Annotated in this window: 44 protein-coding genes; 30 read left to right on the top strand and 14 right to left on the bottom strand. The window is 61.7% G+C overall.

The window, feature by feature from the left end:
• The 3 genes from MOV76_RS22535 to MOV76_RS22525 form a co-directional block, all read left to right on the top strand.
• Positions 1-258, top strand: a 258-nt coding sequence (locus MOV76_RS22535) for a cobalamin biosynthesis protein (RefSeq protein WP_247265323.1), incomplete at its 5' end; no start/stop codon positions are given.
• An 87-nt stretch (positions 259-345) separates the two neighbouring features.
• On the top strand, positions 346-546 hold the full coding sequence (locus MOV76_RS22530; protein ID WP_018074603.1) for a hypothetical protein: 201 nt from the start codon (positions 346-348) through the stop codon (positions 544-546).
• A 144-nt stretch (positions 547-690) separates the two neighbouring features.
• Positions 691-1,122 carry a L,D-transpeptidase gene (locus MOV76_RS22525; RefSeq protein WP_196767180.1) on the top strand — a complete coding sequence of 144 codons (432 nt, stop codon included), beginning with the start codon at positions 691-693 and terminating at the stop codon, positions 1,120-1,122.
• Between the two features lie 97 nt (positions 1,123-1,219).
• Here MOV76_RS22525 and MOV76_RS22520 read toward each other — a convergent pair whose 3' ends face one another.
• Positions 1,220-1,942 (bottom strand): Crp/Fnr family transcriptional regulator, encoded by a 723-nt coding sequence (locus MOV76_RS22520; protein ID WP_018447299.1) that lies wholly within the window; start codon positions 1,940-1,942, stop codon positions 1,220-1,222.
• 155 nt (positions 1,943-2,097) lie between these two features.
• On the opposite strand from MOV76_RS22520, the gene MOV76_RS22515 reads away from it, so the two are divergent.
• From MOV76_RS22515 to MOV76_RS22480, 8 genes are all read left to right on the top strand, one after another.
• Positions 2,098-2,331: a hypothetical protein gene (locus MOV76_RS22515; protein WP_130716548.1), complete on the top strand. Its 234-nt coding sequence runs from the start codon at positions 2,098-2,100 to the stop codon at positions 2,329-2,331.
• Between the two features lie 52 nt (positions 2,332-2,383).
• Positions 2,384-2,662: an acyl carrier protein gene (locus MOV76_RS22510; RefSeq protein WP_003540486.1), complete on the top strand. Its 279-nt coding sequence runs from the start codon at positions 2,384-2,386 to the stop codon at positions 2,660-2,662.
• Between the two features lie 117 nt (positions 2,663-2,779).
• Positions 2,780-3,262 carry a 3-hydroxyacyl-ACP dehydratase FabZ family protein gene (locus tag MOV76_RS22505; protein ID WP_018447301.1) on the top strand — a complete coding sequence of 161 codons (483 nt, stop codon included), beginning with the start codon at positions 2,780-2,782 and terminating at the stop codon, positions 3,260-3,262.
• The gene (locus tag MOV76_RS22500; protein ID WP_018447302.1) at positions 3,259-4,464 is read left to right on the top strand and encodes a beta-ketoacyl-ACP synthase; all 1,206 of its coding nucleotides are present in this window, start codon (positions 3,259-3,261) and stop codon (positions 4,462-4,464) included. The genes MOV76_RS22505 and MOV76_RS22500 overlap by 4 nt, the downstream gene beginning before the upstream one ends.
• 12 nt (positions 4,465-4,476) lie before the next feature.
• Entirely contained in the window at positions 4,477-5,763 is a 1,287-nt protein-coding gene (locus MOV76_RS22495) for a beta-ketoacyl-ACP synthase (protein WP_018447303.1), read from the top strand.
• A 56-nt stretch (positions 5,764-5,819) separates the two neighbouring features.
• Entirely contained in the window at positions 5,820-6,848 is a 1,029-nt protein-coding gene (locus MOV76_RS22490) for a zinc-binding dehydrogenase (RefSeq protein WP_018447304.1), read from the top strand.
• Positions 6,849-6,852: 4 nt separating this feature from the next.
• Positions 6,853-7,788 carry a lipid A biosynthesis lauroyl acyltransferase gene (locus MOV76_RS22485; RefSeq protein ID WP_018447305.1) on the top strand — a complete coding sequence of 312 codons (936 nt, stop codon included), beginning with the start codon at positions 6,853-6,855 and terminating at the stop codon, positions 7,786-7,788.
• A 255-nt stretch (positions 7,789-8,043) separates the two neighbouring features.
• Positions 8,044-8,760, top strand: coding sequence for a PAS domain-containing protein (locus tag MOV76_RS22480; RefSeq protein ID WP_018447306.1), 717 nt, complete (start codon positions 8,044-8,046; stop codon positions 8,758-8,760).
• A 55-nt stretch (positions 8,761-8,815) separates the two neighbouring features.
• Here the strand turns inward: MOV76_RS22480 and MOV76_RS22475 are convergent, their stop codons facing one another.
• The 3 genes from MOV76_RS22475 to MOV76_RS22465 form a co-directional block, all read right to left on the bottom strand.
• Positions 8,816-9,178, bottom strand: coding sequence for a VOC family protein (locus MOV76_RS22475; protein WP_018242378.1), 363 nt, complete (start codon positions 9,176-9,178; stop codon positions 8,816-8,818).
• A complete protein-coding gene (locus MOV76_RS22470; protein WP_028733086.1) occupies positions 9,179-9,577 on the bottom strand; it encodes a polyketide cyclase in 399 nt (132 codons plus the stop codon).
• Positions 9,578-9,647: 70 nt separating this feature from the next.
• A complete protein-coding gene (locus MOV76_RS22465; protein WP_247265322.1) occupies positions 9,648-10,439 on the bottom strand; it encodes a helix-turn-helix domain-containing protein in 792 nt (263 codons plus the stop codon).
• A gap of 208 nt (positions 10,440-10,647) precedes the next feature.
• Here MOV76_RS22465 and gndA point away from each other — a divergent pair, with 208 nt between their 5' ends.
• The gene (gene gndA, locus MOV76_RS22460) at positions 10,648-12,099 is read left to right on the top strand and encodes an NADP-dependent phosphogluconate dehydrogenase (RefSeq protein WP_172643630.1); all 1,452 of its coding nucleotides are present in this window, start codon (positions 10,648-10,650) and stop codon (positions 12,097-12,099) included.
• 76 nt (positions 12,100-12,175) lie between these two features.
• Here gndA and MOV76_RS22455 read toward each other — a convergent pair whose 3' ends face one another.
• Positions 12,176-12,895, bottom strand: coding sequence for an alpha/beta fold hydrolase (locus MOV76_RS22455; protein WP_247265321.1), 720 nt, complete (start codon positions 12,893-12,895; stop codon positions 12,176-12,178).
• Positions 12,896-13,076: 181 nt separating this feature from the next.
• Here MOV76_RS22455 and MOV76_RS22450 point away from each other — a divergent pair, with 181 nt between their 5' ends.
• From MOV76_RS22450 to MOV76_RS22435, 4 genes are all read left to right on the top strand, one after another.
• Positions 13,077-13,346 (top strand): hypothetical protein, encoded by a 270-nt coding sequence (locus MOV76_RS22450; RefSeq protein ID WP_247265320.1) that lies wholly within the window; start codon positions 13,077-13,079, stop codon positions 13,344-13,346.
• Positions 13,347-13,381: 35 nt separating this feature from the next.
• Positions 13,382-13,876 (top strand): GNAT family N-acetyltransferase, encoded by a 495-nt coding sequence (locus MOV76_RS22445; RefSeq protein WP_247265319.1) that lies wholly within the window; start codon positions 13,382-13,384, stop codon positions 13,874-13,876.
• 56 nt (positions 13,877-13,932) lie between these two features.
• On the top strand, positions 13,933-14,442 hold the full coding sequence (locus MOV76_RS22440) for a GNAT family N-acetyltransferase (RefSeq protein WP_247265318.1): 510 nt from the start codon (positions 13,933-13,935) through the stop codon (positions 14,440-14,442).
• 102 nt (positions 14,443-14,544) lie between these two features.
• Complete coding sequence (locus MOV76_RS22435) at positions 14,545-15,162, top strand: class I SAM-dependent methyltransferase (RefSeq protein WP_247265317.1); 618 nt, start codon at positions 14,545-14,547, stop codon at positions 15,160-15,162.
• 45 nt (positions 15,163-15,207) lie between these two features.
• On the opposite strand, the gene MOV76_RS22430 is transcribed toward MOV76_RS22435, so the two are convergent.
• The 3 genes from MOV76_RS22430 to MOV76_RS22420 are packed head-to-tail and all read right to left on the bottom strand — an operon-like array spanning position 15,208 to position 17,493.
• Positions 15,208-15,753, bottom strand: a complete 546-nt coding sequence (locus tag MOV76_RS22430) for an AAA family ATPase (RefSeq protein ID WP_247265316.1) — start codon at positions 15,751-15,753, stop codon at positions 15,208-15,210.
• Positions 15,754-15,768: 15 nt separating this feature from the next.
• On the bottom strand, positions 15,769-16,845 hold the full coding sequence (locus MOV76_RS22425) for a D-alanine--D-alanine ligase family protein (protein WP_247265315.1): 1,077 nt from the start codon (positions 16,843-16,845) through the stop codon (positions 15,769-15,771).
• Between the two features lie 33 nt (positions 16,846-16,878).
• On the bottom strand, positions 16,879-17,493 hold the full coding sequence (locus MOV76_RS22420; protein ID WP_018242369.1) for a C39 family peptidase: 615 nt from the start codon (positions 17,491-17,493) through the stop codon (positions 16,879-16,881).
• Positions 17,494-17,666: 173 nt separating this feature from the next.
• Here MOV76_RS22420 and MOV76_RS22415 point away from each other — a divergent pair, with 173 nt between their 5' ends.
• Together MOV76_RS22415 and leuS are read left to right on the top strand one after the other, a co-directional pair.
• Positions 17,667-18,575, top strand: coding sequence for a LysR family transcriptional regulator (locus MOV76_RS22415; RefSeq protein ID WP_247265314.1), 909 nt, complete (start codon positions 17,667-17,669; stop codon positions 18,573-18,575).
• A gap of 388 nt (positions 18,576-18,963) precedes the next feature.
• Complete coding sequence (gene leuS, locus MOV76_RS22410) at positions 18,964-21,480, top strand: leucine--tRNA ligase (RefSeq protein ID WP_247265313.1); 2,517 nt, start codon at positions 18,964-18,966, stop codon at positions 21,478-21,480.
• A 57-nt stretch (positions 21,481-21,537) separates the two neighbouring features.
• On the opposite strand, the gene MOV76_RS22405 is transcribed toward leuS, so the two are convergent.
• A complete protein-coding gene (locus tag MOV76_RS22405) occupies positions 21,538-22,581 on the bottom strand; it encodes a LacI family transcriptional regulator (RefSeq protein ID WP_018242366.1) in 1,044 nt (347 codons plus the stop codon).
• Positions 22,582-23,035: 454 nt separating this feature from the next.
• Between MOV76_RS22405 and MOV76_RS22400 the strand changes: the two genes are divergently transcribed.
• The 12 genes from MOV76_RS22400 to MOV76_RS22345 all read left to right on the top strand — a co-directional run bounded on the left by MOV76_RS22400 (position 23,036) and on the right by MOV76_RS22345 (position 37,833).
• A complete protein-coding gene (locus tag MOV76_RS22400; protein ID WP_018242365.1) occupies positions 23,036-24,271 on the top strand; it encodes an ABC transporter substrate-binding protein in 1,236 nt (411 codons plus the stop codon).
• A gap of 184 nt (positions 24,272-24,455) precedes the next feature.
• A complete protein-coding gene (locus tag MOV76_RS22395) occupies positions 24,456-25,361 on the top strand; it encodes a carbohydrate ABC transporter permease (protein ID WP_018242364.1) in 906 nt (301 codons plus the stop codon).
• Positions 25,354-26,298 carry a carbohydrate ABC transporter permease gene (locus MOV76_RS22390; protein ID WP_018242363.1) on the top strand — a complete coding sequence of 315 codons (945 nt, stop codon included), beginning with the start codon at positions 25,354-25,356 and terminating at the stop codon, positions 26,296-26,298. The genes MOV76_RS22395 and MOV76_RS22390 overlap by 8 nt, the downstream gene beginning before the upstream one ends.
• 4 nt (positions 26,299-26,302) lie before the next feature.
• Positions 26,303-27,394 (top strand): ABC transporter ATP-binding protein, encoded by a 1,092-nt coding sequence (locus tag MOV76_RS22385; protein ID WP_003540428.1) that lies wholly within the window; start codon positions 26,303-26,305, stop codon positions 27,392-27,394.
• A gap of 123 nt (positions 27,395-27,517) precedes the next feature.
• On the top strand, positions 27,518-29,980 hold the full coding sequence (locus MOV76_RS22380; RefSeq protein WP_247265312.1) for a glycoside hydrolase family 2 protein: 2,463 nt from the start codon (positions 27,518-27,520) through the stop codon (positions 29,978-29,980).
• 37 nt (positions 29,981-30,017) lie between these two features.
• Positions 30,018-30,779, top strand: a complete 762-nt coding sequence (locus MOV76_RS22375) for a sugar phosphate isomerase/epimerase (protein ID WP_018242361.1) — start codon at positions 30,018-30,020, stop codon at positions 30,777-30,779.
• A 9-nt stretch (positions 30,780-30,788) separates the two neighbouring features.
• On the top strand, positions 30,789-31,922 hold the full coding sequence (locus MOV76_RS22370) for a Gfo/Idh/MocA family protein (RefSeq protein WP_247265311.1): 1,134 nt from the start codon (positions 30,789-30,791) through the stop codon (positions 31,920-31,922).
• Between the two features lie 152 nt (positions 31,923-32,074).
• Positions 32,075-33,106 carry an L-glyceraldehyde 3-phosphate reductase gene (gene mgrA, locus MOV76_RS22365; RefSeq protein ID WP_115157419.1) on the top strand — a complete coding sequence of 344 codons (1,032 nt, stop codon included), beginning with the start codon at positions 32,075-32,077 and terminating at the stop codon, positions 33,104-33,106.
• Positions 33,107-33,202: 96 nt separating this feature from the next.
• Complete coding sequence (locus MOV76_RS22360; RefSeq protein WP_247265310.1) at positions 33,203-34,816, top strand: glycoside hydrolase family 43 protein; 1,614 nt, start codon at positions 33,203-33,205, stop codon at positions 34,814-34,816.
• Positions 34,817-35,301: 485 nt separating this feature from the next.
• Positions 35,302-36,228, top strand: coding sequence for an ABC transporter ATP-binding protein (locus tag MOV76_RS22355; protein ID WP_027684383.1), 927 nt, complete (start codon positions 35,302-35,304; stop codon positions 36,226-36,228).
• On the top strand, positions 36,225-36,986 hold the full coding sequence (locus tag MOV76_RS22350; protein WP_018242356.1) for an ABC transporter permease: 762 nt from the start codon (positions 36,225-36,227) through the stop codon (positions 36,984-36,986). Before MOV76_RS22355 ends, MOV76_RS22350 begins: the two co-directional genes overlap by 4 nt.
• 109 nt (positions 36,987-37,095) lie before the next feature.
• A complete protein-coding gene (locus MOV76_RS22345; RefSeq protein ID WP_247265309.1) occupies positions 37,096-37,833 on the top strand; it encodes an SDR family oxidoreductase in 738 nt (245 codons plus the stop codon).
• Here the strand turns inward: MOV76_RS22345 and MOV76_RS22340 are convergent.
• The 5 genes from MOV76_RS22340 to MOV76_RS22320 form a co-directional block, all read right to left on the bottom strand.
• Positions 37,796-38,719 (bottom strand): LysR family transcriptional regulator, encoded by a 924-nt coding sequence (locus MOV76_RS22340; RefSeq protein WP_247265308.1) that lies wholly within the window; start codon positions 38,717-38,719, stop codon positions 37,796-37,798. The two genes, MOV76_RS22345 and MOV76_RS22340, sit on opposite strands and share 38 nt — an antisense overlap.
• A gap of 123 nt (positions 38,720-38,842) precedes the next feature.
• Positions 38,843-39,280 (bottom strand): EamA family transporter, encoded by a 438-nt coding sequence (locus MOV76_RS22335; RefSeq protein ID WP_247265307.1) that lies wholly within the window; start codon positions 39,278-39,280, stop codon positions 38,843-38,845.
• A gap of 165 nt (positions 39,281-39,445) precedes the next feature.
• Complete coding sequence (locus MOV76_RS22330; RefSeq protein ID WP_003560075.1) at positions 39,446-40,147, bottom strand: TIGR02281 family clan AA aspartic protease; 702 nt, start codon at positions 40,145-40,147, stop codon at positions 39,446-39,448.
• The gene (locus MOV76_RS22325) at positions 40,144-40,362 is read right to left on the bottom strand and encodes a DUF1289 domain-containing protein (RefSeq protein WP_018242352.1); all 219 of its coding nucleotides are present in this window, start codon (positions 40,360-40,362) and stop codon (positions 40,144-40,146) included. The genes MOV76_RS22330 and MOV76_RS22325 overlap by 4 nt, the downstream gene beginning before the upstream one ends.
• An 18-nt stretch (positions 40,363-40,380) precedes the next feature.
• A partial coding sequence (locus tag MOV76_RS22320) for an adenosylcobinamide-GDP ribazoletransferase (RefSeq protein ID WP_247265306.1) occupies positions 40,381-40,581 on the bottom strand: 201 nt, incomplete at its 5' end.

Genomic DNA, 40,581 nt, shown 5'->3' with positions numbered 1-40,581 from the left:
CGCGTGGCGATGCGGGACGGGGCCTTACACCGCTCGCCGAATTCCGGTCGGCCGGAGGCGGCCATGGCGGGTGCGCTGAACGTCCAGCTCGCCGGGCCGCGCATCTATGGCGGCGTCATCGTGCGTGAACCGATGATCAACGACGCCGGCCGCGACGTGGCGACCTCAGGCGACATCGAGGACGGCGTATCGGTGTTCTACGCCAGCTGCATGGTGCTCGCCGGTGTTACGTTCGGGCTGTTTTTGTGTTTTCTGTAGGGTTGTGCCGTGCATGCCCCAGTGGACAGGTCAGGCTCAAACGTTTATTCCGACCGCCTCATATCTCGTCAGACCGGAAGTAGAGCGATGACAGTTCAGGTTGAATTACCGTGCCCGAAGTGCAAGAGCACCAAGATGAAGTTCGAGCGGCCCGAGATCCGGGAGACCGACATCATCACCTGTGCGGCCTGCGGGCATAATCTCGGCACGATGGCCTCAATCCGCGAGAAGATGAACAAGGCCTACCAAGGGCTCAAGAAGCCTTCGGCGGCACGCAAGCTCCAGTGAGCAGGTGTCACTATCTTCCGGCGCTAGCTCCTGCTTTGGCTCGTTAAAATTGTGATTACCATTCGGATTAAAGCAATATAACAAGTATTGCCGTAGTCTCTCTTCGTGAGGGCGCAATTAAGCTGCGCGAGTTCGAAGAGGGCTATGATGAAGACGATTTTGGCGGCTGCGGCCGCAAGTTTATTGCTGCAGTTTTCTCCCGTTGCCGCTCAGGCAGCAACGCTGGTCGCCAATATCAGCATCGGCAAGCAGATGATGACCGTTTCCGAGAACGGCTTCGTCAAGTATCGCTGGAAGGTTTCGACCGCGCGCAACGGCTATGTCACGCCGACCGGTTCGTGGAGCGCCAAGTGGCTGTCGCGCGATCACCGCTCCAGAAAATACGACAATGCGCCGATGCCCTTTGCCGTCTTCTTCAACGGCGGTTACGCCGTTCACGCCACCTTCGACCTTAAACGCCTGGGTCGGCCGGCCTCGCATGGTTGCGTTCGCCTGCATCCCGACAATGCCGCCCAGTTCTTCTCGCTGGCGCGGCAGGCCGGCCTTGCCAATACCCGCGTCGTGATCACACGTTAATCCCAGATCAGCGCCTGAACCCGAATTCGACAGCTGATTCCTTCTACGCGCTAATCCCAGATCAGCGCCGCTCCCGAAATCGGCAGTTGACCCCAGTTTACGCGCTGATCATCCTCTCCAGCTCATCCATGTCGGGGACGATGATATGCCGGAAGTTCTCGATGCGAATGACGCCGCTCTTGCGCAACCTGGTCATCTGGCGGCTGACGGTTTCGATCGTCAGACCGAGGAAATCGGCGATCTCGGCGCGGGATAGCGGCAGGTCGAAGGCGGTGCTTGTGGCCGTTTGCGGTTCGGCATGGGTGGCGATGAGGTGGAGTAGGCTTGCGACCTTCTCCTCGGCGGTGCGCCGGCCGAGCGTCAGCATCCATTCACGCGCCGCATCCAGCTCCTTCAGCGCCTGATCGTGCAGGCTACGCTGCAGTTCCGGCGTTTCCGATATCATGCGGTCGAGCAGGCTGCGCGGGAAGACGCAGATTTCGGCATCGGTCGCAGCCTCGGCCGACAGCGTGCTTTCGCGCACGAAGGGCCTGCCGACGAAATCGGGAGCGAATTGCAGGCCGACGATCTGCTGGCGCCCGTCCGGCATCACCTTGCAGAGCTTCACCACCCCGCGCATGATGTTCGAATAGAAAGAGCTTTCCGACCCTTGTGCGATGATCTCGCAGCCGGCATCGACCTTGCGGCGCAGCGAGTGGCGGCCGAGGTCCTTCAACTGACCGCTCGACAGTACGCCGCAGACGACGCCGTGCCGCGCCTGGCAGGAACGGCAGGCGACGGGGATACCAACCTCGAGAACCCCACTATGTGCGACGTCCATATCCTGATCCCTTCGAAATCCGCATGTGCCGGGCGTAGATGCGCATGCCGGGCATACCGGGCATACCGTAGACGATTACGCCGCGATTGCGGGTTCGGCTATCCCGATTTCTTCCAGCGCGGCTTGATGATTATCAATTTCGCCGGGATCGCGATTTGATCCAGATCAAAGTTTGCGTGCCCTGGTTGTTAATGGAAGTGCGGCGTCGAGACGAGGCCGTCCGTGGGTTTGATTCGTGCGGCTTCTTCGCCCTCGCTGGTGAGACGGGTTTTCTGCAGCGGCATCGCCTCGCGCCTTGGGTGACGGCAAAGGCCGGCATTCCATTGCTGTTTAGGCAACACCCAGCCGGCAAATTGCCCCAACGCCGGGACGAAAGCATTGGCTTTTGAAATGGATTTGCCTATGAGGGGGTTTAAATCGTCATTTCATGAGGTACAGCGCGTGACCGCTACATTCGATAAAGTTGCCGACATTATTGCAGAAACCAGTGAGATCGACCGCGCGACGATCACGCCGGAGAGCCATACGATCGACGACCTTGGTATCGACAGCCTCGATTTCCTCGACATCGTCTTTGCGATCGACAAGGAATTCGGCATCAAGATCCCGCTCGAAAAGTGGACGCAGGAAGTCAATGAAGGCAAGGTTTCCACCGAAGAATACTTCGTGCTGAAGAACCTCTGCGCCAAGATCGACGAGCTCAAAGCAGCCAAGGCCTGAGCGATATAACAGTCTTTTTTGAACGCCCTGCCGCCCCGAATATGGCGGCCGGGCGATTTTGTTCCTAAGTAGGCGTCACCGGCGGGCGGATCTGGCCTGTCGGGCCGGAGGATCCGAATGCTGCTGGAATATTTCCAGATGATTGACCGCGTCGAAGCGGTGGACCTGAAGAAGGGCACGCTTAGGGCGCGATCCGTCGTGCCGGCGCAGAGCCCCGTCTTCGAGGGTCATTTTCCCGGCATGCCGCTCGTTCCCGGCGTGCTCCTGATCGAGACCATGGCGCAGGCCTCCGGCATGCTGGTGCTTGCCGTCACCAATTTTGCCGCCATGCCCTTCCTGATGACAGTCGACGGCGCGAAGATGCGCACCTTCGTTGAACCGGAAGCCGTGCTCGACATCGAGGCGGTGCTCGAGCATGACGGTTCGGGGTTCGCGGTCACCAAGGCTAAAATCACCAGCGGCGGCAAGAAGGTCTGCGATGCGCAGCTGAAACTCCGCACTATGCCGTTTTCCGAGGTGCCGCTCGGCGATATCGTGAAGAAACGTGCCGGCGAGATCGGGCTTCTCGAAGCGATCGCGGCGCAGGGAGTGATTGGATGAGCAAGGCTGCAAACGACGTCGTCATCTCGGGCATCGGCATCGTCACCTGTCAGGGCGTCGGCAAGGATGCGCATATCGCGCTGCTTTCGGCCGCCAGCACGCCGAAGGCGATCGTCGAGACCGAGAAGTTCAAGCCCTATCCGGTGCATCCACTGCCCGAGATCGACTGGTCGCAGCAGATCGCCAAGCGCGGTGATCAGCGCCAGATGGAGAACTGGCAGCGCATCGGCGTCTTCGCCGCCGGCCTTGCGCTCGATGATGCCGGTTTCAAGGATGATATCGAAGCCTGCGGCACGATGGACATGATCGTGGCGGCCGGCGGCGGCGAGCGCGACATCAATGTCGACACACTAATCGTCGACGAAGCGCTGAAGCGCAATGACCGCGAGCTGCTGCTCAACGAGAAGCTGACGACGGAGCTCAGGCCGACGCTGTTCCTCGCCCAGCTTTCTAACCTGCTCGCCGGCAATATCTCGATCGTGCACAAGGTCACCGGCTCGTCGCGCACCTTCATGGGCGAGGAAGCGGCCGGCATATCCGCCGTCGAGACCGCCTTCTACCGCATCAAATCAGGCGAATCCTCACATGCGCTTGTTGGAGGCGCCTTCGCGGCCGAACGGCCTGATATGATCCTGCTCACCGAAGCGATCGGCGCCCATGCGCGCGGCGACTGGGTGCCGCTCTGGTCGCGCAAGCCGAGCGACGGCGGCGGCATGATCACCGGTTCGGCAGGCGCTTTCCTGGTGCTCGAATCGCGCAAACACGCCGAAGCCCGCGGCGCCCATATCTATGCTGTCATCGACGCAGTCGAGGGCGATCGCGGCAACCGCAATTCCGGCAATCTCGAAGTCCGGCTGGAGCGGCTTTTGGCACCGGCTGCCGGGCTTGCGGCCGAAAGCACGGCGATCTTTTCCGGATCGACCGGCATGCACGATCTTGCCGCCCGTGAACGGGCGGTGCTCGAACATCAATTGCCGGACTTTGCGATCCGCGGCTTCGGCGGCGTCACCGGCCATACGATCGAGACGCAGTTTACGCTGGGTCTTGCGCTCGCCGCCCTTGCCGTCGACGGCAAGGCCAAGGTTCCGCCCTTCGATGCCGCCCACGAGGCGCCGATGCGGGCAGGGGCCACCGCCGCCGTCGTGACCACGGTTGGACACCAGCGCGGCGAGGGCGTTGCCGTTCTTTCCGCAGATGCGTGAGGAGTGAGAGATATGACAGCTTCCGCTTATAGAGATCATCTCGGCCGTCCGATCGTGGCTGTTACCGGCATGGGCATCATCACCTCGCTCGGCCAGGGCCTCAGCGACAACTGGGCAGCGCTTTCGTCAGGCACGTCGGGCATCCACGAGATCAACCGCTTCCCGACTGAGGGCCTGTCGACGCGGATCGCCGGCACCGTCGATTTCATCGGCATTCCGGTGCCGAACGCCGTCGAGCGCTCCTATGCCTTTGCGCGCGAGACGACGATCGAGGCGCTGGCCGATGCCGGCCTTTCCGGTGATTTCAACGGTCCGCTATTCCTCGCCGCCCCGCCGATCGAGCCGGAATGGAGCGCGCGCTTCGAGCTTGCCGACCGTTCGCCGGCCTCCGACCATCCGGGTGATGCCTATGAGCGTTTCCTGACGGCGCTGCGCCAGCGTCCGGACCCGGCCTTCCATGAGGCGGCTCTGTTCGGCGCGATTTCAGAGCGCCTTGCCGACCGGTTCGGCACCCGCGGCCTTCCCGTGACGCTGTCGACCGCCTGTGCCTCCGGCGTCACGGCGATCCAGCTCGGCATCGAGGCAATCCGCCAGGGCCGCACGAATCGGGCGCTGACGGTCGCGACCGACGGATCGCTGAGTGCCGAAGCGCTGATCCGCTTCTCGTTGCTGTCAGCCCTTTCGACGCAGAACGATCCGCCGACCAAGGCTTCCAAGCCATTCAGCAAGGATCGTGACGGCTTCGTCATCGCCGAGGGCGCGGCGACCCTGGTGCTGGAATCGCTGGAATCAGCAGTCGCCCGCGGCGCCAAGGTGCTCGGCATCATGAGGGGCGCCGGCGACAAGGCCGACAGCTTCCACCGCACCCGGTCGTCGCCGGATGGCGGCCCGGCAATCGCGACGATCCGTGCAGCCCTTGCCGACGCCGGCATGGACGAGAGCAGCATCGGCTACATCAATGCGCACGGCACCTCGACGCCGGAGAACGACAAGATGGAGTATGGCGCGATGTCGGCTGTGTTCGGCGAGCGGCTCGTCGGCATTCCGGTTTCGTCGAACAAGTCGATGATCGGCCATACGCTGACGGCGGCGGGCGCTGTCGAGGCGGTGTTCTCGCTGCAGACGATGCTGACCGGAACGCTGCCGCCGACCATCAACTACAACAACCCCGATCCGTCGATCGTTCTCGATGTCGTGCCGAACAAGAAGCGGGAAGCACAGGTTTCAGCCGTGCTTTCCAACTCCTTCGGCTTCGGCGGGCAGAATGCCAGCCTTGTCATGGCGCTCGAACCGGCTTAAGCGGTTCCCGACAATTTTTCGAGACGAGATGACGCCTTCAGGCGAGGGATTTTGCCATGCGCGCTTTGCAACTGATCGACGACCGCAAGCTTGAGATCACCGATCTGCCGGAACCGGATGCTCCAGCCGCTGGCGAGGTGACGCTGCGCGTCAAGGCGGTGGCGCTCAACCATATCGACGTCTGGGGCTGGCGCGGCATGGCATTTGCCAAGCGCAAGATGCCGCTGGTCATCGGTGCGGAAGCCTCCGGCGTGGTGGAATCGATCGGGCCGGGCGTCTCCAACGTGCTGCCGGGCCAGCTCGTCTCCATCTACGGCGCGCGCACCTGCGGCCTCTGCCGCCCCTGCCGCGAAGGCCGCGACAATCTCTGCGAACATGTCTCGGGCGTGCACGGCTTCCATCTCGACGGCTTTGCGCAGGAGAAGGTCAACCTGCCGGCGCGCCTGCTGGTGCCGGCTCCTCCCGGCGTCGACGCGATCGGCGCGGCGCTTGCTCCGGTCACTTTCGGCACGGTCGAGCACATGCTGTTCGACAATGCCAAGCTAGAGCCGGGCGAGACGATCCTCGTCCATGCCGGCGGCTCCGGCATCGGCACGGCGGCAATCCAGCTTGCCAAGAAGATCGGCTGCACCGTCATCACCACGGTCGGCTCGGACGACAAGATCGAGAAGGCCAAGGCGCTCGGCGCCGATCACGTCATCAACTACCGCACCGACCGTTTCGAGGGCGTGGTGCGCAAACTCACCAAGAAGAAGGGCGTTGACGTCGTCTTCGAACATGTCGGCAAGGACACCTGGGCAGGCTCGATGCTCTGCATGAAGCGGGGCGGGCGGCTCGTCACCTGCGGCTCGACCTCGGGTGTTTCCACAGAGATGAACCTGATGATGCTGTTCCAGCAGCAGCTGAAGCTCTTCGGCTCGTTCGGCTGCCGCATGGAGAACATGGCGGATGCGATGCAGAAGATGGGCCGCGGGCTCGTCCATCCGGTCATCGATACCGAGGTCAGCTTCGGCGATATCGATCGGGCACTGGAGCGGATGGAATCGCGCCAGATCTTCGGCAAGATCATCCTGAAGATGGATTGACCGCGTGAAGCTGTTCATCACCCGGATCGTTCTGGCGCTCAGGAATTTCCAGCAATGGCTGGTGGCGCAGATGATGTTCGGCTTTCTGAATTTCCTGAAGCTGTTTCCGGCCGATGGCGCGATCCGCTTCGCCGACAGGATGATGCGCCGCCTCGGCCGGCTGACCAGCCGCCACAGACTGATGCTGACCAATCTGCGCAACGCCTTTCCTGAAAAGAGCGAGGCCGAGATCGAGGAGGTCGCGCTCGCCAGTTGGGGCAATATGGGCCGGCTTGCTGCAGAATACGTCTTCCTTGACCAGCTGTTCGACTATGATCCCGAAAAGTCGGAGCCGGGCAGGGTGGAGGTGTCGGGCGTCCCGATCTTCCTAGACCTGCGCGACAATCCGCGCCCCTTCATCGTCTTTACCGGCCATACCGCCAATTTCGAGCTGCTGCCGGTGGCGGGCGCCGCCTTCGGGCTCACGGTAACCGTGCTCTTTCGGCCGCCGAATAATCCTTATGTCGCCAAGAAAGTGTTCGACTTCAGGAGCGCGCGTATGGGCAAGCTGGTGCCCTCGCATGCCGGCTCCTCCTTCGCGCTCGCCCGTCAGCTGGAAGCAGGTCAGGGCGTCGGCGTGCTGGTCGACCAGAAATTCCGCAAGGGGCTGAAGGGCACCTTCTTTGGCCGCGACGTGAAGACCAATCCGCTGCTGCCGAAGCTGGTGCGCCAGTTCAACTGCGAAGTCTATCCGGCGCGTTGCATCCGTCTGCCGGGAAATCGCTACCGGCTGGAAATCGAGCCACGGCTGGACATGCCGCGCGACGCCAATGGCAATCTCGACCTGCCGGCGGCCGCCCAGCTGCTCAACGACAAGGTGGAAAGCTGGGTGCGGGAATATCCGGAACAGTGGCTCTGGTATCACGACCGCTGGCAAATCAAGCAGACGCTCGCGCCTTAGAGCAGGATGATTAAATAATTAGAGCACGATGTCGCGTGAAAACCGCTCACACTTTCGGCATCATGCTCCAAAAACGTCCACCCTCATTTATCAGCGGTGAAAAGCGGCAGGTGCTCTCGGATTGAAACTGAGGGCACTTCATGTTACCCGTCACCACCAAGACGCGAATAATGTCTACCGGAAGGCGCATTTTTGGGAAATGCAGCCATATGAGGTTTCGGACTCGTCTCTTGGGAAAATGGGAGTGGAGGCGTCTTGCTGGAGCTTTTTCGAGCTTTTTCCTTGCGTTGCGTGCAAATCGAGGAAGCCATACGCCTGGGCGACGACCAGCGCGTCACGGCGCTCGACCGCCATGTCGAGCCGCTGGTCGAGGCAATCCTCGCCTACCGGGCAGTCAATCTGCTCGAAGTTTACATGCAACTGCAGTTTGTGAGCCATCTGATCAGCCAGGATGCCGACGACAGCGCCAGCGTCACGGAGCACACGTCGGTGCTTTCCTACCTGCTCGACCGCTATTTCGGGGCGCATGGGCCGGACTGGCGCGTGCCTTCGCCGCAGGATGTGCGCATCGAGCCGCCGCCGGCTTATGTGCCTGATACCGACAATGGCCAGTTCCTCAACGCGGTAATCCTTGAAAGCCTGCCGGATCGCGTGGCGGTGCTGACAAGGGACTATCGCTACCTCTATTCCAATCCAGCCAACAGCGCCCATCTCAACAGGAAGCCGATGGAGCTCATCGGCCGCCACCTTTCCGAATTCATCGGCGAGGAGCGGTTTGCCGAATGCGCCAAGCATAAGCTCGATGCCTGTTTTGCCGGCGAACAGATCGACTATTCCTATGAGCGCTCGGCCGGCAGCGGCAAATCGCGGCAGGTGCGCTGTCGCATGTCGCCGCTGCGCGATGCGGGCGGTACGGTGATTGGCGCCCTGCTCGTCATGGAAGATCTCGATCGGCTGTCGCAGGCTGCCTGATCCCGGTCGGCAGCCTTAGGCAGCCTGACCAACTCCGCTGCCTTGGGTAGTCTGGCTAAGCCGCCGCCCAGACGGCGAGCTCGTAACCATCGCGGTCGAGGAAGTGGAAGCGACGGCCGCCGGGAAAATCGGTGATCGGCCGGCAGATCGTGCCGCCGGCTCTTTCGACTGAGGTCAGCACTTCTTCCAGATCGCTGGCATAGACGACGACCAGCGGGCCGCCGCCCGGCCGCACGGGTCCGAAATCGGTAAAGCCGCCCTTCAGCCGGCCATCGTCGAATTCGCAATAATTGGGGCCGTAATCGGTGAAGCGCCAGCCGAAGGCCGAGCCGTAAAAGGCTTTGGCGGCGGCAATGTCGGCGACGTTGAATTCGACATAGTCGATGCGGCGGTCGTGGTTTTCTGTCTTCTCGGCCATCTATCTCTCCATCAGGGCTTTCAGCATGGCGAGATCCTTCTCGACATGGGCGGCATCGGCGGAAAACTGCGTGTCGGTCATGCCGGGCAGACGCAGCAGCGTGAACATGACCTCGCAGCCATCGCCGTTCGGCACGATGCGCAGAGCATTATAAACCCTGAGGCCGGATTCGATCGTCACCGTATGGTCGATCACGCCGAATTCATTGGCAGGAACGAAGCTCACCTTGACGCTGCCGAGAGCGCCGTGGGCGATCCAGTCGGCGCCGTGAGGCTCTAAGCCGGTCGCAAGGCCGGAGGCCCAGAGCGGCATGTTCTCCGGCTTGCCGGCGAAGTCATAGACGTCGCGCCAGTCGCGCTCTATCGACAGGTGGATGATTTTCGCGGGCATTGTCGACATGGCTTGCAGGTCCCTGGCATTTGGTTTCGTCAGAATAACAGACCGGCCAGCAGCGTCTTGAACAAAACGGTCAATCGGCTCTTTGCCGTATGCTGAGCTGGTCGAGAATGACGGCAGGTGTCAGCGTCGAGAGCTCGCCGACCTCGCGTGTCATGTGGGGCTGGTCGGCAAAGCCCGCTTCGAGAGCAAGGCGGGCAAGCGGCATCGCGCCCGACCTGTGGCAGAGGTCGAGGAAACGCTGGAACCGGCGAATCCGTTCCAGCGTCTTTGCGCCGTAGCCGAAATGGTGGTGGCAGCGGCGGCGCAGCTGCCTCTCACTCATGCCGAGGTGCTCGAGCAGGCTGGACGCCGGGCGAGCGTTGTGGGCGGCGGCGAAGATCATGGCGGCATCGCGGGCGGGCTCCTCCTCATCGCGCGCGGTCTCTTCGAGCAGGCGGCTAAACAGCGCCCTGGCGGCCGAGGGGTCGGGACAATCCGCAAGCCGCGCTTCGAATTCGGCGGTGTCCTTCCGGCCGATGTCAGCGAGGGGCACCGAGCAGCCGACCAGAGCCGAAAGCGGCGTCTTCAGCCAGGGTGCTGCGGCGCCGGGCGCAAAACGTGCGCCGATGACTGTCGCGCCCGGCCGGATGACGGGAAAGGACGCTGTCCTGTCGGGACCGGCGACAACCAGCCGGCCGTCGATCCAGAGGAGATCGCAATAGCCGTCAGGCACGATCGCCACCATTGCCGGCGGTCCGTCATGAAGCGCATGCGACCAGAGGCGGCTGAAATGGCGTCGCAGCGCCGGCGGCGGCATAGACTCGCGGTAGCAGCCGGCGCGGGCCGCCAGGAGAGCCGCATCTTTTCGTCTTCCCGATGCCAATGCGATATCTCCCGAGGCACTGATGATAACAGATAGGGCATTGCGGGCGGGGCGCACGAAAAAACTAGGGCTTCCGGAGTAGGCGCCAGCCGGCGGGTTGTCGGACAAGCGGCGATATTGCAAGCTTCATTTCATTGGCTTTTGCGAACCGATTAGACCCTTGCGAGACTTGCCGTTTGACCGAGACAGTGCCACAACACCGGTCCAAATGACACATCGGAGGTTTGTCGTGGAAAAGGCAGAAATCGGACTGATCGGTCTTGCGGTCATGGGCTCCAACCTGGCGCTCAACATCGCGGAGAAAGGCAATAAAATCGCGGTGTTCAACCGCACGCCGGAGAAAACCGACGAATTCTACGAAAGCGCCGGCGATCTGAAGAAGCAGATTATTCCCTGCAAGACGATCGAAGAGTTCGTCGATGCGATCCGGCCGCCGCGTCCGATCATCATCATGATCAAGGCGGGCGAGCCTGTCGACCAGCAGATGGAGCTGCTGCGCCCGCATCTCTCCAAGGGCGACATCATGATCGATGCCGGCAACGCCAATTTCCGCGACACCGTCGCCCGCTTCGACCGGCTGAAGAATACCGATCTGACCTTCATCGGCATGGGTGTTTCCGGCGGCGAAGAAGGTGCGCGCCACGGCCCGTCGATCATGGTCGGCGGCACAGAAGAGTCCTGGAAGCGTGTCGAGAAGGTGCTGACATCGATTGCCGCCCGCTACAATGACGAGCCCTGCGTCGCCTGGCTCGGCAATGACGGCGCCGGCCATTTCGTCAAGACCATCCATAACGGCATCGAATATGCCGACATGCAGATGATCGCCGAAATCTACGGCATCCTGCGCGACGGCCTCGGCAAGAGCGCCTCCGAAATCTCCGGCATCTTCGGCGAATGGAACAAGGGCCGGCTGAACTCCTACCTGATTGAAATCTCCGAGAAGGTGCTTGCGGCCACTGATCCGGTCTCCGGCGGGCCGATGGTCGACATGATCCTCGACAAGGCAGGCCAGAAGGGCACCGGCAAGTGGTCGGCGATCGAGGCGCAGAATATGGGCATTCCGGCAACGGCGATCGAAGCCGCCGTCGCCGCCCGCAGCCTCTCTTCGATGAAGTCGCAGCGCGAAGCCGCTGAAAAGATCTTCGGCACGCAGGCTGTGTCCTTCCCGATCGCTTACGGCCCCGAACTCAACAAGGATCTGGAACTGGCGCTGTTTGCCGCCAAGATCGGCGCCTATGCGCAGGGCTTTGCGGTGATGGCGGAAGCATCGCGCGAGTTCAACTGGTCGCTGCCGATGCCGACGATTGCCAGGATTTGGCGCGCCGGCTGCATCATCCGCTCGCAGTTCCTCGACGAGATCACCTCGGCTTTCACCAAGGCGCCTGATGCTGCCAACCTGATCGTCACGCCTGCCTTCTCCGACATGGTCAAGGAATCGATCCCGGCGCTACGCCGCGTCGTCGGTGCCGCGATTGCCGCCGGCCTGCCGGTTCCGGCGCTGACCTCGGCGCTGACCTATTTCGACGCCTATCGCCAGGGCAGGGGAACGGCAAACCTCATCCAGGCGCAGCGCGACTTCTTCGGCGCCCACGGTTTCGACCGCCTGGACGGCAAGGATTTCCACCACGGCCCCTGGGGCAGCGGTGCGTCGACCTTCTGAGGTCGCTGAGAAGAGATCGAGGAAAAGCCCGGCCGTCGCGCCGGGCTTTTTACTGAATACTGCGGTCAATAGGCGCTTAGTGCGGGCGCTGATCTGAGTTTAGCCACGACAAAAGAGCCTGTGTCACGGCTTCAGGCTGCTCGATGGGCGATAGATGTCCGCAGTCGGGTATGACCGTCAGCCGCGAGGCTGCAATGCTTTCCGCAATTTCCTCAGACAGAGCCGGTGGCGTAATCCTGTCCGCCTCGCCGACGAGAATTGCCGTTGGACAGGAGATGCCTGACAAGGTGGGGCGTGCATCCGGCCGATCGAGCGTAGCGATCAAATGGCGCACCGCCGCGTCTCGCCCTACATCCTCCAGAGCCATCTGCCGATAGAAGCCCAAAAGATTTCGATCGTCGATTCGAGCGGGGTCGACCAACTGGCGAAATCGCTGCTCGATCCACGTGTCGGAGTCATCTGCCGACAGTCTGGCAATCCGCTCAGCTCGGCCGGCAGCTTGCGATGCATCGTCGGGCCTGGCGCTGGTGCTGATAAGAGCCAGTTTCTCGACGCGGTCGCCGGCTCTGCGCATGATATCGAGGGCGACATAACCTCCCATGGAAAAGCCAACCAGGCAGAAGCGGTGCGGGGATGCCATCAAAATATTGTCGGCGATCTCTCCAATTGAGCTTCCCGTTCTGTGGTCGGCAATCATGACCGGCCGATGTTTCCAGATCGCCGGAATCTGCGATAGGAAAATTCGCGCCGAGCAATTGATGCCGGGAATGAATAAAACAGGCGCGCCAACTGCCACGAATCCCTCCATTCTCAGTCACGTGCTCGCGGAGGAGATAGTATCCACCAGTGCCACCGTGTGTCGTGACAAAAATGCTATCGGTCACGACAGCTGAACGACAGCCGGCAATCCGCGGGCGTGGCGCTCCGGCGCAAGCCTGATCGGATAGTTTGCAAGACGTCCCAACGCGGAGATCAAGGTGAAGAGCACTCGGATAGCCGCCGCGCAGACGCTCTCCAACAACATGATGGCAAGGGACAAGGCGGAAATATTCAGGGAGCGGCACAACTCGGTTCGCGGCGAACGATGCCGCGAAACCGGCCTGTGGCTGATCTCGTCCGACGTGACAGGCGAGCGCGACGGGCGCATCGCCTGGGGGCCGACGGCGGTGCTGAACCCGGAAGGGCAGGTCGTGGCGCAGCTGCCGCTGGAGGAGCCTGGCTTGCTGGTCTTCGACTTCCTTGCATAGAACCTGTGAGCTATCGCGATTGAGGATTGATAAAGATGCTTATCCGAGACGAAACGCCGGAGGATTTCGACGCGATCCATGATCTGACCTCGACCGCCTTCAAGCCGATGCCTTACAGCGACGGGACGGAAGCGGAGATTGTTCGAAGACTTCGTGAAAACGGTGATCTGACAATATCGCTGGTCGCAGAGCAGCACGGCGAGATCCTGGGGCATGTCGCGTTTTCACCGGTGGCGATCGACGGCGCGCATGATGGCTGGTTCGGGCTGGGGCCGATATCGGTCAAACCGGAGAGACAACGGCAAGGCATCGGTAAGGCGATGATTGCAAGAGGTCTCGAACTGCTGAACGAGATGGGTGCCAGCGGATGCGCGTTGATCGGCAATCCCGACATCTATAGCCGTGTCGGTTTCAGCAGCGACGGGCACCTGAAGTACCTCGACCTCGATACGCGGCTCGTGCAGCGGATTGTTTTTCGCGGATCCCCGCCAAGCGGGACGTTGCAATTCGCCCCGGCATTTGAAAGCTAGGATATTCCGTTCAACGGCCGAAACTTCAAAACCAAGCTGACAGAGAAGGCGGCGACATGTCCGAAACGGGCGCGATGACCATCCGAACCGAGCGTCTCAGGCTCCGCATGCCAGATATCGACGATTTTGCCGCCTATGCGCAGTTGATGGCGTCGCCGCGATCGGTCGGAATGGGCGGCCCGTTCGATCTGCGCGCGGCGTGGGGGATGTTCTGTCACGACGTCGCTCTCTGGCAGCTTTTCGGTCACGGAGCGCTGACGATGGAGCTCAGCGAAACTGGCGAATGCGTCGGTCAGGTGGGGATCAATCACGGGCCGCTCTTTCCAGAGAAGGAGCTCGGCTGGTTCGTCTATGCGGAATATAAGGGCAAGGGCTATGCTACCGAAGCGGCCTTGGCGCTGCGCGACTGGGCCTTTGCGACACTCAAGCTGCCATCGCTTGTCAGCTATATCGCTCCCGGCAATGCCGCATCCGTTGCCGTTGCGGAACGGCTGGGAGCGCGTCTCGATCCCGCAGCACCCCGAACCGATCCCGCCGATCTCGTTTACCGGCACCTCCCTTCCTGAAATGCGGAACGTGGTCTTGGGAACTGCATTGGTTGCGGACGTCCCAGTTCTTACATGTTGATCTGTTAGGATGTCGGGCTCCGCAAGAGATGGGGATATCGGATGACAGGCGCGAAGCGGGAACACTGGGACGAGGTCTATCGTACGAAAGCTGCCGACAGCGTCAGCTGGTATCAGCCGACGCCCGGGCCTTCCTTGCGAGCGCTTGACGAGTTGCAACTGCCGGTCACGGCCTCGCTGATCGATGTGGGCGGCGGTGCATCAAACCTTGTCGACCGTCTTATTGAGCGCGGGTGGTCCGACCTCACCGTCCTCGACATCGCCGCGCCGGCGCTCGAGGTCGCCAAGGCGCGGCTGCGGGATGAAGCCGCCCGGATCGCCTGGGTGGTTGCCGACGTCACTTCATGGCAGCCCGACCGGCATTACGATGTGTGGCACGACCGCGCCGTCTTTCACTTCCTCACCGAGCCCGAGCAGCGGCTGGCCTATCGCCATGCGCTCGAAACCGGCACAGCGTCGGGCAGCGTCGTGATCATCGCCACCTTCGCCCCGGACGGGCCGGAACGGTGCAGCGGCCTGCCGGTCCAGCGTTACGACGCGGTAGCGCTTGCGAGTGAATTCTCGTCCACCTTCGCGCTTCAGCGTGATTGGCGCGAGGAGCACACGACACCCGCTGGTGGCCGGCAGTCGTTCCAGTGGTGCGTCTTTCGCAGGCGCTGAGCCCTCGGAGAGGGCGGCCGAGAGGCACGACCCTGATGATCGCGTCTACTGCTGCCTCGTTTCCCGAGAGAGGCAGTCGAGGATGAAATCCGCCCGGTCTGCGACCGCGATTTTCGGCAGTATGATGATGTCGTAGCCGAGCGCCGGATAGATCGCGGCCAACCGGTCATATTCGTCGCCAGCCTCGTCGAAGCCATGGCGCCGCTCGGGATCGGTCGTGTAGATTTCGGGCCATGGCGGGGTCAGAAAAACCCTCTGGTGATAGCGGTGGGCTACGCTCAATTTTTCCAGGATAGGTTCTCCGGTGAGGTGCTGAAGCGCTGCCGCCGCATCGACCAGCCCGCGATCGAAAAACATCCAGCCGGTCTGCTCACACGCCGCTGCATGGTCGGCGATCGCCATCTCGATCGCGCGGCGCGCAAAGGCCACCATGTCGACCCAGGGCAGGGCTGCGCCGTCGCCTTCAAGTTCTTGCTTGACGATGCGCCGGCCGGGCTCTTCGACGACGGCATGACCGCGGGCAACAAGCTCCTGAAGCAGCGTCGACTTTCCGCCGCCGGAACATCCCGAAATCAAGACCGACCCGTTCATGTTCGAGCTCCCGTCTCAGGCAGCCCGACGGGCGCGCGCCAGGCCGTGATCCACCAGACGGTCGATGATTTCGGCGTAACCGACACCGCTTGCCGCCATCGCCTTGGAATACATGCTGATATTGGTGAAGCCTGGGATGGTGTTGATTTCATTGACGAGGAACTGCCCGCATTCGGTCAGGAAGAAATCGATGCGGGCCATGCCGTCGCAGCCGACGGCCCGGAAGGCGCTGGCGGCCACGTCGCGCATCGCGGCCTCGACCCCCTCAGGCAGTTCGGCCGGCACTTTCAGCACCGCACCTTTCTCGTCGATATATTTGGCATCGTAACTGTAGAAGCCGTGGCTTTCCGCCGGCACGATCTCGCCCGGCCGGGAAACGAAGAGTTCTCCTGCCGTATCTTCCAAGACGCTGAATTCGATCTCACGGCCGCGCACGAATTCCTCGGCGAGCAGCGTGCGATCATGGCGGAAGGCCTCAGTAAGGGCGGGCGCGAATTCCTGGCTGGCATGGACCTTGGCGACACCGACCGACGATCCCTGCCGCGCCGGCTTGATGAAGAGCGGCAGGCCGAGTTCACCTTCGAGGGCTGCCAGCGAAGGGGCAGCACCCTCACGGATCGTTACCGCACGCGCTACCGGCAGGCCCGCCGCCCTCAGCAGGCGCTTGGCGATGTCCTTGTCGAGTGCTGCGGCGGAGCCGAGAATGCCGCAGCCGGCGAGCGGAACGCGGGCCACCTCCGCCACGCCTTGCACTGAGCCGTCTTCGCCGTGGGGTCCGTGCAGGACGGGAAACAGGATGTCGATCCTTGCCAGTTCATGCGGCGCGCCGTGGGCCGGGATCGCCAGCATCCGGCCCCGTCCGCCCGGCACGAGGCAGATTTCCGTGCCTGATGAAGGTGTCGCCAATATGCCGTCCTCGAAACTGCTCAGCAGCCATTGTCCCGCGCGGGTGATGAAGATGGGGACGGCATCGTATTTTTCGGGCTTGAGCGCGCCCATGACATTGGTTGCCGAGAGCACGGAAACCTCGTGCTCGGCCGAGCGTCCGCCGAAGAGCACGGCAATGCGCAGCCTGTGTGGGGAAGGGGTCATGAAAGCCTCCGAAACGATCTGGTGTTGAAAAGGTCAGGCGTCGACCGATATGCCGCGATTGGCGAAGAAGCGGTCGAAGACGGCAAGCGGCAGCGTCACATCGGCCTGGCTCGCCGCGTCGTGGCCGGACGGGTTGTGGAATCGGATTGCCCCCTGCGAGGCCGCCGTCACCAGCACCAGATGCCCGCCCTTCGACGGCGGCTCGCGCTCCGGCCAGCGGATGCCCGAGTTCACCGAGGCGATGAAGAACCGGCGCTTCGACAGAAGCTCGGGAATGGCTGATGTCTCGACGCCGGTCATCGTCTCCGCGCTAAGTGCGAAACGGTCGGTGGCGAAGCGGACGAAGGGCGCGTAGATCAGCCCTTTGATCGAGGCATCGATTTCGTTGACGACATAACCGCCATAGGCGGTGCAGGCGCGGGCAAGCTCGAGTGTCGGATGGATCTCGCCGCGTGCGGCAAGAATCATCTTCAGGCAGGCCATGCCGCAGACATTGACTGCCCAGCGCGCATATTCCTCGATCGTTGCGGCCCCCGATTGATGCCAGAGCGGGTCGCCGAGCAGGGCCTGTTGTCCCTCGGCAAGCACCGGCAACGTCATGCCGGGTGTTTCCCATTGGCTGAAATAGGGCACGCCGCTTTGCTGCATCCTGTCGATATCCCCCTGGTTCGTCTCATGAGATGGCCGGCAATCTTGGCTTTTTTCGAACCGATGCCCGCTTGCGAATCCAAGGCTAAGGTGCAGCTTTCTTCAGGTCCACTTAATTAAAGTAAGTATATAGGTTAGAAATTATGGCCAAATGATCGGCCGGGGAAACAGGCTTGGATTTCTTCCGATTGCGCACACTTCGCGAGCTTTCGCGCCGCGAGACGATGGCGGCGGTCGCCGACGCGCTGGGTATTTCCTCATCGGCCGTTTCTCAGCAGATCGCCCAACTGGAGGACGAAGTGGGAATCCCGCTCGTCGAGCGGCGCGGGCGAGGGGTGATGCTGACACCGGCCGGCCAGAGGCTCGTCCTGCATGCCGATCGGATATTCGCCGTCGTCGAGGAAGCCAAAACCGATATTGCCGAGCTGCAGAACATCGTCGCCGGCGACTTGAGGATCGCCGCCCAACCCTCCGCGGCGTCCTCCTTCATCCCGGCCGCGATGCGCGAGCTCGCGATCCACCATCCGCATCTCAACATCGTCATGACGACGCTGGGACCTGCCGAAGGCGTGGCCGCGCTCCGGGCCTGGCAGGCCGACATCGTCGTTGCCGACGACATATCCTTCGATCCGCATACGCTGGAGGGCACGGCCGACACGTTGTTCCTCTGCCGCGACCAGCTCTTCGTGCTGCTGCCCGCTGGCCACAGGCTGGAGAGCGAGCCCGTCATCGAACTTGCCCAGCTGAGGGATGAACACTGGGCGCTCGACGTCGCCTCCAGCGCCTATTCCATGACCATCCGCAAGGCTTGCCGCGACATCGGTTTCGAGCCCGTCATCAATGGCTTCAGCGACAGTTTCGAAGTCGTGTTCGCGCTTGTCGAAGCCGGATGCTCGATTTCGGTGATGCCCGGACTGGCGCTTCGAGATTTTCGCGAAGGCCTGACAGTCAAGCCGCTGGCACCAGCCGCCTACCGCGGCATCCATGCGATTACCCGGCGCGGCGAGGTGCGCAACCCGAAGGTCGCGGCGGTGCTCGATCAACTGGTAAAGAGCGCGCCGCGGGATTTGAACAGATCCTGATTTTCGCGCGAACGCACTCTTGGCAGAAGCGATCATATCGGGCACTCTTGGTTGATGGTTATGGCAACTCAAGCAGCAGACGTTCGCGCACGCGACGCACGACTTACCACGACGGCCTCCTGATCGGAGCCGGGTTAACACTGTCGTTTGCTTTCTCCTTATTTGCCTTGAGTCACCGTCCATGGACACCAGATCAAAGCCATATTGCGCTTTTTTCGTCCGGAGCGTCGCGCGGACGTTCTGCGTCGCAACTCCGCACGCGTTTCGACTTAGCCGCGGCTGCCGGACGTCACCGGAGCACCGGCAGCCGTAGCTGCTCCTGAACCAAAGAACGCCTCCATTTTTCAGGACACGCCGCCCCAAAGCCGGTCGGCGCCAGGAGTGATGCATGCCTTATGATCCCAGGACGATCGAACCGAAGTGGCAGGCCTATTGGGCCGATCACCATATTTTTCGCGCGGAAATAGATCCGGCCAGACCGAAATTCTACGCGCTCGACATGTTTCCGTATCCTTCGGGCGCGGGCCTGCATGTTGGCCATCCCCTTGGCTACACCGCCACGGATATAATGTGCCGCTACAAACGCATGCGCGGCTTCAGCGTCCTGCATCCGATGGGATGGGACAGTTTCGGCCTGCCGGCGGAGCGCCACGCCATGCGGACCGGTGTGCATCCCGATGTCACGACGAAGCGCAATATCGAGACGTTTCGCGGACAGGTGCAAAGGTTGGGTTTCTCCTATGACTGGAGCCGCGAGTTCGCCACCACCGATCCTGCCTACGTGCGCTGGACACAGTGGATATTCCTGAAGCTGTTCGAGAAGGGCCTCGCCTATCAAGCCGAGGTCGCAGTCAACTGGTGCCCGGCACAGAACGCCGTGCTCGCCGACGAGGAGGTCAAGGACGGGTGTTACGTCGAGACCGGCGATCCCGTCATCCGCCGCAGGATGCGCCAGTGGATGCTGCGCATCACGGCTTATGCTGACCGACTGCTGGAGGGACTGGATGGCCTCGATTGGCCCGAAAGCCTGAAAACCATGCAGCGCAACTGGATCGGGCGTTCTGAAGGGGCCGAAATCCGTTTTTCGCTCGAGCATGGCACGGAGGGCATTACCGTCTTCACGACGCGCCCCGAAACCCTATTCGGAGCAAGCTATATCGTGCTCGCACCGGAGCATCCCGCTGTCGCCACCACCGTCACGCCCGAAGCAAGAGAGGCGGTTGCCGCCTATATTGCCGAGGCCGAGGCATTGGAGGAAACGACGCGTACCGATGCTGGACGCGAGAAGACCGGCGTCTTCACCGGCGCCTATGCCGTCAATCCCGCAACCGGCGCCCGGCTACCGATCTGGGTGGCCGATTACGTCCTGGCGGGCTACGGCGCCGGCGCCTTGATGGCGGTGCCGGCCCATGATGCGCGGGACCACGCCTTTGCCTGCGCGCACGGCCTGCCGATCATTCGCGTGGTCGACAGTGCGGGCGACATCGAAAAGGCGGCCTTTGAGGGCGAGGGGAGGATGGTTAATTCCGACTTCCTGAATGGTCTGGCCGCGCCAGAGGCCAGGAAAGCCATGATCGCTTGGCTGCAGGCGAGTGGTGCAGGCTGGCCTAAGGTCACCTATCGCCTACGCGATTGGCTGTTTTCCCGCCAGCGGTACTGGGGCGAGCCGATACCGGTGCTGCATCTGGCGGATGGCTCGGTGATGCCGCTGCCCGAGGAATGCCTGCCGCTGCTGCCGCCTGAACTGGACGACTACGCCCCGACGCCGGATGGCGAACCGCCGCTTGCCCGTGCGCATGCCTGGGTCGAGACGATCGTGCCGGGCACCGACATTCCGGCACGGCGGGAGACTAACACGATGCCGCAATGGGCGGGCTCCTGCTGGTATTTTCTCAGATTCCTTGATCCCGGCAACGCCCGCGAGCCCGTCGGGCGTGAGGCCGAGCGCTATTGGATGCCGGTTGATCTCTACGTCGGCGGTGCCGAGCATGCGGTCCTGCATCTGCTCTATGCCCGCTTCTGGCACAAGGTTCTTTACGATATCGGGGTCGTTTCGACGGAAGAGCCGTTCCAGCGTCTGTTCAACCAGGGCATGATCCTTGCTCATTCCTACCGCGATACGGCGGGCCGGTATTGCGCGCCGTCTTCCGTCGTCGAAGAGCAGGGCAGATGGTTCGCTGGGCCGGTCGAAGTGCAGCGCGCCGTCGAGAAGATGTCGAAGTCGCGGTTGAACGTCGTCAATCCCGACCATGTCGTCGATCAGTTCGGGGCCGACGCCTTGCGGTTGTACGAAATGTTCATGGGACCTCTGGATGCGGCAAAACCCTGGCAGACCGCTGGCGTGATCGGTGTGCGCCGGTTTCTAGAGCGCGCCTGGCGTATTGTTTGCGACGAGAGCGACGGACTCTCCTCAGCGGTGCAGGAGGCGGCCCCGAGCCCGCAGCTTCTGTGCTTGCGCCACCAGACCGTGAAGACCGTGACGGCGGATATCGACGCAATGCGGTTCAACACCGCGGTTTCCCGGCTGATGGAACTGGCCAATGCACTGACGGTAGAAGCCGCGCGTCCGCGCGAAGTGGTGGAGACATTCGTGTTGCTACTGGCACCCTTTGCGCCTCACATCGCGGAGGAGTTATGGAGCAAGCTTGGTCACGGGGAAACACTGACATGGGTTTCCTGGCCGACCTTCGACCCTGCGATGATCGATATGGAAACCCGCAAATATGTGGTGCAGATCAACGGCAAGGTTCGCCACCGCTTCGAAGCTGCAGCCGACCTCGGCGAGGCGCTGCTGGCGGCGGCGCGATCGGAACCCGCTGTCATGGCCTTGCTCGACGGCAGAATGGTGGTCAAGGAAGTTCTGGTCCCGGGGCGACTGGTGAATTTCGTCGTCGCAGACCTGTGATGATCCAAAGCTCATCGTCGGATTTGAGCCCGACGGTCCGTTCCCTCAACCGACCGCCTACCTGCCGCTCTCCGGCCAAGTCGGCTGGCTGACGCTCTGCAGCAGTTCCGGTTCGACGCCGTCGATGCGGGCGATGACGGCTTTGGCCATTTCGCGGCCGGCCTGGCGCACGTCTTCCTGGGCGGTGATGATCTCGGGGCGGATCCAGTTCAGGATCGGTACCGATTGCTTGGAGACCATGTCGAGATCGCGGCCGAGCGCTTTGCCGGCGGCCTCGATGCCGGCATTGACGGCGATTGCCGCGCTACCGGCCGAACAGACGATACCGTCGGGGGCGTTGGCCGAGCGCATCATCACCTCGACGATGTCGCGGATGTCGGCGAGCGGGGCGTCGGTGTTGACGCGCAGCGGCACTTCCTCGGCGCCGTAATCATGCAGGCCGGTCTGGAAGCCGATGCGGATATGGGCGTAGTAGGTGAGCTTGCTCGGCGGCTGCAGCAGGGCAATGCGGCGCCGGCCGCGCTTGACGAGCTTTTCCACCGCCTGATGCGCGAAGGCCTCGTTGTCGAAATCGTGGAACGGGTGCGTGAGACCCGCGTCGGTGCGCCCATGTGTGGCGAAGGGCATGCCGCGCTCGCTCAGCAGCCGCACGCGCGGATCATCCGGCTCGATGCGGGAGATGATGACGCCGTCCGCCGAGCCGGTATCAAGGATATAGCGCACCGGCAGCATCGGGTCCTTGCTGTGGGAATGCGGCGTGATGACGATATGATAGGGCGTGCCGGATAGCACCTCGGAGATGCCGAAGACCATCTGGCTCGAGAAGCCCATGATCTCCTCGTCGATGCTGAGAACGAGGGCAATGACGTTGGTCTTGCCGGTGCGCAGGCGCACACCTGCTCTGTTGGGCTGGTAGCCGAGCTGGCGGGCGACCATGCGCACCCGCTCCTTGGTTTCTGCTCCGATATCCGGCGCATCCTTCAGCGCGCGCGACACCGTCGTCACGCCAAGGCCGGTCATGTAGGCGATCGTCTTCAACGTCGGGCGCTCGCGCGCTGCCGGCGTCGATGCCGTGTTCTCGAAATTTCCCTTGTTTTCCATCCCTTTAGGCCTGCCTCGCGCGAATTGGTGTCGCTTATAGAGGCTTTTTCCAGCGTCGTAAGCCCGCCGCCTGCCAAAATCGCGCCTCCCTGAGGAATGCAATCTGTAACGATACAGTAAAAATGTCGAGTGCTTTTTGTTGTGTGCGTTGCAACATTGTACGCATAGGTTGAATCGGCAATTCGTGCTCTGTTTTTTTGCGATTGCGAAGAGGCTGAATCGCACGGCTCAATTTATCGTGTAAAATTATTATGGTTATTCAAATAGATAAATTGAAAACGCATGTGCGAGAACGGCCGACTGCATTTCGCTTCAGGGGATGCGACGCTTCCGATGGAAACAGGCAGAAGTAGCATTTCCCGTTATCGCGGAAAAATTTGCCTGCGGGCAGTTGCGTGGAGAAATCGATTGATCTAAGTTTTTCCGGCAACGTTTCAGTGAGGGAGGAGAACTCATGAAAATCCGTATAATGGCGGCCGTGCTTGCCGCTTCGGTCGCGCTTCCGTTCGGCGCCGCCAACGCCACCGATCTCGAAGTCACGCACTGGTGGACTTCGGGCGGCGAATCCGCTGCCGTCGCCGAGCTGGCAAAGGCATTCGACGCCACCGGCAACCACTGGGTCGACGGTGCTATCGCCGGTTCCGGCGGCACTGCCCGTCCGATCATGATCAGCCGCATCACCGGCGGCGATCCGATGGGCGCCACCCAGTTCAACCATGGCCGCCAGGCCGAGGAACTCGTCCAGGCCGGCCTGATGCGCGACCTGACCGATGTGGCGACCGCCGAGCACTGGAAGGATATCATTCGTCCGTCGAGCTTGCTCGATTCCTGCACCATCGACGGCAAGATCTACTGCGCTCCCGTCAACATCCACTCCTGGCAGTGGCTGTGGCTTTCGAACGCCGCCTTCAAGAAGGCCGGCGTCGAGGTTCCGAAGAACTGGGATGAATTCGTCGCTGCGGCTCCGGCACTCGAAAAGGCCGGCATCATTCCGCTCGCCGTCGGCGGTCAGCCGTGGCAGGCGACAGGCGCCTTCGACGTGCTGATGGTTGCGGTTGCCGGCAAGGATACCTTCAACAAGGTCTTCAAGGACAAGGACGCGGAAGTTGCCGCCGGGCCCGAAATCGCCAAGGTGTTCAAGGCGGCCGACGACGCTCGGCGCATGGCCAAAGGCAGCAACGTCCAGGATTGGAACCAGGCCACCAACCTTGTCATCACAGGCAAGGCCGGCGGCCAGATCATGGGCGACTGGGCGCAGGGTGAGTTCGCGCTCGCCGGTCAGAAGGCCGGTACCGACTATACCTGCCTGCCGGGCCTCGGCGTGAACGAGATCATCTCGACTGGCGGCGACGCCTTCTACTTCCCGCTGCTGAAGGACGAAGAAAAGTCCAAGGCGCAGGCCGTGCTTGCCAAGACCCTGCTCGATCCCAAGACCCAGGTTGCCTTTAACCTGAAGAAGGGTTCGCTGCCGGTTCGCGGCGACGTCGATCTCGCTGCCGCCAACGATTGCATGAAGAAGGGTCTCGACATCCTGGCCAAGGGCAACGTGATCCAAGGCACCGACCAGCTGCTTTCGGCCGACAGCCAGAAGCAGAAGGAAGACCTTTTCTCCGAATTCTTCGCCAATCCGTCGATGACGCCGGAAGACGCTCAGAAGCGTTTCGCCGGGATCATCGCTTCAGCTGACTGATCAGCAGATTCGCTGCCCTTGCGGTCCGGCTCCCATCGGGGCCGGATCGTTCCGGACGGTCAGTGGTGGTCCGGCGGGCGGCGGCGTCTCTCTGGTATCTTCAGCAGGTTTCAGAGGTGGAGACGACAGGCGGCGCCTTGCCGATCTGTCACTGGTCGCAGCTGCGATTTGAGGAGAAGTATTCATGACGGGTCAAGCGCGAGCAGGCCGGCCAAATAAGCTACTGCGCAATCTGAATGCCAAGATTGCGTCCATTCCGATGATCCTGACGGCGCTGGTGATCTTTGTCGGCGGCACGTTTTGGACGGTCTTTTATTCATTCACCAATTCCAAGCTCCTTCCGCGGTTGAGCTTTGTCGGCTTCGATCAGTACCAGCGCCTCTGGGCGGCACCCCGCTGGGTGACGGCGATCGAGAATCTGGCTGTCTACGGCATCCTCTCGCTGATTTTCAGCCTGGTCATCGGTTTCATGCTCGCGGCGCTGATGGACCAGAAGATCCGTTTCGAAAACACTTTCCGCACCATCTTTCTTTATCCCTTCGCGCTGTCCTTCATCGTGACGGGCCTCGTCTGGCAATGGGTTCTGAACCCCGATTTCGGCATTCAGGCGGTGGTGCGCTCGATGGGGTGGACGAGCTTCACCTTCAATCCGCTCTATACGCCTGAAATCGTCATCTACGGCATTCTGATCGCGGCGCTGTGGCAGGGAACGGGTCTCGTCATGTGCCTGATGCTTGCCGGCCTGCGTGGGATCGACGAGGACATCTGGAAAGCGGCGCGCGTGGACGGCATTCCGATGTGGAGGACCTATCTCTTCATCGTGATCCCGATGATGCGGCCAGTCTTTATCACGACGATCGTGATCATCGCCTCCGGCATCGTCAAGGTCTACGACCTCGTGGTCGCGCAGACATCGGGCGGACCGGGCATCTCCTCGGAAGTGCCGGCGAAATATGTCTACGATTACATGTTCCAGGCGCAGAACCTGGGGCAGGGCTTTGCTGCCTCGACCATGATGCTCGTCACAGTCGCGATCATTATCGTTCCGTGGGCCTATCTGGAATTCGGCGGAGGGCGCAAGCGTGGCTGATGTAGGAACTCTCAACACCACCGCCGCCGGCATCGACGCCGTCGCGCCTAAACTCGCCGAAGGCCCCAGCGGCCCCAGGCCGCGCCCGGCGGTGTCGGCGCGCAACATCATGCTCTACGGTACGCTGATCATCGCAGCGCTCTACTATCTGCTGCCGCTCTACGTGATGGTGGTGACGTCGCTTAAGGGCATGCCCGAGATCCGGCTCGGCAACATCTTTTCGCCGCCGGTAGAGATCACCTTCGAACCCTGGGTGAAAGCCTGGGCGCAGGCTTGTACCGGGCTCAACTGCGATGGCCTGTCGCGCGGTTTCTGGAATTCGGTGCGCATCACGGTGCCATCGGTCATCATCTCGATCGCAATCGCCTCGGTGAACGGCTACGCGCTGGCAAACTGGCGCTTCAGAGGATCTGAGCTTTTCTTCTCGATCCTGATCATCGGCGCATTCATTCCCTATCAGGTGATGATCTATCCGATCGTCATCATCCTGCGCGAAATCGGCATCTACGGCACGCTGAGCGGCCTCGTGATCGTGCATTCGATCTTCGGCATGCCGATCCTGACGCTGCTCTTCCGCAATTATTTCGTGTCGCTGCCGGAGGAACTGTTCAAGGCGGCGCGTGTCGACGGGGCGGGCTTCTGGCAGATCTTCCTGCGCATCATGCTGCCGATGTCGCTGCCGATCTTCGTAGTCGCGATGATCCTGCAGGTGACCGGCATCTGGAACGACTTCCTGTTCGGCGTGGTCTTCACCCGGCCGGATACCTATCCGATGACCGTGCAGCTCAACAACATCGTCAATTCCGTCCAGGGCGTGAAGGAATACAACGTCAACATGGCGGCAACGATCCTGACGGGTCTCGTGCCGCTCATCGTCTACTTCGTGTCGGGACGGCTTTTCGTCCGCGGCATCGCCGCCGGCGCAGTGAAGGGTTGATCTCATGAATATGAATGCAAGCGTCTCCATCAAGGATCTGTCCCTGAATTTCGGCGCGGTGAGCGTGCTGAAAGATCTCAATCTCGACATCAACGACGGCGAATTCCTCGTGCTGCTCGGCTCGTCCGGCTGCGGCAAGTCGACCTTGCTGAATTGTATCGCCGGCCTGCTCGATGCGTCGGAAGGGCAGATCTTCATCAAGGGCAAGAACGTTACCTGGGAAGAGCCCAAGGACCGCGGCATCGGCATGGTGTTCCAGTCCTATGCGCTCTATCCGCAGATGACCGTCGAGAAGAACCTGTCCTTCGGTCTTCGCGTCGCCAAGGTGCCGCAGGCTGAGATCGACAAGCGCGTGGCGCGCGCCTCCGAAATCCTGCAGATTCAGCCGCTCCTGAAGCGCAAGCCGGCCGAGCTTTCCGGCGGCCAGCGCCAGCGCGTGGCGATCGGCCGGGCGCTGGTGCGCGACGTCGACGTCTTCCTGTTCGACGAGCCTCTGTCCAACCTCGACGCTAAACTCCGCTCGGAGTTGCGCGTTGAGATCAAGCGCCTGCACCAGTCGCTGAAGAACACGATGATCTACGTCACCCACGACCAGATCGAGGCGCTGACGCTGGCCGACCGCATCGCCATCATGAAGAGCGGCATCATCCAGCAGCTCGACGATCCGACGACGATCTACAACAGGCCGCGCAATCTGTTCGTCGCCGGCTTCATCGGTTCGCCGTCAATGAATTTCCTGCATGGCGAGCTGGTCAAATCAGGCGACGGCATTGCCTTTTTGGCCAACGGCGTCATTTTCTCGCTCGCTGCCTACGACGCTAGCGAGACGCTGCAGCCCGGCCGCAAAGTGGTGCTCGGGGTCCGTCCAGAACACATCAAGGTCAACGAGAATACCGGTGGCGAAGAACATGACGCCACCGTCGATATCGAGGAGCCGATGGGCGCGGACAATCTGCTGTGGCTGAAACATGCCGGTCACACGATGTCGGTGCGTGTCAACGGCGCACGCCGCTTCAACGTCGGAGCCAAGGTGAAGCTCAGCTTCGACATGACGGTCGCCTCGGTCTTCGATGCCGAAAGCGAGCTGCGTCTCTAGAGAACTCTGCGGGCGGGGCCGAAATGGCGCCGCCCTACCTCCAATCGGCCATCAGGCCAGCCAAATTCGGCCGCGGTCCGGCTTGTCCGGCGATCCCAGGAGCGGCCCGATCGGGATACGACTATGACATCCTTGCCGAAGAACGGTTTCAACATCGACCTTTCCGGTTCGTGGCAGCTTGCCTCTGTCGATGGCGAGATCCGCACTACAATCACCTTGCCGGGCGACGTGCACACGGCGCTCCACCGGGCAGGACTGATCCCCGATCCCTATTTCGGCCGCAACGAGGAAAGGGTGCAGTGGGTCGCCGAGCGCGAATGGGCGGTCGAGCGCAGCTTCACGCTTCCTGAGGTCGAAGGCGACTGGTATCTCGATATCGACTATCTCGACACGGTCGCCAGCGTCCACGTCAACGGCTTCCTGGCGCTCGAAGCCGATAATAGCTTCCGCCGCTACCGGCCCGATATCTCCAGCATGCTGAAATCAGGCGACAACAGCATCCGCATCGTCTTTGCCTCCAGCATCGCTGTTGCTGCTGCGCGGCAGAAGCAGCAGCCCTTCTACATTCCCTACAGCACCGGCAATTCGCCAATCCCCGACGGCAACATGTTGCGCAAGCCGCAATGCCATTTCGGCTGGGACTGGAACATCGCCATTGCGCCGCTCGGCCTTTACGGGACGATCGCGCTGAAAAAGCTCGAAACGGCGCGCATCGAACACGTCGTCACCCGCCAGACCCACAATAATGACGGTTCGGTCGATCTCAAAGTGACGGCGACGCTGTTTTCCAAGGGGCCGGACATTGCCCAAGTCTATTTTGAGCTCGACGGCGAGCGCGTGCGCCTGGATGTCGGCGTCAATGGCGAGACCCATGTCAACCATCTCTTCCATATCGACAATCCACGCCTCTGGTGGCCGTCTGGCAGCGGTGAGCAGGCGCTCTACAGGCTATCCGTCGAATTGCCGACGGATGAGGTGACCAAGCAGATCGGTCTTCGCACCATCGAACTGATCACCACGCCGGATGCATCAGGCAGCCGCTTCGCTTTCAAGGTCAACGGCCGCGAGATCTTCTGCCGCGGCGCCAACTGGATCCCGGCCGACGCGCTATTTTCGCTGTCTTCGCCCGAGAAGACCGAGGACCTGCTGCAATCGGCCAAAGCCGCCAATATGAACATGATCCGCGTCTGGGGCGGCGGCTTCTACGAGCAGGATCATTTCTACGATCTCTGCGACCGGCTTGGCCTCATGGTCTGGCAGGACTTCATGTTCGCTTGCAACCTCTATCCCTCGACCGAGGACTTCCTCGACAATGTAACGATCGAGGTCGATTACCAGGTGCGCCGGCTCTCCTCGCATGCCTCGATCGTGCTCTGGTGCGGCGACAACGAGCTGGTCGGGGCGCTCACCTGGTTCGAGGAATCCCGCAAGGACCGCGACCGTTATCTCGTCTCCTATGATCGCCTCAACCGCACGATCGAGCAGGCGGTGAAGAAGGCGTTGCCCGGCGCGCTCTGGTGGCCGTCGAGCCCGGCGTCCGGCTATCTCGATTTCGGCGATGCCTGGCATGCGGACGGGTCCGGCGACATGCACTACTGGTCGGTCTGGCACGAGAACAAGTCGTTCGACAATTACCGTTCGGTGCGTCCGCGCTTCTGCTCGGAATTCGGCTTCCAGTCCTATACGTCGCTGCCTGTGATCAGGACCTATGCCGAGGAGAAGGACATGAACGTCGCTTCCCCCGTCATGGAGCTGCACCAGAAGAATGCCGGCGGTAACGAGCGCATCGCCGGCACGATGTTCCGCTATTTCCGCTTCCCCAAGGATTTTCCGAACTTCGTCTATCTCTCCCAGATCCAGCAGGGGCTGGCGATCAAGACGGCGGTGGAATACTGGCGGTCGCTCAAACCCCATTGCATGGGCACGATCTACTGGCAGCTCAACGACACCTGGCCGGTCGCCTCCTGGTCGAGCCTCGACTATGGCGGCCGCTGGAAGGCGATGCACTATCTCGTCAAGCGCTTCTTCCAACCGGTCGCGGTCGCTGCCATTCCTTCCGATGACGGAAAGACGATCCGCTTCTCGCTGGTCAACGACACGCTTGCCGATGTCAGCGTTGATCTTGCAGTCTCGATCCTGACGGTAAAGGGCGAACGCCGGCACCTGAAGGACGTGCAGGCCGTGTGTTCGCCGGATGCGGCCGTCACTGCCGCGAGCATCGACGTTTCCGATATTCCCGAGGGATCGCTGCTTGCCTGGCACTTCACCGCGTCGAACGGCACGGGCGGCGAGGGGCATTACGTCAACGGTACCTACAAGGCGCTGGAGCTGGAGCCCGCGGGGCTTGCTGTCACCCACGAATATGTCGAGGAGAATGGCTCCGTCGACATCAACGTCACCGCTAGGGGACTTGCGCTCTTCGTGATGATCGAGACCGAGACGGACGGAAAATATTCCGACAATGCCTTCGATCTCGCGGCCGGCGAGAGCCGCCGCATCACCTTTACCCCGGCACGGCCGCTTGATCGTGGCGCGCTTCCGGAGTTCCGATTCTACGACCTGTATTCCTGCCAGTCGGCGGATTGATCTTGCAAGAATGGGCACGAGGCCCAAGGAGAACATAATGACGAAACTCAGCTACCAGCTCTATAGCGCCCGCAACTTCCAGCCTTATTCGGCGATTTTCGAAAAACTTGGCAAATCAGGCTATGCCGAAGTCGAGGGCTTCGGCGGTATCTATGCCGATCTCGACGATGCCGGGCTGAAGAGCCTTCGCGCTGAGCTCGACAAGAATGGCCTGGTTATGGCGAGCGGCCATTTCAGCCCCGACTTTCTCGAGAAGGAGGTTGAGAAGTCGCTGAACATTGCCAAGATCCTCGGCATGGATTCGATTTATGCGCCGCATCTGGCGGCCGAGGAACGCCCCTCCGACGCTGCCGGCTGGGCCGCCTTCGGCAAACGCCTGCAGGAGATCAGCAAGCCCTACAAGGCTGCCGGCTACGAATTCGGCTGGCACAATCATGATTTCGAATTCTTCAAGCTGCAGGATGGCTCGCGGCCGATCGAGCACATCTTCGAAGGCGCGCCAGACATTTCCTGGGAAGCCGATATCGCCTGGGTTATCCGCGGCGGCGCCGATCCCTTCGCCTGGATCGAGAAGCTCGGACCGCGCATCACCGCGGTCCATGTCAAGGACATCGCACCGGCCGGCGAGGCGACGGATGAGAGCGGCTGGGCAGATGTCGGTCACGGCAAGGTCGAGTGGGCCAGGCTGATGACGGCGTTGCGCGCCACCAAGGCCAAGCACTACGTCGTCGAACACGATAACCCGAATGACATCGACCGCAATATCAGCCGCTCGATCGCATCCTTCCAGACCTACTGAGGCTTCATCATGACCAGGGAACTTGGCGTCGGCATCATCGGATGCGGCAACATCTCCACCACTTACTTCTCGCTGGCACCGCTCTTCAAGGGGCTGAAGGTGCTGGCCTGCGCCGATATCAACGCGCAGGCGGCTGAGGCGCGCGCTAAGGAATATGGCGTCAAAGCGCAGACGATCGACGCGCTTCTCGTCAATGACGAGATCGACGTTGTCGTCAACCTGACGATCCCGGATGCGCATTTCCGGGTATCGAAGGCGATCCTCGAGGCCGGAAAACATGTCTACTCGGAAAAGCCGCTGGTGCTTTCGCTCGAAGAGGGCGAGGAGCTTCGCCGCATCGCCAAGCAGAAGAACCTTGCCGTCGGCTGCGCGCCCGACACTTTCCTCGGCGGCGCCCATCAACTCGCCCGCAAGTTCATCGATGACGGCGGCATTGGCCGGGTGACCTCGGGCGCCTGCTACGTAATGAGCCCCGGCATGGAGATGTGGCATCCGAACCCGGATTTCTTCTTCCTGCCAGGCGGCGGCCCGATCCTCGATCTCGGCCCCTATTACATCGCTAATCTGATCAATCTGATCGGCCCGGTCAAACGTGTCGGCGGCATGACCTCGATGGCGTCGCCCACCCGCACGATCACTAGCGAGCCGCGCAATGGCGAGATCATCCCGGTCAAGACGCCGACGACGATCCAGGCGCTGCTCGAATTCGTCAACGGTGCCACGGTGACGCTGACGGCGAGCTGGGATGTGTGGTCGCACCGCCATGCCAATATGGAGCTCTACGGCACCGATGGCTCGCTCTATGTGCCGGACCCGAACTTCTTCGGCGGCACCGTCGAGGCCAGCGGCCGCGACAAGGACATCAAGCCGCTTGAGGCTTGGGAGCATCCGTTCGGCAAGATCAACCAGGAAAACCCGAACGGCGCACGCGCCAACTACCGCACCGCCGGCCTTGCCGACATGGTGACGGCGCTGATCGAGGGGCGCGATGCGCGCTGCTCGCTCGACCGCACGCTGCACGGCGTCGACGTCATGACCTCGATCCTGAAGTCGGGCGAGGAGGGCCGTTTCATTGACCTGACGACGACCTGCACGCAGCCGGCCGCCCTCGGTATCGAAGAGGCGCAGGCGCTCTTGAAGTAACAGGAAGAATGCCTGTATCTCGTCGGACCGCGAGACATACCGTCAAAGTCGTTATCCTCGGCCTAGTGCCGAGGATCTACAGGCCGGGCGGCAGATGGTCGGCACAAGGCCGAGCATGACGACTGTATAGATATTTTAGCAAGGAGAGTCTTATGAGCTGGCAACCAGCCGCAGACCGCTATTCGAAAATGAAATATAACCGCACGGGCCGTTCCGGCCTGAAGCTGCCGGCCGTCTCCCTCGGCCTCTGGCACAATTTTGGCGGCGACACGCCGCATGATCGCAAGATCGACATGTGCCGCACGGCCTTCGACCTCGGCATCACCCATTTCGACCTCGCCAACAATTACGGTCCGCCGCCCGGCGGTGCAGAAACTGCCTTCGGCGAGATACTGCGCACCGAATTCGCTGGGCTTCGCGACGAGCTGATCATCTCCTCCAAGGCCGGCTACGACATGTGGCCGGGACCCTATGGCGAATGGGGCAGCCGCAAATACCTGATCGCTTCCTGCGACCAGAGCCTGAAGCGTATGGGTCTCGATTATGTCGACATCTTCTATTCGCACCGCTTCGACCCGGAAACGCCATTGGAAGAGACCTGCGGCGCGCTCGACCATATCGTCCGTTCCGGCCGGGCACTCTATGTCGGCATTTCCTCCTATAATTCGCAGCGATCGCGCGAAGCCGCAAAGATCCTTAAGGATCTCGGCACACCGTGCCTGATTCACCAGCCGAGCTATTCGATGCTCAACCGCTGGGTCGAGGACGACAGGCTGCTCGATACGCTGGATGAGGTCGGCATGGGCTCGATCGTCTTCTCGCCGCTCGCCCAGGGCATGCTGACGACGAAATATCTCGGTGGCATTCCCGAAGACAGCCGCGCGGCGCAGAACCACTTTCTCAAGCGCGACTACATCCGCCCCTCGATCATCGACAATATCCGCAAGCTCAACGAGATCGCCGAAAGGCGCGGCCAGACGCTGGCGCAGATGGCGATCGCCTGGGTACTGCGCGGCGGCCGCGTGACCTCGGCGCTGATCGGCGCCAGCCGCTCGTCGCAGATCGTCGATTGCGTCAAGGCGCTCGACAATCTCGAATTCAGTGTCGAGGAGCTTGCCGAGATCGACGTCTATGCCCGCGAGGCCGACATCAACCTCTGGGCCAAGTCCGCCGAACGCGAATAGTCACGTCCGGCCCGGAGACAAGTCTTCCGGGCCTTTTTCTGCTATAATCTGATGTACGTACAGCAAAAAGCGCCGCCGGTCGGAGGAGACCCTGTCATGATCCGCAACCCCATCTTGCCCGGGTTTAACCCCGATCCGTCGATCTGCCGCGTCGGCGCGGATTACTACATCGCCACCTCGACCTTCGAATGGTATCCCGGCGTGCAGATCCACCATTCGCGGGACCTGGTGAACTGGACACTGGTGCGCCGGCCGCTGGAGCGGAGATCGCAGCTCGACATGCGCGGCAATCCGGATAGCTGTGGCATCTGGGCGCCGTGCCTGTCCTATGCCGACGGGCAGTTCTGGCTGGTCTATACCGACGTCAAGCGTTACGACGGCAATTTCAAGGATGCGCCGAACTACATCGTCACGGCACCTACGATCGAGGCCGATTGGTCCGAGCCGGTCTATGTCAATTCCTCCGGCTTCGATCCCTCGCTCTTCCATGACGATGACGGCCGCAAGTGGTTCGTCAACATGCAGTGGAACCACCGCACCGAAAGCTATGGCGGCTCGCCGAAATCGCCGGCCTTCGACGGCATCCTGCTGCAGGAATGGGATCCGGCGGCAAAGGCGCTGAAGGGGCCGATCAAGAACATCTTCGCAGGCAGCCCGCTCGGCCTCGTCGAGGGCCCGCATCTCTTCAAGCGCAATGGCTGGTATTATCTGACGACCGCCGAGGGCGGCACCGGCTACGACCATGCCGTCACCATGGCGCGGTCGCGAAAGATCGACGGACCCTATGAGATGCATCCGAACATGCATCTCATCACCTCCAAGGATCATCCGGGCGCAGTGCTGCAGCGAGCAGGGCATGGCCAATATGTCGAGACGCCGGAGGGCGAGGCTTATCACACCCATCTCTGCGGCCGGCCACTACCGCCGAAACGGCGCTGCACGCTGGGGCGCGAGACATCCTTACAGAAATGCGTCTGGCGCGACGATGACTGGCTCTATCTTGAAAACGGCACCTCGGTGCCGGATGTCGATGTGCCGGGCCTCTTTGGCGCGGTTCCCGTGGAAAAGCCGATGCGCAGCGAATACAACTTCGACGGCGGCACATTGCCTGCCGATTTCCAGTGGCTGCGCACGCCCGAGCCCGAGCGCATCTTTAACCTGACGGATCGTCCCGGCCATCTGCGCCTGATTGCGCGCGAAAGCATCGGCTCCTGGTTCGAACAGTCGCTGGTCGCCCGCCGCCAGGAACACCACAGTTTCCGCGCAGAGACCGTGATCGAGTTCTCGCCCGACACCTATCAGCAGGTGGCGGGGCTGACGCATTACTACAACCGTCACAAGTTCCACGCGGTTGCTGTGACGCTGCACGAAACACTCGGCCGCTGCGTGACGATCCTCTCCTGCAACGGCGACTACCCGAACGGACGCCTGAGCTTTCCCGCCGACAGCGGAGTGGCGATTGCCGCCGAGGGTCGCGTCCAGCTCGCCATGGAAATCCGCGAGAACGACCTGCAATTCTTCTGGCAGACAGAAGGCAAGGGCGCCTGGCAGCCGATCGGCCCGATCCTCGACGCCGGCGTGATTTCCGACGAGGGCGGACGCGGCGAACACGGCTCCTTCACCGGCGCCTTCGCTGGCGTATTCGCTTTCGATACGTCGGGCCGGGCGAAGGCAGCGGATTTCGATTGGTTCAATTACGACGAGCTGTAAGGGTGCACCCTTGGTCGCTTTCATCCGCAATGGGTCACGGAAAGAGCGAGGAGCGGAGAAGAGGCACATAAAAAGAAAGCCGGCGCAGGGCCGGCTAAGACGGAACGCGGCTGAACAGGGGATACTGGCCGGTTCCAAGCACTTCGTGACTGAACAATAACTTTGACTACATGCCGAGGCAGCGAAAAAGGGGCGCAACGAGAACACCCGGAGACGGCTCCGCAAAGGGGTGGGCGGCGGGGCGGATGCCGGTGCTGGCCTCGGCTCCCTTATCGGGCATGAATATCACCGGATGATGACATCTGAAGCCGGCGCTGCCTTTCTTTCGCAAAACCCGATGCCGGCTACTTCGCCCGCGTCAGCAGGTCAGCGCGCCAACTGTGTTAGCAGCGTGAATGCAGTGTTCATGGCTTAAGGATGTTAAAGCGTTACAAAGGGACTATATAGCGGCCGAAGTAACTTCCAAGAATCCGCAAGAGTCCCGCATGGCCCCCATCATTTCCGTTCAGAACCTCACCAAGACCTATGCCAATGGGTTCGAGGCCCTGAAGGGCATCAATCTCGACGTCGAAAAGGGTGAGATCCTGGCGTTGCTCGGGCCAAACGGTGCGGGCAAGACGACGCTGATCTCGATCATCTGCGGCATCGCCAATCCGAGCGGCGGCCGGGTGTTGGTCGCCGGCCACGACGTCGTGAAGGATTTCCGCGCTACCCGCGGGATGATCGGGCTGGTGCCGCAGGAGCTGACCACCGATCAGTTCGAAACGGTGTTCAATACGGTGAGCTTTTCGCGCGGTCTGCACGGCAAGAAGGCCAATCCTGCCCATATCGAGAAGGTGCTGCGCGCGCTCTCGCTCTGGGACAAAAAGGACAATATGCTGCGCCAACTCTCCGGCGGCATGAAGCGACGGGTACTGATCGCCAAGGCGCTCTCGCATGAGCCGGATATTCTTTTCCTTGACGAGCCGACTGCCGGCGTCGACGTGACGCTGCGCAAGGACATGTGGCATGTCGTCGAAGAGCTTAGGGCCTCTGGCGTCACGATCATCCTTACCACCCATTATATCGAAGAGGCCGAGGAAATCGCCGACCGCGTCGGCGTCATCAACGGCGGCGAATTGCTGCTCGTCGAGGACAAGGCGGCGCTGATGGCCAAGCTCGGTCGCAAGCAGCTCATTCTCGATCTCACCGAACCGCTCAGCCGGCTGCCGGATTGTTTTGCCGGCAATGGGCTGACGCTGCAAGCGGACGGCAGCCGGCTGATCTATGATTTCGATTCTGACAACGAGCAGGAAAGCATCGCGGCACTGCTGACCCGACTCGGCGAGAACAATATTCATTTCAAGGATCTCTCGACGCGGCAAAGCTCGCTCGAGGATATTTTCGTGGCGCTGGTGGGAGCGGGCAAATGAACGTCGAGGCGGTCAAATCGATCTATTTCTTTGAGATGGCGCGCACGCGCCGCACGCTGCTGCAGAGCGTCATCTCGCCCGTGATCTCAACCTCGCTTTATTTCATCGTCTTCGGTGCCGCGGTCGGTTCACGTATCCAGGAGGTGGAGGGCGTGTCCTACGGCGCCTTCATCACACCAGGCTTGATCATGCTGACGCTGCTTGGCCAGTGCATCAGCAATGGCTCCTTCGGCATTTATTTCCCGAAATTCACCGGCACGATCTACGAGGTACTTTCGGCGCCGGTAGCGATGACGGAGATCCTGCTCGGTTATGTCGGGGCGGCGGCGACCAAGGGGATGCTGATCGGCTTCATCATTCTCTTGACAGCCAATCTTTTCGTCGACGTCAGGATCGAGCATCCCTTCATGATGATCCTGTTCTTCCTGCTGACAGCGATCACCTTCAGTCTGTTCGGCTTCATGATCGGCATCTGGGCCGGCAATTTCGAACAGCTGAACCTCATTCCCATGCTGGTCGTGCCGCCGCTGACCTTCCTCGGCGGGAGCTTCTATTCGGTCAGCATGCTGCCGCCCTTCTGGCAGGTGGTCAGCCACCTCAATCCGGTGCTCTATCTCGTCAGCGGCTTCCGCTGGAGCTTTTACGGGATCGCCGATGTCAATCCGGCGATCAGCCTGGCGATGATCACGGTATTCCTGGTAATCTGCCTGGGAACACTCGCCTGGATCTTCAAGACCGGTTACCGGCTGCGCAACTGATCGACTCTGAAACAACCATCGGAAAACTCGATGACGTCATCGGTTTCTTCCGTTTTTCTTCCGCTCCGGCCTGAGGCATCTGCTGCGTCAGCCAAGAAGGAGACGGCAGATGACGGATATCAGGATCGAAGGCGCGAAGATCATTATTGTTGGCGGCAGTTCCGGAATGGGGCTGGCCCTGGCGAGGCGTTTGCTCGGGGAAGGGGCGGCGGTGACGATCGCAGGACGCAGCGAAGATAGGCTTGCGGCGGCCCGCCGCGATCTCGGTGACCATCCTGGACTGGCGACGATTGCCGTCGACATATCGCGGGAGGAAGAGGTCGCGGCGCTGTTCCGCAATGGCGGGCCGGTCGATCACATCGTCAGCACGGCGGCCGATATCGGTGGAGCCTATCAGCTGCTGCCTTCGATCGAGCTTGCGGCGGCGCAAAGAGTGGTCGAGAGCAAGTTCTACGGGCCGCTGATGCTGGCGAAATATGGTGCCGCCCATTTGCCGCCCTCAGGATCGATCACCTATACGTCAGGTGTTGCGGCCTACCGGCCCGCGGCGCGTGGATCGGTGGTCGCCGCCGTCAATGCGGCGCTGGAGGGCCTGGTCAGGGCACTTGCAGTCGAACTAGCGCCGATCCGGATCAACGCGGTGTCGCCCGGATGGGTGGATACACCGATCTGGAGCTTCGTCGTCGGCGACGCCAAGCAGGCGACGCTCGACGCGATGGCGCAGCGCCTGCCGGCGGGGCGCGTTGGACGGCCTGATGATATTGCCGATGCGATCCGCTTCCTGATCGGCAACGGATTCACGACAGGCACTATCCTGCATGTCGAAGGCGGGCATCGGCTGATCTGAACGGCGAGAGTTCTTCGCTTGCAGATTGCAGCAGGATAGTAAGCGCCGGCGGCTGCACGCGCCTGCGCCGCCACATCATCACCAGCGAGGCTGCGGGTGGTTTGCCCGGCCAGGGCAGTTCGACGACGTCGCCCCGAGTGGCGGCTGGGCCGAGCGCAAGGCGCGGCACGAGGCCATAACCGGGGCCGGATGCAACGAGTCGGATGATCGTCGCGATGCTGTCAGCTTCCGTGACGATTGATGGTGCTGCAATGTGTGCTTCGGCAAAGGCGGTGTCGAACAGGTGACGGTAGACGCAACCGGTTTCGGTGGCGACGAAGGGCACGGTGCTGAGTGCCGTGAGGCTTTCCGGTGGCCGGGCTTGCGCATCGCGGCCGGCAATCAGCACCAGCGGTTCGCTGCAGATGCGGCGCGTCAAGAAGCGTTCATCCTGCTGCTCGCGATCGAAGGTGAAGGCGACGTCGATCGAGCCGTGCTGCAATTGCGCAAGCAATTCGCCGCTGCCGTTGACCTTAAGCTTGAGGCCGACGCGTGGGTTCTTCTTGCGAAAGAGCGAAAGCCAGGGCGCTAGCCTTTCGGCGGCGATGGTTTCGAGCGTACCCAAGGTGATGGACTGTCCGGCGCTGCCAGCTGCGGCGCTGACGGCGGCCTTCGCCTCGTCGTTCAGCGCCAGTATCTCCTCGGCATAAGCCTTGAGGACCGCACCTGCGGGTGTCGGGACGACGCCCTGCCGGGAGCGGAGGAAGAGTTCCGCGCCCAATTCCTCTTCCAGCGCCTGGATATGGTCGCTGAGGCTTGACTGAGCGAGATTGACCTCGGCAGCGGCGCGCGTGAGATTTTCGTGCCGGATCACTGCGAGGAATGTCTTCAATTGTCGTGGGTTCATATCGGGCTCCAGTATGGCGCGCCGAGACGCCTTGAACGCAGGATAGCAACAAAGCAGAACACGCTGCAACGCAGGAGCATTTGGCGGCGAACTGCTTATCTTATGCTGCTGCGTCCGTTCCCGTCAGGCGCTGCTGACAAGAAGGGCGCCCGAGATGATGAGGAGGGTGCCGGCGACGAGCTTCATTATGTCGAGCTCGGAGGCTTCGCCGAGAAAGACGGCGCCGATTGCCAGCGTCACCAGCACGTTGCAGCTCCAGATCGGCGCGAGTTTCGAGACGGGGACACCGTAAGTGAAAAGCGCAAAGCTGATGAGGCCGGTGCCGACGGCAAAGCAGGCGCCTGATGTGGCAGCAAAACCGAGACCTTCGGTGGTCCATGGGGCAGGGCGCCAGATCAGTGCTGCGATCAGGCCGGCGAGCGCGCAGGCAGCGCCAAAGGCGATCAGATAGACGGCGGAGCCGGTGGCTGATGTGGCGCTCTGCTTCTGGAAGATAGCGGTGATGCCCCAGAACAGGGCGGGCAGAACGCCGCCGATGACGATCGGCCAGACTGATTTCATTGCGAAACTCCTGTCGCACCCATGGATCAAGGCCTCGCCCAAGGCGAAGGCCGGTCGAACATGCGGTGCCACCAGACTAGGAGTTTCTTTTTGCTCTTTGTGGTCTTGTTGTTCTTGCGCCCAAGCTGCCAGATCTGGTTGTCGCGGTAAAGCGGCGGAGCCGCATTAATCGCGCATGCGGAGTTCGTCTGTCTGCATCTGCAGCGAGCCCAGCGTTTCCAGGAAGCTCATGCCAAGCAGGCTCTGGTCGAGCCGGCCGTCTTCGGCGACACTGGCTGTGACATTGTTGCGGATGATCGGGCCGATCGCCACCTGGTCGAGGGTGACGGGTGCTGCACGGCCGCGGCCGTTGGCGGTCATGACGGTCATGGAATAGGTGAGGCGGGAGAGGTCGATGCCGATCCGTTCGGCATCTTCGCGCGACAGCGCCACCATGCTGGCGCCGGTATCGACGAGCATCTCGATCGTCTGGCCATTGACCGCGACATCGGCTTCGAAATGGCCGTTCAGCAGCTTGTGCAGAATGATCTCCTGGCCGCCCTCACTTGTGGTGACGACGACGGCGTGGCCCGGAACCAAGCCGGCGAGCAGCCTGTTGCCGACGCCGAGTGCTTCCTGGCGATAGAGATAGACAGTTACGAGCGCCAGGATGATGACCAGCCAGATCATCATCTGGCGCATCGTTTCGCCGACGCTGCGCCGGCTCGCCCAGATGCCGGCCGACAGCATCAGCGCGATCGGCAGCAGATAGACGACGCGGCCGAAGTCATCGCTCTGCAGGCCGAGGATGCGGCCGCTGTCATTGTTGACGATCAGCACGGCAAGGCCGATGCCGATCACGACGAGGAAGACGGTCAAACGGATCATAAAGGCCGCTCCGGCCCGCGGGCGAGGCTTGGTTTCATGTGGTTCGACACACTGACGGCGCCTGCAAGCCTTGCCGGCAGCAGGGCCATGATCCGTCTTCGCTCGGTGTCGGAGTAGCTCATCCAGCTGCCGATTTCCTGAAGAGTCCGGCCGCATCCGGCGCAGAATCCGGTGGCTGAAACCAGGGAGCAGACGTGAACGCAGGGTGTTTGCATGGTGGATATATCGGAGTTTCAAAGAGCCGTGGCAAGGGCGCAAAGGGTAGTGATCTCGCAAATCTGCTGCGTTGCGCCCAGCGTGTCGCCAGTGTGGCCGGCAAGCTTGCGGCGGATGAAGGCGGTGAAGGCAAACCCTGCGATGCCGGTGGCGAGCAGGCTTGCGACCAGCGGCCGCAGGCCGAAGGCCGGCCAGATCAGATGTGCTGCGACGAGGCC

Source organism: Rhizobium sp. PRIMUS64 (assembly GCF_023006465.1).
In the GTDB taxonomy this organism is placed as follows: Bacteria; Pseudomonadota; Alphaproteobacteria; order Rhizobiales; family Rhizobiaceae; genus Rhizobium; species Rhizobium leguminosarum.
This window is presented reverse-complemented; position numbering and strand designations above follow the sequence as displayed.

What these genes read in the sequence shown, in the direction of transcription:
- MOV76_RS22380 (WP_247265312.1), top strand. Translation starts at nt 27,518, where the DNA reads ATGACATCCTTGCCGAAGAACGGTTTCAACATCGACCTTTCCGGTTCG.
- MOV76_RS22330 (WP_003560075.1), bottom strand. Translation starts at nt 40,147, where the DNA reads ATGATCCGTTTGACCGTCTTCCTCGTCGTGATCGGCATCGGCCTTGCC.
- MOV76_RS22425 (WP_247265315.1), bottom strand. Translation starts at nt 16,845, where the DNA reads ATGACCCCTTCCCCACACAGGCTGCGCATTGCCGTGCTCTTCGGCGGA.
- MOV76_RS22385 (WP_003540428.1), top strand. Translation starts at nt 26,303, where the DNA reads ATGAATATGAATGCAAGCGTCTCCATCAAGGATCTGTCCCTGAATTTC.
- MOV76_RS22525 (WP_196767180.1), top strand. Translation starts at nt 691, where the DNA reads ATGATGAAGACGATTTTGGCGGCTGCGGCCGCAAGTTTATTGCTGCAG.
- MOV76_RS22370 (WP_247265311.1), top strand. Translation starts at nt 30,789, where the DNA reads ATGACCAGGGAACTTGGCGTCGGCATCATCGGATGCGGCAACATCTCC.
- MOV76_RS22360 (WP_247265310.1), top strand. Translation starts at nt 33,203, where the DNA reads ATGATCCGCAACCCCATCTTGCCCGGGTTTAACCCCGATCCGTCGATC.
- MOV76_RS22520 (WP_018447299.1), bottom strand. Translation starts at nt 1,942, where the DNA reads ATGGACGTCGCACATAGTGGGGTTCTCGAGGTTGGTATCCCCGTCGCC.
- mgrA (WP_115157419.1), top strand. Translation starts at nt 32,075, where the DNA reads ATGAGCTGGCAACCAGCCGCAGACCGCTATTCGAAAATGAAATATAAC.
- MOV76_RS22340 (WP_247265308.1), bottom strand. Translation starts at nt 38,719, where the DNA reads ATGAACCCACGACAATTGAAGACATTCCTCGCAGTGATCCGGCACGAA.
- MOV76_RS22440 (WP_247265318.1), top strand. Translation starts at nt 13,933, where the DNA reads ATGTCCGAAACGGGCGCGATGACCATCCGAACCGAGCGTCTCAGGCTC.
- MOV76_RS22495 (WP_018447303.1), top strand. Translation starts at nt 4,477, where the DNA reads ATGACAGCTTCCGCTTATAGAGATCATCTCGGCCGTCCGATCGTGGCT.
- MOV76_RS22375 (WP_018242361.1), top strand. Translation starts at nt 30,018, where the DNA reads ATGACGAAACTCAGCTACCAGCTCTATAGCGCCCGCAACTTCCAGCCT.
- MOV76_RS22420 (WP_018242369.1), bottom strand. Translation starts at nt 17,493, where the DNA reads ATGCAGCAAAGCGGCGTGCCCTATTTCAGCCAATGGGAAACACCCGGC.
- gndA (WP_172643630.1), top strand. Translation starts at nt 10,648, where the DNA reads ATGACACATCGGAGGTTTGTCGTGGAAAAGGCAGAAATCGGACTGATC.
- MOV76_RS22470 (WP_028733086.1), bottom strand. Translation starts at nt 9,577, where the DNA reads ATGTCGACAATGCCCGCGAAAATCATCCACCTGTCGATAGAGCGCGAC.
- MOV76_RS22505 (WP_018447301.1), top strand. Translation starts at nt 2,780, where the DNA reads ATGCTGCTGGAATATTTCCAGATGATTGACCGCGTCGAAGCGGTGGAC.
- MOV76_RS22395 (WP_018242364.1), top strand. Translation starts at nt 24,456, where the DNA reads ATGACGGGTCAAGCGCGAGCAGGCCGGCCAAATAAGCTACTGCGCAAT.
- MOV76_RS22445 (WP_247265319.1), top strand. Translation starts at nt 13,382, where the DNA reads ATGCTTATCCGAGACGAAACGCCGGAGGATTTCGACGCGATCCATGAT.
- MOV76_RS22490 (WP_018447304.1), top strand. Translation starts at nt 5,820, where the DNA reads ATGCGCGCTTTGCAACTGATCGACGACCGCAAGCTTGAGATCACCGAT.
- MOV76_RS22355 (WP_027684383.1), top strand. Translation starts at nt 35,302, where the DNA reads ATGGCCCCCATCATTTCCGTTCAGAACCTCACCAAGACCTATGCCAAT.
- MOV76_RS22435 (WP_247265317.1), top strand. Translation starts at nt 14,545, where the DNA reads ATGACAGGCGCGAAGCGGGAACACTGGGACGAGGTCTATCGTACGAAA.
- MOV76_RS22400 (WP_018242365.1), top strand. Translation starts at nt 23,036, where the DNA reads ATGAAAATCCGTATAATGGCGGCCGTGCTTGCCGCTTCGGTCGCGCTT.
- leuS (WP_247265313.1), top strand. Translation starts at nt 18,964, where the DNA reads ATGCCTTATGATCCCAGGACGATCGAACCGAAGTGGCAGGCCTATTGG.
- MOV76_RS22345 (WP_247265309.1), top strand. Translation starts at nt 37,096, where the DNA reads ATGACGGATATCAGGATCGAAGGCGCGAAGATCATTATTGTTGGCGGC.
- MOV76_RS22350 (WP_018242356.1), top strand. Translation starts at nt 36,225, where the DNA reads ATGAACGTCGAGGCGGTCAAATCGATCTATTTCTTTGAGATGGCGCGC.
- MOV76_RS22405 (WP_018242366.1), bottom strand. Translation starts at nt 22,581, where the DNA reads ATGGAAAACAAGGGAAATTTCGAGAACACGGCATCGACGCCGGCAGCG.
- MOV76_RS22325 (WP_018242352.1), bottom strand. Translation starts at nt 40,362, where the DNA reads ATGCAAACACCCTGCGTTCACGTCTGCTCCCTGGTTTCAGCCACCGGA.
- MOV76_RS22430 (WP_247265316.1), bottom strand. Translation starts at nt 15,753, where the DNA reads ATGAACGGGTCGGTCTTGATTTCGGGATGTTCCGGCGGCGGAAAGTCG.
- MOV76_RS22475 (WP_018242378.1), bottom strand. Translation starts at nt 9,178, where the DNA reads ATGGCCGAGAAGACAGAAAACCACGACCGCCGCATCGACTATGTCGAA.
- MOV76_RS22530 (WP_018074603.1), top strand. Translation starts at nt 346, where the DNA reads ATGACAGTTCAGGTTGAATTACCGTGCCCGAAGTGCAAGAGCACCAAG.
- MOV76_RS22500 (WP_018447302.1), top strand. Translation starts at nt 3,259, where the DNA reads ATGAGCAAGGCTGCAAACGACGTCGTCATCTCGGGCATCGGCATCGTC.
- MOV76_RS22335 (WP_247265307.1), bottom strand. Translation starts at nt 39,280, where the DNA reads ATGAAATCAGTCTGGCCGATCGTCATCGGCGGCGTTCTGCCCGCCCTG.